This window comes from Mammaliicoccus sp. O-M54, assembly GCF_022386035.1.
In the GTDB taxonomy this organism is placed as follows: domain Bacteria; phylum Bacillota; class Bacilli; order Staphylococcales; family Staphylococcaceae; genus Mammaliicoccus; species Mammaliicoccus sciuri_A.
This window is the reverse complement of record NZ_JAJNJE010000007.1, coordinates 57,672-115,342: the sequence shown is the minus strand read 5'-3', so window position 1 is coordinate 115,342 and position 57,671 is coordinate 57,672. Positions and strand designations below refer to the sequence as shown.

The window sequence follows — 57,671 nt, the reverse complement described above, 5'->3', positions numbered from 1 at the left end:
CTGCTGTTACATCATCTGCTTTAGATAAAGCGTCATTTGTTGCTGCTAATACTAAATCTTGTAGCATTTCAATATCTTCAGGGTCTACTACATCTTCTTTAATGATAACGTCTAATACTTCTTTATGACCAGAAACAACAACTGTAACCATTCCGCCACCAGCTGTTCCTTCAATTCTTTCTTCTTTTAGCTTTTCTTGTTCCTCAGCCATTTTCTTTTGCATTTTTTGCATTTGTTTCATCATTTGTTGCATATTTCCGCCACCGCGCATAATTTCGTCCTCCTAATTTCTAATTTATACATTTAAGGTTATTAATTTTTGTCATATTTATTATACATGCCTTTAGAGGCGATGTCATGTATTACTCATCCGTAACATGTACGGTATCTTCACCAAACAACTCTTGAGCTTTCTTTACAACATCCGCTTCTTCTGGCTTTTCTTCTTGCTCAACTTCACCTTGAGCCGTATTCGCTTTTTTAGATTGAATATACTGTTGACGAACTTGTAACCATTGTGAATTTGGTACGCCAACGACCTTTACATTCTTATTAACAATCTCACATACAATCGCTTCGATATGATTTCTTTTTTCATCATTCTTATTCACGATTTCACAATGAATATCTTCATCAAATTTCACGAGCACATGATCTTCACTTGCTGCAACAGGTTCCGAGTTTAAGAGCAGACTGACTAGCGCTCTTTGTTCTTTCTCTTTAACCGATTCTATCACTGCTTGCCATTTTTCTTTAAGTAAATTCAAATCATCACGATTAGCGTGGTCAAGCACACGTTCGATTTGTCGAATTGAGAAGACATGCTTAGATTGTTTACGAGCGATATTTTGTTTATTTTCAACTGGTTTAGCCTTTTGACTGACGCCGTTTTGAGCTAGTTGCTGAATCGTCGCTTCAAGTTGTTGGATTTTATCCATCACTTCACTAGAGCCAGCGTTTTGGTTTGAACTGACAGATGCTGTTTGTCCACTATTATTCTGATCAATTAATTCTGTTAACTTAACGATGAGTATTTCTATATGAACATTCTGGTTAATTGCAAATCTCATTGAAACTAATGTGTCGTTAATACAATCAATCATTTTGTACATTGTATTTAAGTCTACTTGATTCAGTGCGTGGTCATCTTCAACTTGTTCAGTAGTCTTAGCGACAATTGAATCTCTTATGAAATAAATCATATCATTTACAAGTCTATTCACTTCTTTACCAGCAGCTATAAATTCATGATATCTAGTAAAAGCTTGTTTAATATCTTTAGCCACCATGTCTTTAAACAAAGCATTTAAAGCCGCTTTATCGACACTTCCCGTTACATTCAAAGCATGTTCAAGTGATAAGTGCCCATCTCCAAACGCGATTGCTTGGTCCATGATACTTAATGCATCTCGCATACCACCTTCTGAAACTTGAGCGATAAATGCCAAAGCTTCTTCTTCGTAGGTAATGTTCTGCTCATCTGCGACAAACGCGAGTCTACTTTCTATTTCACCAGAATGGATGGCTTTAAAATCAAATCTCTGACATCTAGATATAATAGTAGGTGGTATCTTGTGAGGTTCAGTAGTTGCGAGTATAAAAATAGCATGACTTGGTGGTTCTTCAAGTGTCTTTAAAAGTGCATTGAAAGCACCTGTTGTAAGCATGTGCACTTCATCTATAATATAGACTTTAAATTTAGATTCACTTGGTGCATATTTTACTTTATCTCTAATATTACGTATTTCATCTACACCGTTATTACTGGCAGCATCAATTTCAATGACATCTGAATTTGTTCCTTGTGTAATGCCTTTACAAATCGCACATTCATTACAAGGTTCCCCATTCGTATTCTCTGTACAGTTAATTGCTTTAGCGAAGATTTTAGCAATACTTGTCTTACCAGTTCCACGTGGGCCATTAAACAAGTAAGCATGTGATTGCTTTTCTTTTTGGATGGCGTTTCTTAATGTTTTTGTGACATGTTTTTGACCGACAACATCCGCAAATGATTGTGGTCTATACATTCGATACAAAGCCTGGTAGTTCAAAGTGGCACCTCCAAAATTTAATAAGATATTGGCTATATTATATCATGAATCAATAGGTACACCCTATTATTAATTATCAAAAGCTTCTGGGTAGTGAACAATGCCTTTAATTTCTTTTGTTGGGTGATCCCATAAATATTTAAACATGAAATTTTCATCTGGCACTTCAAATGGTGGGTATATATTAAACTCTGAAGCTGCATGATAACCTAATTTATGATAATAATCAGCATGACCTAGTACGACTACACCGACATAGCCATTTTCATAAGCTCTATATTCTAAAGCTTCTATTAAAGCTTTCCCTATTCCTTTATTTTGATACTCTGGCAAAACCGAAACAGGTGCAAGCGCTAATACTGTATGCGTTTCTTCATCAGAACTAACGGTCACTTCTGACATCATGGCATGCCCCAGAATTTTGCCTGATTCTGTCTTCGCTACAACTTCAAGTTCTGCATTATAATTCATTGATTTACGTATTTTACCGATTAATTCGTGTTCTGTTCCATCAGAATAACGTTCATTTTCGAATGCTGCTTTAACGACTTCTTTAGCTAATTCATATTCCGATTCTATAATCGTTCCAATTAGTAATTGCGTCATGTATAAAATATCCCCCTGATATTAGAAAAAGGGTGACCGCGGTCACCCTTTTGAATTTATATATAATTTGATAAGTTTATAAAATTTAAAACCGTGCACCTTTGCTTTGAACAAACATCACAAGCGTTACCTCAGTCGTTAGCTAAACTTCGGCTACCCTACGGCACATACAATGATCCACTTAATGCTGCTTCCTTCCGGACCTGACATGATTCATGGGTTTGTATTGCATAGGACCGACGTCTTCAGACACCACGTGCTGAGGGCAGACCTCACAATAATATGTCCGCGGCAAAGGAATTCAGTCTTGCATAAGCGGATTTCAAGTACAGGGAACCGCTACCTCCCCACTTAGCACGGCAATATATATACTACAACAAAATGTTACGATTTGGCAAGAAAAAACTACTTCAATCAAAGTGTTTTATGAATCACCCTGCGAGAAAAATCTACAAACTTGAATTCCGTCGCGATATGCCTTGAAATATTATATTGAAATTTTTCTGCATTATTAAGATACACAGTACCTCTAACCGTTGCTGTATAAGGCGGGTTCAACTTTCCAAAATATAATATTTCATTCTCAGTCATCTCTTCAAATGTAATAGACTTATTCGAGTAACTGATTTCTACATTCATTTCTTGTTCAATAAATTTATAGATAGATTCAGCCGCGACTTCTTCAGTGAGTTGAGGAATAATCTGACATTTAAAGTAATCCTCATCCATTATACGCACAGCGTCATCTTTCGTTCTCGTTCTAATGACATGCCACAACTTATCTTGGTCTCTTAATTCAAGAGCATGTTGAACGACAGGAACATCTTTAGCATCTATAACCTCAAGTAATTCAACTTTAGTTTCATAATCAAGTCCTAAACGTTTATTAATTTCTTGAAAACTCACCATTTCCGATATCGGAAATTGAATAACATCTTCATAAATAACGACAGACCCTTTACCTCTTAACTTTTGAATATAACCTTTTTCTTGCAATAAATTTAAAGCTTTCCTTACAGTCTCTCTAGAAGTTGAATATATCTTTGTTAATTCATTTTCTGAAGGTAGTTGCTGTAAATGAGCATATTCACCATTTAAAATTTTTTCACAAATAGATTGGTAGATTTTCATATACTTGTTCATGCGTTCACCTCTATACCTTCAACATCAATTAGTCACCACTTACATTTACGACAAAAGCATCAAATGGTTGCAAAGCGTTACCATTTAAATCATTATTTGCAATCATGATTTCACCCTCTAAATCGATATCTTCTGGGATATCAACGATTTGATCAGAGTAGTTTGCAACAACTAACCAAGTTTCATTATTTAAATGTCTCTTGTAAACGAACAGCTCTGGATGCTCCATATGAAGTGGTTCAACTTCTCCATACGTTATCACATCGTGTTCATGACGTAATTGTATTAACTTTTGATACGTATAGAAAATAGAATCTTTATCTTCCAATGCCGCTTCAACATTAATATGCTTATAATTTTCCGGGATACCAATCCATGGTTCTCCAGTTGTAAAGCCTGCCTCAGCATGCGCATTCCATTGAATAGGCGTTCTAGAATTATCTCTAGATTTCTGACCTATTACTTTCATAATCATTTGTTCATCCATACCGCGTTCTTTCAATAATTTGTATGCATTAAGCGATTCGACATCTTTATATTGATCAATATCCGTGAAACCTGGATCTGTCATGCCAATTTCTTCACCTTGATAAATATACGGCGTACCTTGAAGCATGTGTAATGATATCGCAAGCATCTTAGCAGATTTAACTCTTTCCGCTTCTGTATCATCTTTACCGAATCTCGTTACGACTCTAGGTTGATCATGGTTACACCAGAAAATAGCATTCCATCCGTTACCTTTTGCGATATTCACTTGCCAATCCATTAATATACGTTTCAGCTCAAGAAAATCAAATTTCATATCTGACCACTTTTCACCATCTTTATAATCTACTTTTAAATGATGAAAATTAAACACACTACTTAACTCATGACGTTCTGGATTTGTATATTTAATACAATTATCAATTGTTGTTGATGACATTTCTCCAACCGTCATAATGTCTTTATTGCCAAATGTTTGTTTATTCAGTTCTTGTAAATACTCATGAACTTTAGGTCCATCTGTATAAAATTCTTTACCGATTGCTGTTGAATTTTCGAAAGCACCTTTGGAAATTAAGTTAATGACATCAAATCTGAAACCATCTACGCCAAAATCAATCCAATAATTAATCATTTCATATATTTCAGCCTTTAAATTGTCATTCTCCCAATTTAAATCAGCTTGAGAAACATCAAACAATCTTAAATAATAACTTTCTGTTTGTTCATCATAAGTCCAAGCATTACCACCAAACTTAGACTCCCAGTTCGTTGGCGGCTCTTCTTTAGTGCCTTCTTTCCAAATATAATAATCACGATACGGATTATCTTTAGACTTGCGAGATTCTACAAACCAGTGATGTGATGTCGAAGTGTGATTGATCACAATATCGAGCATCACTTTAATACCTAAACTGTGCGCTTCATCTAGTAATGTTTTGACGTCTTCCTTTGTACCAAAATCAGGATTAATTTGATAATAATCACTAATATCGTATCCATTATCGTTCATTGGTGATTGATAAATTGGTGTTAACCAAATGTAATCTACACCTAACGTTTGTAAATAAGGTAATTTTTCTATAATACCTGGTATATCACCTTGTCCATTTCCAGTCGTATCATTGAATGACTTTGGATAAATTTGATAAACAACGGACTTCTTCCAATCTGAAACTGCCATATAGGTATACTCCTTTATTTATATATATTATTCTTGAACCATTTCTTTAGCTTTTTCTTTAGCAAAGTTTGAAAGTACAATCGTTAGTATAGCTGGTAACACTACCGCAATCAATGTCGCAATACCGAACACACCCCAATATTCTCTTTGAATAGAGATAATTGCAGGTACACCGCCTACACCTACACTACCTAACACTTTATTAGCACCAATAAATGCACCTAGTAAACTAGACGAAATAATTGCTGCAAAGAACGGATATTTCAATGGTAAGTTGACACCGAACATTGCTGGTTCAGTTACACCTAAGAATGCTGAGATACCAGATGTAGCCGCTAAACCTTGTTCTTTAACCATCTTACGTTGTTTGTATACTACCCAAGCGCCGAACGCTGCTGAACCTTGACAAATATTAGATATTGCCACAATTGGCCATAAGTACGTGCCGCCTAAAGGACTTCCCATGAGTTGGAAATCTACCGCTAAGAACATATGGTGTAATCCTGTAATAACAAGAGGTGCATAGAATAATCCATACACTGCGCCACCTAACCAGCCAGCAGTTTCGAAAATTGCTTTAATTCCATTTGTAATTAACGTACCTAACTCTAACGCTAATGGACCAATAACGATAAATGCTAAAAATCCAGTAATTAATAACGCTACAGGACCTACTACAAGCATTTTAATAGAATCATGTACACGTTTAGCTAAGAATTTCTCAATAATAGATAATATCCAAGTTGCGAATAATATCGGTAATACTTGACCTTGATAGTTTAATTGCTTAATTTCTAAACCAAATATGTGCCATACAGGAATTTCACTCGATTTACCGCCACCTAAATCATATTGAGAAGCAAGTTGCGGATGTAATAAGATTAAACCTAATACTAAACCTAGAATTGGGCTACCACCAAATACACGCATAGCTGACCAACCAATTAAAGCCGGCAAGAAGATAAATGCGGTACTTGCGATAACGTTAATGATGTTTGCAAAGTCAGCAAGCCATGCATATTGTTCAACAAGTGACTTAGCGCCAAATAAATTTTCTGCTGTTAATACATTGTTTAAACCTAATAGTAAACCTGCTGTTACGATTGCAGGTAAGATTGGAATGAATACATCGCCCAACAATTTAATTAAACGTTGAAATGGATTCATCTTCTGTTCAGAAGCTTTCTTCACGTCATCTTTCGAACTTTCTTCAACACCTGTTTCTTGTTGGAAAATTTCATAAGCCTCATCAACAGTTCCCGGTCCAATTACAATTTGAAATTGGTTGTTTGCTGAGAAAGATCCCTTCACTAAATCTATTTGATCTAATGCATCTTTATTTACTTTACTTTCATCATTTAATACAAGTCTTAACCGTGTGACACAGTGGGTTGCGGCATTTACATTGTCTTGCCCACCAATAGCATCAATAATCTGCTTTACATCTTCTCTATTCACAGCCATTAAACTCACTCCCCTAACTTTATTTAGTTGAATTATAACTTGTATATACAAGTATGTAAAGGCTTACAATTAATATTATATAAATAATGTAGTATGATTGTGTAAAGGAGGTTTTTCATATGTCTTTTTTAACACATGAATATATCGATCATGACAACGTTGCACTCGATTTTGCAAAAGGAGATTCCATCATTTTCACAAACCATCACCACGAAAAAATATTTGAATCAGCAAGTTTAATTAAATTGCCTATTATGATTTATATTTATGAAAATACGACTCAAGAAGATAGAAAAGCACTCGTTCAAATCAATGATAAAGTTGGCGGCAGTGGTGTTCTAAAAAATATGGATATCGATCAACTGAGCATTCAAGATTTAATCTACTTAATGATCGTTGTTTCGGACAATACGGCGACGAATACATTAATCGATCATTTCGGACTTCAACATATTAACTTATTTATTCAAGAAACATTGCAATGTGAACAAACGCAGTTAAATCGTTATATGATGGATGCAGAAGCAATAAGTGAAGGGAAACAGAATACAACGTCTTCTCAAGATATGATTCATATACTTCGCTTTATTGCAGAGCATAAACATCATCAAGACATGATGAACATCATGAATGACCAACATTTAAACGATAAAGTTTCAATCTATCGATCATTTTACGAAGATACACTTAATTTCCACTCTAAGACAGGGGAGTACGACAACGTTGTCAATGATGTAGGTATTATCCAACATGAAGGCGAGCTATATTATTATTGTTTCTTATCCAACACAAATAAACCCAAAAAGGCGATCGATTTCTCTCACCAATTTGGGTCATATATTATTCAATCTATATTAGATATTTGATAGCCGTGCAGCTTTAGCTAATATCTTTTGATAATAACTACCTGATAACTTAATGATTTCGATACTTTTCGGTGTATGTGGTGCATGAATCATCATGTCTTCTCCCATGTATATGCCAACATGTGATAGAAAACCTTTATCTTCTGGTTTACTGAAGAACAGTAAATCACCTGGCAAAAAGTCATGTGATGCTATCGAAATATCCGTCATTGCTTCATATTGTTCATCAGCATCTCGGGGGATGTGGAAGTTTTGACTTTTGTACATTTGGAAACATAATCCTGAACAATCATAACCATAACTAGACATCCCTCCCCATAAATAAGGCAAGTCTAAAAAGCGCTTCGCATTTTCAATAACACCTGCCATCGTGCCAATTTCGAATGCACCAGATTCATCACTGAATTCTACATCATTCGCACTAATAAGACCCTTGCCTTCAGGTGTATCAACTTCAATAAAAGGCTCATCTTTCTTAATAATAGGTAAGATCGTATTAAATGACAGAATTTGTTTCGTTGTAAAGTCTAAATTAAACAATGTCGTCTTAGGTACTTTAACACGAAGGCGCGGATATTTATCGTACGCCTTCATCTCACCTAATTGACTCGTCGGAATAAATCCTGGATATCCCTTTGGATTCTGTTTAGACGGTTGCTCTAAACAGATAACGTAACTCCAGCCATCTTGTTCTTCTACGACTTCTACTTTTTCGCCATAAAGAATTTGCGTATCTATTCTACTATCTTCCGTAAAAGATAATTTCTGTTCTAAATTAAGTTCCAGTAACCAACGTTGAATATCTGCTGGATACATGATACCGTCTCTATCAATTTCTCTAGCTTTATCAAAGCTTCTCCATATTGTCCCGACATTTACTCTACAATATTTAATCATGAGCTCACCTTCTTATATAAAGATTCACGATCTATTCCTAATCCTGTACCTTCTGAAACGGTTACTTTAGCACCTTCATAAGTAATACCACCTTCAACTTGTCGCTCAACTACCATTAAAGGTGCATCAAAATCAACACGATTCACTTGTTCTGCTGCTAAACTAAAATGCAAAGCTGCCGTTACAGATACATGTGTTTCCATCATACATCCAACCATGCAAGGTATCGCTTCACCTTTAGCAATGTCATGTATTTTTAAAGCTTGATGAATACCACCAGTCTTCATCAGTTTAATATTCCATATATTTGTTGCACCAACTTCTACAAGTCTCTCGGCATCATGTATACTAAACAATCCTTCATCTACCATTAAAGGTATTTTGAATGCTTGAGATAACGCACCTAGTACCTTATACTCATATCTCCCGACAGGTTGTTCGATGCTCTCAATATTTAAATCTGCTTCATCAAAATGTTTCAATGCATGACGCGCACCTTTTTCATCCCATGCTTGGTTTGCATCCGCACTTAAAATAACCTCACTTGGTAAAGAAGAACGTAATGCTTGTAATCTATTTAAATCTGTAGAGACATCATCTTTCCCCACTTTTATTTTCAAATGGTTAAAGCCATCTTCTACATATCGCAAACCATCTTCTACCATTTCGTCAGCATCATTTAGACTCACGGTATAACAAGTTTCTAACGATTTATTTCCCGGGTTATGCTTAATATATTGATATAAAGGCAATTCTGCTTCTTGAGCTAATAAGTCATAGAGCGCGATATCTATTGCAGCTTTAGCACTTGTATTACCTACGATGACTTGATGAATTTCATCTAGTAAGTCTTTCGTTAATGGTCGGTTAATTAGTAGTGGCTTAAAGACTTCATCAATCGCAGCTTCTATACCACCTTTTGTATCACCAGTAATAACATATGTAGGTACTGCTTCACCAACACCAATAACATCCTCATAATTCGTTTCAATAAATACATATATACTTTCAATAACCTCTACTGTTCTCAGTGCTGTTTTAAAAGGTTTCTTCAAAGGTGTTTCATATCTATAGTATTTTATATCTGTTATAAACATATAACTTCCCCTTTATTCTATAATTACACCTGACGCTATATTTAATATTTTATTGTCCACATCTAATGTAGCTTCTGTTCCAAACGGTATCGCAAAATGCGGCGTGCAATGCCCTATATTCAAATCATACACTGCTGGTTTATTTAATGGTGTTATAAAATCATCTAACACTTCTTTCATCGTTAAAGATTTCTTTGGATTTTTAGGCTCGCTATCTGTGAATGGTCCGAAAATAAATCCAGAAGCATCATCTAACTTGCCAGCAGATTTGAGTTGTTGTAAAAATCCATCTACCTTATAAGGCACTTCCCCAATATCTTCTATAAATAAAATTTTATCTTTAGTGTCGATTTCATATGGTGTGCCTAAACTCGAAACAAGTAAAGATAAACAGCCACCAACAATTTCCCCATCAACGCGACCACTAACTAGCGATTTAAACGTTAAACGATCTGTAGGATAAGACACAGCTTCACCATTAAATAACTGCTCAAAGCTCCCAATAGAAATCTCATTATAAGTATCGCCTATATCAGATGCGATCATAGGACCTTGAAACGTTACCAATCCCGTTTGTTGTCTAATAGCATTATGTAAACATGTTATATCACTATATCCCCATATAATTTTAGGATGTGCTTTTACAAGATTATAATCAATACGTTCTACAATTCTAGGTGTACCATAACCACCGCAAGCACATATAATACCTTTCACTTCATCATCTTCTAACATGTCATGCAAACTATCTAATCGTTCATCATCCGTTCCCGCTAAATGACCATGAACGCGGTCTATATTTTTCGCTAGTTTAAACCGAATACCATATTTCTCTTCTAAAAGTTTCAACCCGTTCTTTAAATGCTTTTGGTTTGGCGGACTCGCTAATGCTACAACACCCACCACATCTCCTCTATTTAATCCCTTTGCTTTCATTAAGACACGACCTTTTATCAGAATATTCTTATATTATAGCAAAGTTGTTATCCTTTTGTGAAAACAAAAGAAATTGTTAAAAAAGCATGACGATATGAGGTTGGACATATGTGCGAGTTAGGTTGGAGCCCGGTCCGATTTCGATCCGAGTAACTTCCATTTTTCTGAATTGTGGTAGTTAGAATGCTGTAACTTCCATTATTTCGAATTCTGGTAGTTAGAATCCTGTAACTTCCATTATTTCGAATTCTGGTAGTTAGAACTCGTATCCTTAGAGACATTTCTCGGAATTCTGTCCCTAACAGCACCTATTACGGACATTTCTCAGAATTCTGTCCCTAACAAAAACCCTTATATCTATATCCTCTATATTTCCACCTGCAATATTCCACCCTACAACTCAATCTCCACTCCGCGCCCAATTCCGCATCCAATATAATATTTTTTCACAACAAAAAACACTGCCCACAAAAGTGAACAGTGTTCTTTATATATATAGTCTTGGATATTTTAAAATAATGGCGGAGGAAGAGGGATTCGAACCCCCGCGAGCCGTTAAGCCCCTGTCGGTTTTCAAGACCGATCCCTTCAGCCGGACTTGGGTATTCCTCCAAATAAGACATTATTTATCTTATAACATGCCATTACTGATGTCAACAAAAATCACAAAATTTAAATTGTAATTTTTTTCTTTAAGGATTCATCTACAGCTTTTGCAACTGCACGACCTTCTTTTATTGCCCAAACGACTAAACTTTGACCTTTTCTTGCATCTCCAGCTACAAATACTTTATCTTGATTTGTTCTAAAGTCTTTTTCATTTGCTACGATTTTGTTTCGTTCTGTCTTTAAGTTGAATGAATGTGGTACTAAATGTTCTGTACCTTCAAAACCGATTGATAATAGGACTAAATCTGCTGGCCAATGACGTTCTGTACCTTCGACAATCACCATGCCGTCTTCAGTTTCTTCTAACACTTGCGTATAAAGACCGCGAATATTACCATTTTCATCAACATCATAACGCATTGTTTGAATACCATATGCTCTTGGTTCGAATCCGAATTTTTCACGATATTCTTTATGCGCATAGTCTAACTTGAAAATTGGCATTGGTAATGGCCATGCTGTATTTTGTTCCATTTTATCTGTTAGTCTTACATATTTATTAAATTGAACGACTGATTTACAGTCATCTCTTAATGCTGTTGCTACGCAGTCAGCACCTGTATCACCCGCACCGATTACAATCACATTTTTACCTTTTGCTGTTATAGTTGGTTCGTCAATTTCTCCCATTTGTAATTGTGTTTGCTCTGTTAAATATTCCATCGCAAAATGTATACCGAAACTCATACGTCCTTCTAATGGTAGGTCTCGTCCTTTTTGTGAGCCTGTACAAACAATAATTGCATCATACTGTTCATCTAGTTCCTCTTTCGTGATGTCTTTCCCCACGTTAACATCTGTTTTAAAGACGATACCTGCTTCTTCCATTAATTTCACACGACGTTCGATAACCTCTTTATCTAATTTCATACTTGGTATGCCGTACATAAGCAAACCACCTGGACGATGGTTACGCTCATATACAGTCACATTATAACCAAGTAAATTTAATTCTTCTGCAGCTGTTAAGCCTGCTGGACCACTACCGATAATGGCCACTTTTTCTTCTAAGCGCTGCTCAGGAAACTTAGGTTTCACAAGTCCCATATCATACGCTTCATCTATTATTGTACGTTCTATCCCTTTGATAGCGACTGAATCATTATTAATCGCTAAGACACATGAAGATTCACATGGTGCTGGACATACACGACCTGTAAATTCAGGAAAGTTATTAGTTTCTGATAATCTTGCATATGCTTCTTCATAATCTTTGCGATACACTAAGTCGTTCCACTCTGGTATATAGTTACCTATTGGACAACCTATTGTATCTCTACCGAATGATGAGCCTGTTTGACAAAATGGTGTTCCGCAATCCATACAACGCGCACCTTGTGTAGCTGCATCTTCTTTAGTAAAACGTTGTTGGAATGCGTCATATCCTTTAATTCTATCTTTTAACGGCAACTCATCAAGTTGTTGCTTAGGATACTTCATAAAACCTTTAAATTCACCCATAATATGCCCTCCTTCTTAATATACCGAAGCCAGTTCTTCTTCATCACCAATAGATTTTCGATCATCAAAGAATGCATTTAACAGTGCATCTTCTTCGTTTTCTAATTTGTGTAGTGAAATCTTCTGCATCATAAGTTTGTAGTCTTTCGGAATCACTTTAACCACTTTGTCTACAATTGTGTCAAATGACGCTAGCACTGCTTGTGCTTTTTTACTATTTGTATATCGAACATGTTCTTCTAACATGTGTCTTAAATTCGCAATTTCACCTGGATCTTTTAATGTCTCAAACTCTAAAGTGTCAAGTTCATTATCTTTTTTGAACGCTTCAACATCTGTAGGCAATGCGTAACATACGCCACCACTCATACCTTGACCGAAGTTACGTCCTACATCACCTAAAATGACAACACGTCCACCAGTCATGTATTCTAATCCGTGGTCACCGACACCTTCAACAACGACGTTAACGCCACTATTTCTTACACAGAAACGTTCACCAGCTCTACCGTTAATATAAGATGTTCCACTTGTCGCACCGTAGAAACAAACGTTACCGACAATGATATTATCTTCTCTATCTTCGTTAGGTGCGTTTAAGATTAATTTACCTCCGGATAAACCTTTACCGAAGTAATCGTTAGCATCACCAGTATGATGTAACGTCATACCTTTAGGCGTGAATGCACCATAACTTTGTCCAGCATGTTTAAATGTCTTAACACTTATTGTATCTTCTGGTAAACCAGGTTCACCGTGCACTTCTGTAATATAACTACCTGTAATAACACCAACATCTCTTTCAGTATTTCGAACGTTATAACTACCAACAAATTTCTCACCATGATCAATTGATGCTTTTGCATCTTCATATAATTTCGTTAAATCGAATCCAACATCAAGGTGATGATTTTGATTCATAGAGCGGTATCTTTCACCTTCATTTACAAATAAAAGTGCCTCTAAATCAAGTTCTCTCGCTTTAGGATGAGAGTAATATCTGTTTGATACTGATAACAAGTCCGTTCTACCTACAAGTTCGTCCATTGTTTTTAAGCCTAATGAAGCTAAAATCTCTCTTATTTCCTCGGCAATAAAATACATGAAGTTTACGATGTAATCTGCTTTACCAGTATATAATTTTCGTAAGTCGCCATTTTGAGTTGCAATACCAACTGGGCATGTATCTTTATGACATACTCTCATCATAATACAGCCAAGCACAACTAAAGGTGCTGTCGCAAATGCAAACTCTTCTGCACCTAACGCACAAGCGAGTGCAACGTCACGACCAGTCATTAATTTACCGTCAGTTTCTAACGTTACACGTGAACGAAGACCGTTTAACATAAGTGTCTGATGTGTTTCAGATAAACCAATCTCCCATGGTAATCCGGCATGTTGAATACTCGTCTTAGGTGATGCACCTGTACCACCGTCATATCCACTGATGACAATTTTGTCGGCAAAAGCTTTTGCAACACCTGCTGCAATTGTACCTACGCCAGATTTAGAAACGAGCTTAACACTGATGTCTGCTTTTCTATTTGCATTCTTTAAGTCATGAATCAGTTGTGCTAAGTCCTCAATAGAATATATATCATGGTGAGGTGGTGGTGAAATTAATCCTACACCCGGTGTTGAACCACGTACTTCAGCTACCCACGGATAGACTTTTGTACCAGGTAATTGTCCACCTTCACCAGGTTTAGCACCTTGTGCGACTTTAATTTGAATTTCTTTAGCATGTTGTAAGTAATCGCTCGTTACACCAAAGCGACCTGATGCGACTTGCTTAATAGCACTCATATAATTTGTGCCATCCGGCTTAATAATAAAGCGTTCTGGATTTTCTCCACCTTCACCGCTATTACTACGTCCACCAATTCTATTCATTGCTTCTGCTAAAGTTTGATGCGCTTCTTGAGAAATAGAACCGAAGCTCATTGCACCTGTCTTAAAGCGTTTCACAATTTGATCAGCAGATTCTACATCTTTTAAATCAATTGAACGATCTGATTTAAAATCAAGTAAGTTTCTTAAGTGACTCATACGTTCACTATCTGCAGCTTCAGAGTACTCTTTAAACATTTCAAAATTATTATCTCTACATGCATGTTGTAATAAATGAATTGTTTTAGGGTTGAATGCATGATATTCACCTTGTTGACGCCATTGGAAAGTACTACCTGAATTTAAATATTTAATCTGTTCAGATTGTCTCGCTTTATTCTCTTTATCAATCGTATCAATTGATATACCAGAAAGTTTAGACGGAGTACCTGTAAAGTATTGATCGATAACATCTTTACCTAACCCAATTGCTTCAAAGATTTGTGCACCTTGATAACTTTGAACAGTTGAAATACCCATTTTAGCCATTACTTTAATCACACCAGCTGATAACGTTTGACTAAACGTATCAATATTCTGTTCAACTGTACCTTCAAGACGTCCCGCAGCAGTTAAGTCTTCAATCGTATAATGTGCTAAGTAAGGCACAACAGCATTGGCACCATAACCTATTAATGTAGCTAAATGATGCACTTCACGACACTCACCAGAATATGCCACAATACTTGTATCTAAACGTTGACCCGTTCTTATCAAGTGTTGATGAATGTGACTAACCGCTAATAATATCGGCATTGCAAACGCCGCTTCTAAATCTTCAACAGACTCATCTTCTAAGACAATAATCTCTGCACCATTTTTAACGGCTTTTGAAACGGTTTGCCCTAAGTCATCTAACGCTTCTTTAAGCGAACCTGTGTAAGTCGTCGGAATCACCGCAACATTAAATTCACTATCTTGAATTTGTTCAAGTTGCGCTTTCGATAATACCGGGTGATTTAATTGAATTCTTCTCGTGTTATCTTGATGCGGTTGTAGCAAGTTACCTTCTTTACCTAAGTAAACCAATTCACTTGTAACGATTTTCTCTCTATATGAGTCAATTGGTGGGTTTGTTACTTGAGCAAAATGTTGTTTAAAGTAATTAAACAATGATTCTGGTCTCGTACTCAACACGGCAACTGGCGTATCAAAGCCCATCGCACCAATTGGATCTTTCTTCTCACTCACAAGTTCTGACATATATTTATTAATTTCTTCTTTTGTATATCCGAAACGACGTTGTAATTGGAATAATTTCTCTTCTTCAACATGTGAAGGTGTCGCCACTGTATCATTTACGTTTAACACTTTATGACTTACCCACTCATCATAAGGATATTCACTTGCGATACGTTGTTTTAATTCATCATTTTCGATAACTTTATTCTCTTTAAAATCCACTAATAAAAGTTTACCTGGGTTGAGTTGCCCTTTATAAACAACATGTTCTTCTTCAACGTCAATAACGCCTACTTCTGAAGAAAATATAATTTCATTTGAATCTGTAATTGTGTAACGACCAGGTCTTAAACCATTACGGTCTGTTAATGCACCAAGTTTATCTCCATCACAGAAACTAATCATTGTCGGACCGTCCCAAGGTTCCATTAAATAACTGTAATATTCATAGAATGCTCTAATTTTAGGATCTTGTGTTTCGTTATATAACCATGGTTCAGGTATCAATAACATTGCTGCTTGTTCTGGAGGAATGCTTAAACTTAAGAACTCTAGTGCATTATCAACGATTGATGAGTCACTTCCTGATTCATCTAGCACTGTTCCAATCTTATCTTTCACATCACCAAAAATCGTTTCAATTAATCTGTCTTGTCTTGCACGCATCCAGTTAACATTACCTTTAATCGTGTTAATTTCACCATTATGCATTAATAATCTATTCGGATGCGCTCTTTTCCAACTTGGAAATGTATTCGTACTAAATCTCGAATGTACAGAACCAAATTTAGAAACATAATCTTCATCTAACAAATCAATATATAAACCTTTAATTTGGTCTGAACGCAACCAACCTTTATATACAATTGTGCGTCTAGATAAACTTGCAAAGTATAAATCTAAATCTTGTTCATCGCCATATCTTTCAATTTGTTTACGCGCAATGAATAACGAACGATCAAAGTGTTCACTTGAATGATTTTCAACAAACACTTGTTGAATACAAGGCATTGTCGCTTCAACATGTTCTGCCAATACTGATGTATCTAATGGAACATCTCTGTATCCAATAACTTTTAATCCTTCTTCTTCAAAGTACGCATTAAACTTCTTTTCATGTTCACTGCCAGCTATTTTTTCATCAGTGAAAAACATACCTACTGCGTAATGTTCTTCTTCAGGTAAATTTAATTTTAATTTTTGTTTAAAATAGAGGTGAGGGACTTCTGTCATAATACCAGCGCCATCACCAGTAATTCCGTCAGCTCCAACTCCACCTCTATGATCTAACCTACAAAGCATTTCAATTGATTTTAGTACAATTTCATGTGACCTTTTGTTGTCCATATTGGCGTAAAAGCCAATCCCGCAAGCATCATGCTCGTCCATCGAATCATATAGGCCAAGTTGTCTTCTATCTTTCTTAAATGACATACGACATCACCTCAACAATAAATTTCAGAATCTTCAATAATTGATAGTCTATATCATACTTTACAAGGACTTATCTTAACAATATATAAAATAGATGAAATATATCTAAAAATTAGATAATATAAATAATGAGGTGTTGAATATGGAGATAAAACAATTAATTTATTTTAGAGAAGTTGCTTTAAGAGAGCATATTTCAGAAGCTGCGCTCGAGTTAGAGATTGCCCAATCTGCAGTTAGTAGACAAATCGCGAATTTAGAAAAAGAATTAAACACGACGTTATTTTTAAGAGAAGGCAGAAATGTAAAATTAACGGACAGTGGCGAACTCTTACTTACACAGACAAATAGAATTTTAAACTTAATAGAAGAAACGAAAGATTTATTTATACATCAAGAACATTCAGATCGTCGTTCTATTAAACTCGCTTATACAGAAAGTTATGTATCACAAGCATTACCGGCTATTATTAAGACTTACGAGCGAGATTTCAAAATAGAAGTTAGACCTATGATGATGACACCCTTAGAAATTGAAGAAGGTTTATTATCTCACCAAATAGATGTTGCGTTATGCGAACTTACACCGAAACTTACAAACAATAAACATACTATTAAACATACACTATTCGAAGAAACATATAATTTATACGTTCATAATAACAACGATTTATCAATGAATCCTAAACCACCTTTATCACAATTGAGCCAGCAATACATTTACCATTTCAACACATTACCTGATCAAATATCACAATTAATACGTAAACATGCATCACAGAAGACTTACCCCATTTCAAATTTTGCGTTATTACGACAAACATTACTTTCTGAAAAAGGCGTACTCATCGTGCCAGATTATTTAAGTAATGGTATTGAAAATGAACAACTCACAAAAATCCCGTTAACACATACCGAACTTAAAAGAACGATTAACATTGTTTATCAAGACAATAATCAAAATAGTAAATTGAAGACTTTTATTGAACATACACGTTCTTTATTGCAAAGACAAGCAACGTATCATTAAGGAGGATATTTTCAAAATGGATTTTATCAATAGAACGACTGAAGAAATTGCTGCTGACTTACTTGGCGTCAAAATCATTCACGAAACAGACGATATCGTATATACAGGTTATATCGTTGAAACGGAAGCTTATATTGGTAAACACGATCAAGCTGCCCATTCATTCAATGGCAGAAATACTAAAAGCGTGAAATCTTTGTATTGCGAGGGTGGAACGATCTATGCACACTCTATGCACAAACAACTACTGATTAACTTTGTTACGCAAGTTGAAGGTGAACCTCAAGGTGTCTTAATTAGAGCGATAGAACCTGAACATGGCATTGAACAAATGTCTCTGAACCGTAACGGCAAAACAGGTATAGAATTAACAAATGGACCTGGCAAATTCACGCAAGCGATGCAAATATCTAAAGCATTAGACGGCACTAAACTCAATGCTAATTGCTTAAAAATCGATACAACAAATAGAAGATACCCTAAACAAATCGAACGATCAGCAAGAATCGGCGTACCAAATAAGGGCATCTGGACTGATAAACCTTTACGTTTCACAGTAGCAGGACATCCCTATGTCTCAAAAGCTAGAAAACGCGATTCACTTCCTTGTGCTGAAACATGGAAATAATTGAAGTACACCTCTTATGTACGTATACTATAGTATGTTCAAATCAAAGAAAAATGATGGTGGCAAAACATGAATGACAAAATCAAACAACAATTAACGAAACCATTTAATGTTGCGATACTCATATTTATTGTATGCGTTGTATTAGCCTATATATTCACCCAGCATAATGCGCAATATTACAAAACACCGATTGGTCAAATTACGGATATTACACATCAATCTTCACAAACAACGATTGACCAAAATAAAAATAAAGATACGTTACATAAAGAACAAATCCATTTAGAGATTCAGAATGGCCAGCATAAAGGAGACCGCATTACGGTTCCTCATAAATACACGGACTCTTTAACGGATTCTGAGAAATACCATGTAAACGATCAAGTCCTTTTATCATATAAAGGTAAAGAAGACACTGCTATTATAAAAGGCTTAAAACGAGATGGCGCTGTCACGTTAATGACTGGTTTATTCTTATTAACTTTACTTATCGTCGGTAGAAAATCAGGACTATATTCCATTATTTCACTCATTATTAATGTCACAGTTCTACTATTGATGATTGATTATTTCATGAAACATAATAATCATCACTTCTTTATATTAATGACGGCAACAGTTATATTCTCAACAATCGTGTCCTTATTGCTCGTTAGTGGCTTTAAGCGGAGAACTTTTGTTGCGATAATTTCAACTTTATTAGGTACATTTTTAAGTATTGGTATCGCTCAACTTGTCATGATGTTTACGAATGGTGACGGTGTTAAATATGAAACGATGAGTTTCTTAACGATTCAACCGACACAAATATTCCTTGCGTCTGTGCTCATAGGTTCACTTGGTGCGGTTATGGATGTTGCTATTACGTTAACAAGTTCCTTATATGAGATTAAAGCACAACATCCCGAAATTTCATTGAAACAATTACGTCAATCTGGCACAAACATTGGTAAAGATATTATGGGTACAATGACGAATATCTTATTCTTCGCTTATTTATCTGGTAGCATTCCGATGATTATTCTTTACTTTAAAAATAGCAATACAATCACGTATACCTTATCCATGAATTGGTCATTAGAAATTACAAGAGCACTCATGGGCGGCATTGGTATTGTGATTACGATACCTATCACAATATTTGTTGCAATGATGTTCATGCAACGAGAGGAGGCTAAATAATGACGACATTTATTTTAGCCAGTATATTACTCATTCTTATGATCATCGTTGGTGGAAAGAAAGGATTTAGATCGTTCGTAACGTTATTTTTAAACTTGCTGACATTGTTTATTGCGCTATTACTCATCATTTATAAAGCGCCTATATTCATCGTATTAATCATCTTCTGTTTAATTATTACATGCATTAATTTGTTCTATATTAATGCTTATAATACTAAGACAGTTGCTGCCTTTTTTGCGACCATTATATCTACACTTATCTTAATAGGATTAATCTATTTCATTGTAGATATTTCAATGTTGCAAGGATTTACTGAAGAAGAACAAGATGAAACGTATATATTTTCAATGAATGTAGGCATAAATTATGCTGAACTTATGGTATTTACAGTTGTATTAGCCGTAATCGCAGCAGTGATTGATTTAACAATATCCATTAGTTCTCCAATGTACGAACTATATGAAGCCCATCCAAAAATATCATTGCAACAACTATTCAAGTCTGGCTTAACAATAGGAAGAGACATCCTATCAACAACAACCAATACAATTTATTTCGCCTATATAGGTGGACAAATCACGTTATTTTTCTGGTTTGGTAAATTAAATTACACCTTTGGCGAAATAATCAATGCTAAAATATTTGCAGCTGAAATCATAACCATATTATTAGGCGGTATCGCTGTAAGTATCGCCATCCCAATCACCTCATTTATCACAGTGAGATTAATAAAGAAACAACAACATAAAATATAGATAAAAGCACCTTTTGACTCGGTCAAAAGGTGCTTTTGTTTGTATATATGAACCGCTAACGATCTTGTTTTTCATTCTTGAGCGTTAGCACCTAGTTTTCTCTCATTTTTTTAATTTTTTTGCCCGCTAACTATCTTGTTTGTGTTTCTTGAGCGTTAGAATTTCTAACGATCTTGTTTTTCACTCTTGATCGTAAGATTTCATTTCTTACTTTAAAAAGATTAATAAACTTTTATTCTCAATTAAATGTGTAATAACCTATTGTAGAAATCGTAATGACTTTCTTAAAATCCATAATAAATATTAATATCTTCTAGTTGTTCAAAATATCATAAAGTAATCATATAATTATTTTAGGTGTTTAATTTACAAAAAATGGGTTAAATTAATAATGAAAAAACTTAATAAAAGGAAGTTGATTTATATGAAAGTTGATAAAATTACATATTCTCTACTAGCATTCTTTTTAGGTGGCCTTGGAATTCATAAGTTCTATGTAGGAAAAAAAGCCACTGGAATTTTACATCTTATTTTTTGTTGGACTGGAATACCTGGTGTTATTGGGATAATACAAGGTGTTAAAGCAGCTTTGAAACCTGCTGACGAATCAGGAAAAATAGTAATTTAGTCATTTATATATTAATTTTAAAATAATAAATAGAGAAAAAGCACCTTTTGACCAAGTCAAAAGGTGCTTACATTCTACTATTAAATAGGTTCTAAATTACTTTCAATTTCTGCTCTTCTTGATTCTAAAAACCCTGGTAAGTCTAGCTGTTGTCCAAGTTGTGACACATCATCATATGGCATACCTGGTCCTTCTGTCGCAAATTCAATCAATATATGTGAATGTCTATAATATAAGCTTTTAAAGAAATCTCTATCCACTATTCCAGAATGTACAACGCCTTTTTCATCTAATAATTCTTTCACTTTATTTAATTCTTCTTCGTCTGCTACGGATAATGCAAGATGGTGAATACTTCCTTTACCAGGTCTTTCTCTTTCACCTTCTACTTCTTTCAATATAATATCGCTATACAATCCTTCAAAATCAATCGTATATAATAATTCACTTTCAGAATCTACTAACTCAAAATGCAAATCATTTTCCAGGAAATTTTTCATTTCTGAAACATCATCAATTTTAAATTCTACAGGACCCATACCCATAATTTGATGTTCTTCTGGTACATCTGTGTATCTATTATGACGCCAACTTTGCGGCACTTTACGTTCACCATTAGGTAATAACACCATTTCCAATCCTTCGTGATCTCTAAAATGTAAAGCTGTCATACCGTTATAAATACCAATAGCGTCATGATCAACATCAAGTTTTTCAAAACGATCTTTCCAATAATTTAAGCTTTCTTCATTTGGTACTAACAAGCCAATTCTTGAAATCGAGTTCGTACCTTTATAAGTTTGTCCCATCGGTTTAAGTTCGAAAAATGTTAAAGAAGTACCAGGCGAACCAACCTCATCACCATAGAACAAATGATACATAGAAGGGTCATCTTGATTCACTGTTTTTAAATATAAACGTAGTCCTAATTTTTCTACATAAAATTCTTTATTTAACTTAGCATCTTTCGTAAGCATCGAAATATGGTGGTGCCCTAAAATTTCTATCATAATCGTACCTCCCATTAATTTAACTACATTATACGCAAATCAGAATCCTCATTACAAAAATTCTACTCACATGTTGATATAAAGACACCAGTCATAGTGACGTCACTATGACTGGTGTCTAATTATGCATATTTTTTATATAAATAGTCGTATATTTTTTCGAATCCTTCAACCCAATATTCCTCAACCATGTCTTTAATGTGGTCTTGGTAAAGATTCATATATTGAGCAACCGCTTCTCTATGCTTTATAGAATTATTACAATCATTTATATGATTTAACTTTGAATAAATATCAGCAGGCAAATGATGTGCAGCTTTTTTACCTAGTACTGCTTTCTCAGGATAATATTTATATAACAATACTTTAATTGCATGATTAAGTGCATTATCAATCATTTGAGTCGTCCATAAATATTGTCCTCTCCCAACTATATGATCATATTGAAAGATAAACCAACAACTATCTAATGCTGAATCTATAAATACTTCTTCAGTTATACTTAAATCTTTTTTATCATATTCCTTCAATCTACCGTTAGGGTCATACATCACTTTTATATCATCTGTTTGAGGATAATCATGTTCATGAACAATATAACAATCTATATGTAACATATCTTCAAATACACCAACAATTTGAGGACAAATAATTTCCACTAATTCTTTAAATAGCAGTGGTTGATATTGCTCAAGTGCATCTACAATACTGTCATATACTTCTTCAACTTGTACATCGCGTTCTAACATGACATAAATATCTAAATCAGAATATGCATCATTCTCTCCTCTAGCAATAGACCCCTTTAAAAATATTGATAAAACCCCATTTACCTTTTTCAAAGCCGGTACAATTTTCTCTAAAGCTATTTCGTATCTCATATTCCCACCCCTTACTTAAAAATTCAGATTATTATAATATATCACAATTACAATTGAATAATATATGCATATTTTTCGAAAAATGATTTTTTTAGCGTTATGATTATTGTTGTAGGGAGAGATACAATATGACAAGCGAACAGAAAAAGAGATCTATTTCATTATTATTAGCAGGATTCATCATTTTTTCTAGCCTTTATGTTACGCAACCGATATTTAATGGGCTAAGTCAATATTTTAACGTGTCGCTATCTGATATCAGTTTAACTTTATCCGTTTCTACTTTTATGCTTGGCATTGGTTTAATTTTAGTACCTATGCTCAACAATATTGAGAAGAAACGTATGATGTCTATTTCTGTATTACTTGTAAGTGTATTATCTATCATCAGTGTATTCGTAACGAACTTCCATTTATTTCTCGTCATTCGTGGTCTGATGGGATTAGCTTTAAGTGGTGTGCCTTCTATCGCAATGGCATATATAGCTGATGAAGTACATAAAGATAGAGTCAGTAAAGTAATGGGTTTATATGTAGCTGGAACGACCTTTGGAGGTATGTCTGGTCGTGTAGTTGTTGGTATTCTAACAGACATCGCAAATTGGCAAGTTGCGATCGCATCGCTCAGCATCCTTAATTTAATACTCGCAATATTAATGGTTATTTTATTACCAACTTCAACAGTTCAAACACCACAATGGGTATCACCGAAACAACATTTCATTAAATATGGAAAACTATTAAAGAACCCAGCCGTTTTAAAAACAATGTCACTAGCATTCTTATTAATGGGTACCTTTGTCACAATATACAGTTATATAACGGTACGTTTCGAACATCCACCATTTTCACTTAGTGAGTCTACGATTGCCTTTATATTTATTTTATATTTAATAGGTACGTATAGCTCCATTAACTTTGGAAAACTCAGTTATAAACTTGGTATAAAAAAATCATATGCAATCGCCATAACAATCATGATTGTAGGTATTATTCTTACATTCATAACATACTTACCACTTGATATATTAGGAATCGCCGCAATGACATTCGGATTCTTTGGCGCACATTCCATTCAAAGCAGTTATATCGCCACATTAACCGAATCAAGCAAATCACACGCCTCAACTTTATATTTATTAGGTTATTATGTAGGATCAAGTTTATTAACCATATTAGGCGGATACGTATTCGTACAATACGCATGGATAGGTATCGGTGTCTTAACACTCTTATTAACAGTAATAGCCGCAATAATTAGTAGATCATTATTTAAAAATGTCGCTTAATAAATTGAAAAAACGCTTAGCTCGCGAATGAGCTAAGCGTTTTTCTATTCCAATCCTAATTTCTCTAATCCTAATGATTCTACTCTTAAACCTTCTGTATAGAAATCTCGCTCTAATATTGTTGAAGCGATTACGATTATGGCATCTATGTTTGGTGTTGGTACGCCGATTACTTTTCCTAAGCTTGACCAGAGTACTAAACCATATGCGATATCTTCTGTTAAGTATCTATTTTCTACATCGTTTGGTCCGTTGATTTGTGAAAATACTGGACTTGTATTGAATAATTTATTAAGTGGTTCGTCTTCATCATCATTAGATAGATAACCGCGTTCTATTCGTGCACCTTTTGCTGTATTAAGTTCGAAACCTAATTTTCTACCTAGTGACAATCTTTCTAATTCGACTGCATGCAATAACTTCACAGTATGAGGTGTAATACCTTCTTTATATAAGGCAAATTCATCTGCATAGTCTATTCTACCTACGTTTAATAATGTTGGACCTGGATGTACTTCTGGATTCCCGTTTTCTAAGTTTGTCTTCCAAAGACTTTCTTCTTTGACGATATACGGATATAGTTCTTTAATCGTTTTAAAGCTTTCTGTTAAATAGCTTTTATCATATGTCGAGAAATGTACTTTCTGAACGTTAAGAGATAAATTCACTTCTGCTTTATCATAATCTACACGTGTCCCGTACGTTAATGTATTCAATTCAGCAAACTTTGGCATTGTTTCTATATGTTGTTTCTCTAACACATTGATAAATCTAATTGATCCCATAGCTGCTGCGATATTGAATAAGATCAGTTGATCATTGTTAATAAGAGGCGCCATCGTTTTCGCATAATGTTCGATGAATGATGAAGGGATAATCATTTGTATCACTTCTGCATCTTTTAATACATACGACATATCATCACTTATGTCCGTAAACTTAACAAATGTCTTGTCACCTTCATTTATAAAATCAAAGCCACCTCGTTCAAAAGCTTTATCAAATTTATGAATAGATTGATTACGACAATATAATTTTACTTCATGCCCTTTAGATATCATGTCTAGAGCAGCGGTTACGGCACCATTACCTGAACCTACTATTGCTATTTTCATATTATCCTTCCCTTCATTGAAAAATTAGTATATATAAATATATACCCAGGAAATTTTAACATAAAAGAAAAGTGAGTAAGACATCGATTTATGCCTTACTCACTATTTATATAAATTCTATGATTGATATTGTTTTGATTTTTCTTCTATTGTTTGTGTAATGACATTAACAATAGTATCAATGTCTTGTTCTTCAATAACGAGTGGTGGTGCTAAACGTATAATATTGCCTTGTGTTTCTTTACATAAGACACCTTGTGCATTAATACTTGATACGATTGATTGTGCTTGCTCATTAAGTTCAATACCGATAAACAACCCACGTCCTCTCACTTCTTTTATAATTGGACTATCTATTTTTTTCAAACCATTTAATAATTTTTCACCAAGTTGTTGCGAACGTTCAGGAAGCGACTCATCTATAAGTACATCCAAAGCTGCAATTGAAACAGCACATGCTAAAGGATTTCCGCCAAATGTTGAACCATGTGTACCTGGCGTCAATACTTGCATGACATCATCATTCGCTACGACCGCAGAAATAGGATAGAGACCGCCGCCTAAAGCTTTTCCTAATAAATAAATATCAGGTTCAACGCCTTCCCATTCCATCGCAAACATCTTACCTGTTCGACCTAGTCCTACTTGAATTTCATCTGCAATCAACAGAATCTGATGTTGTTCACACAAAGCTTTAACATCTTTAATGAAATTTTTAGGTGGGATATGAACGCCACCTTCTCCTTGAATAGGTTCTAAGATGATCGCTGTTGTATTGGGTGTGATAAGAGAAGCAATTTCTTCAGCATTGCCAAATTCACTGTATTTAATATTACCAGCTAGTACACCAAAACCTTCTTTATAACTATCATTTGATGATAGTGATAGAGAACCTATTGTTCGCCCATGAAAATTACCTTCCATCGCAATAATTTCAGCATCAAGCGCATTAATACCTTTGATATCTTGACCCCATTTCGTTGCTACTTTGATGGCAGTCTCTACCGCTTCAGTTCCAGTATTCATAGGTAATACTTTATTTTTATTGGCTAACTTACAAATCTTCTCTTCCCAAGCGCCTAAATTATCACTATACAAAGCTCTAGAAGTCATTGTAATCTTTTGACTTTGATCTAAAAATGCTTGAATAATTTTAGGATGACCATGCCCTTGGTTTAGAACCGAGAATCCAGAAACACAATCAATATATGTATTACCATCTGAATCTTTGACATGTGCACCTTTACCTTCAGTCAAAACAATATCTAATGGACTATAATTATTCGGGCTATACTTTTCTGTTAATGCGATAAACTGATTCATTGAGTACCCACCTTTATAATAAATATACTATAATTCGTATTAATATTCATAATCATACATTTGTTTTGTATATAAGTCAAAAGAAAAAAGTGACTGAGACACTACATTATGTCCCAGCCACTTCTTTAATTAGTATTTATTTTAATAAATGACCAATGGCATCATCTATATTTGGATACTCAAATTCAAAGTTCTGTTCTTGCAACTTTTTAGGGAATACTTTTTGTACATCTAGAATAACGGTAGACTGCTCCCCCAATAACAAGCGCAATGCAAATTTGGGTACTGGCAATAAATGTGGTCTATGAATTGCTTTCCCAATAGATTTGCCCAATTCATCCTGTTGGACTGGATGAGGACTACATAAGTTATATACACCTTTAAATTGTTCATTTTGAATGAGTGTAGTGATACCTTTTACTAAATCATCAATATGAATCCAACTCATCCATTGCTTACCTGAACCAAGTGGACCGCCAACAAAGAATTGATACGGTTTAACCATTGTAGGTAGTGCACCACCCTCACTGGATAATATAACACCGAATCTACCTATAACGACTCTCGTTCCTAATTTATCAAATAGCCATGCTGTTTGTTCCCATCTTTCTACGACAGTCGATAGAAAATCATGTGATAGAAACTGATCATACTCATCGTAAGATACCACTTTAGACGGCGGGTAGTATCCAACTGCACTTGCATTAAATAATACTTTTGGTGCATAATTTTGTTTTTCAAAATAATCGTATAGTCGCTTAGTCGATTCAATACGACTCTTCATAATGGCTTCTTTATGCTCTGGTGTCCAACGGTTGTTGAGACTAGCACCAGCCAGGTTAATCACGATATCGATTTGAGGTAAATACTCTTCCCAACCATCTTCAGACCAATTAATATAATGCACAAATGGTTCATCTGACGTTCTATCACTTCTTGTTAATATATAAATTTCACTATCTGTATTTAAGTAATGTGCTACTAGAGCTGATCCAACTAAACCTGTTCCACCTGTCATTAATATTTTTTTCATTTTATCCCCACTTTAATTTAAGTTGTTGTATAAAATCATCTATAATAATATATACCCATTTATATAGATATTAAGGAGGTTAAATATGTTTATTAGACAAGCAACCATTTCAGATTTAAGTGAATTAGTCGAATTACGCAAAGCGCAATTAATTGATGAAGGTTCTAACCCAACACCTAATATAGATGTTGAACTAGAACAATTTTTCACGGACATGTTAACGAACAAATCGCTTTATCAATTATTAGCCATTGTTGATGATAAAATTATCGCAAGTGGTGCGATTATCTATTACCCATTTCCACCATCGTTCACAAACCCTTCAGGTGAAAGAGCATACGTTACTAATATTTATACACACCCAGATTTTAGAGGACAAGGCATCGCCCAAAAAATCATTACTGAACTCATTCAAGATGTTGAATCAAGAAATATAAAAAAAATCTTCCTCGCCGCTTCTACTTTAGGTAAACCAGTATACAAAAAGCTTGGTTTCAAAGAAGTCAATGAATGGATGGAAATCAACTATGATTTATAAGCTATTAAATAGTTAACTGATTAACTTCAAACCTATCGTGCTTGCTAGAATAATGCCGATAAATAATATACGTTTAAATTCTTTAGACTCCCCGTAGAATATAATACCTAATAACGCACCGCCGACAGCACCGATACCAGTCCATATTGCATAGCTCGTGCTCATAGGTATTGTATTCATCGCGATGGATAAACAAATAAAGCTTAATACAAAGAATAACCCTAGTCCTAATAATGATGGAATATTATTACGTTTTGCATAAATGTTCATAAACAATACGCCTAACATTTCAAATAAACCTGCCAAAATCAATACAATCCATGCCATGTTATGCACCCTCCTCTTCACGTGTTACAAGTTTCAAGCCAATGACACCTATAATTAACGTCACGATTAAAATAACTTTTCCGATAACAACAGGTTCACCAAATAATGCGAAATCCACAATGGTTACGCCGGTTGCACCTAATCCAACATATACAGCATACGAAGTGCCTACTGGTAAATATTTAGATGCATTAATTAATAAATAGAAACTTACGACAATCGCGATAACTGTCAGAAACCATTCAAATGTATTATTTGCATGTGTTAAGCCGACTACCCAACCAACTTCAAATATTGCGCCAATGATAATTTTTATCCAGTTCATTTATATTTTCCTCCTTAAATTAAAAAGCCCAGGAAACTTATTTAATAAGTCTCCCAGGCTTTTATCCCTCCGTGTCACAAGTATCAACTTGCGGCTTTCTCTCGGTCCAGACTAACCGCTCAGTTACGGAACCCTAGAAAGCTTTTATTCGATTAGTTCGAATTATAGCAAATGAATTTTTGTTGGTCAATAAAGTATCATTCGTATCTGAAAATTACAAATCACAACTTAAATCAGATATAATAGAATTAATAGATCATCATTTGAAGTGATTGAGGTGAAAGCATTGAATCAAACAGGATATCGAATTAAACAAAGAAGAGAAGAACTCGGATTTAGCACGTATAAATTAGCTAAACTGATTAACGTCAATCAGTCGACCATTTCCAGATATGAAACAGGTCAAACATCTAAATTAACACCATCAGTAGTTGAAAAATTATCAATCGCACTGTCTACAACACCGGCTTATATTATGGGCTGGGTAAACGTACCAGAAGCATACGAAGATGAAGAAGATTCACAAATTATTAATGATGCCATTCAATTATTACGTGGTTTAAACAAAGAGAAAAAAAGACAAGCATTAGCATATATACAAGAAATATCTCAAAAATCATAACGTTTAAATTAAACAAAACGCTAACGAGCTCGACTCGTTAGCGTTTTATTATTAATCTATTTGAACAGAACCAACATCACTTCTAATTTTGACTAAATTATCTCCTGAACCTACTTTTTTATCCTTTAATTCAGCACGGTTAATTTGTGTATTACCTACATCTTGTTCAATATCTAGTAACGTATTTTTCAACGTTTTATTATAAACCAATCTCACAGACCCTGTATCCGTTTCAATGTCTAATGGTGTATCAGCTGGTGCATCATTTAATCTAACGGTACCTGTATCACTTTGAATTTTACCATTCTTAAAGTTTGTCTTATTAGTTAAAATTTTTCCTGTATCTGAATTTGCTTCAAAATTCCCTAAATCCGAACCATCAATGTTTATCATGCCCGTATCTACAACTAAAGATGTGTTATCAGATTTAATATCGTGCATATTAATTTTACCTGTGTCTGTCTTTATATCCAGTTGTTCAAGATTTTTAGGTACAGTTATTTCAATTTCATTATATGCATTCTTAAAGAAATTAAAATTAATCATCAAATTTTGTTCTTTTAAATTGACGTTTAATGTTTCGTCTTTTACTTTAGAAGTTATATCAAATTCATCTTTATTCCCTACAGATGTCACTTTAAATTGATCGCCTTTTTTGATTGTTACAGCAGCATCACTTGCATTAACATTTATATGTTTAATGTCTTCTTGATAAGTCTTATTTAAGATCGTTTCTTGTTTCGTATTATCTGCTTCTTTTTTCCCGACAGCAAATGTCAATGTACCAAATACGATAAATAGAATAAGTCCTACACTAAACAATATCCATAATAATTTCTTCATGATTTAGCACTTCCTTTCACGATAGAAATATTCCAACGTAAATATTTAACCGTTAATTGATATGACCATTTTGTTAATAAATAAGTGACCACAAACAGCACGAGTCCTAAACCAAAGCTGGCTAACACAACATATACATCTAATTGATGGACTGCATCAAAGCCATTATAAACTCCCTTTACAACCAACATCGCTGGCGTAACGAGTAAAGATAGTGTTGTCGCCATAAAACTAAATAGCACCGAAATCATAATGACAAAAGGAATTAAAATAACAAAGAAATTCAATAAACCTAGTCCCATTACAGATATAATCGCTTGCCACACGTTACCTACTTTATGATGAGATTCTGCTCTATCTATCGCTAAAGTTGCATTTATTTCCTTGGCAATATCTCTCGGATGTCCGAGTTCTTTAGCAATATTCTCTTCTGTTTGTCCATCTTCAACACCACTTATAAAGTGCGTTTCATATTCAGCTAGAATATCTTGTTTATCTTCCTCAGATATATTCTTTAAATACTTATTTAACAAATTTAAGTATTCTTTCTTACTCATTACTTTCACTCTCCTCTAAAAACAAATTCACCGCATCTGTGAAACTTTGCCATTCTTTTAACAACTGCTCTAATCGCTCATTACCTGAATCTGTGATCTTATAATACTTTCTAGCTGGTCCTTCAGTAGATGGCTCATAATATGTTGTTAAATATGCTTCTTTTACGAGACGTCTTAACAAAGGATAAACCGTTCCTTCAGAAATCGTGATTCTAGGTGTGATTTTTTGAATTAATGAATAACCGTATTGATCTTCGCCTTTAATAATAAGCAATACAATAAATTCGAGTGCGCCTTTTTTAAATTGTATATTCATATTTTTTCCTCCACTTAACCCAGTACTATACAATGTATAATAGCTCTTGACGAAAATATAACACACACTATTATACATTGCAAGGTACTAAATGATACTATGATATAAATTTTTTATATTTAGCTAAATTATTGGTATATTAAGTACAACTAACAATAAGGGGGATTAGAATGAACGTAAATTACAGAACTGACGAAACGCATGCTCATCAAACGATTGATGTATCCATACATTCTCATAAGTCACATGTATTCAAACTTTTAGGAACGACTGAAGGCATTAAACAGTGGTTTCCTGAATTATCTTTTGAAGAAGAACGAGCAGGTAGTCAATTAATCTTCGACCTCGGTAATAATGAATATGAATATGCGAAGATTACAGACTATCATCCAAACGATCATATTGGATATGACTGGGACCAAGGTCATGTAGATTTTTCATTAGAAGAAAAGGGGGACACTGTAACGTTAACATTTAAAGAATCATTACCATTCACTTTTGAAACCATTGCGAATGATTTTACAGGTTGGTATTTTCAAATACAAAGTGTAAAAAAATTAGCCGAAACAGGACAACCATTATCAAAAGATGCATTTGATTTTAAATCAAAGACCGACGAAATAGAACAAACTTTAAACTTAAATTAGTAAAAAAAGCCAAACCACATGAGGTCACATGTGATTTGGCTTTTTTGTTGATCAATTTATTAATTTCATTCCATAATAAGCAACTATAAATGCGATAAGTGCGAATATAATTGGCGTTACAATAGCAACGACTCTATCTTTAAATTTATCTTTCCTTGTTCTTTCACGAATTGTTTTTACATCTTTACCATTCATATAATCCATAATTTGACTATATGCTTTTATATTATGGACTTCTTTAAATTTATCTACTTTATAAGCAAAGTACATACCGATTAACCAAAGAACAAAAGGTACAACCAATCCATACATGCCCATTAACATCATACTCGGTATAAGTAGAATAGCAGCAAGTCCCATAAAGATCATCATTAACCAAGTCCACTTATCAAATACTTTTCTATCCATTTCTCTTTTCATCATGTTTACATCTCCTTTTACTAAATGATCTAAGGAGACATCAAATATATTACTGAGTAGCAATAAAGATTCAATATCGGGGTAACTCTTACCCCTTTCCCAATTAGAAATAGACTGCCTACTCACAAAGACTTTTTCAGCTAGATCTTCTTGAGATAAGTTATATTCTTTTCTTAAATGAATAATTTGCTTACTTAAATTCATATCGATGTCCTCCTTGTCATCACCTTAATAAAAGATTCAAAAACAGTGTATCAAACATCGTTGTCATTGCATTAAAAATCCAGAAAAAACTTTGCCAAAGATATTTTGCATCGTTGATATGAAGGGATTTATAAAAAGAAGCTTACACTTTGAAAATGGTGTAAGCTTCTTTAACATATTATGTTATCTACTGTTCATGGAGCTTTGAATACCTTCTATAAATCCAGCAATAAAATCTGATAATGCATGCATAAATATTCCAAATACAACCATAAAAAATAAGGTCTTAGCATTAACAGGAACTTTCTTCTTATACGTGTATATGCCAACTATTAATGCAGCAATTAATGTGACAATAAAGTGCATGTTGACCGCCCCTTTCACATAACAATAATGTTAATATTTGTAATTATTATAAAATATTGTAACAATTTTGACAATATTCCGCCTCCAAATTGTTATTTTACACGCGCGTTGTTATAATTTATCTAAAATGAGGTGAACTTCATTGTCTAATTCGTCAGTTGCAGAAAGTTTTTCTACAGGACATTTTGATAAATGTAATGCTTATTTAGATCAAGATATTGAATGGCATATTGTTGGCGATACAGTATTGAAAGGTTATGAAGAAGTTGCAAATTATTGCACACAAGTCTCACATTATTTTGAAACCGTAACAACGCAATTTGAAATTCACGATACAATTAAAAGTGACCACCAAATTGTCGTTATAGGTACTGGTTATTTTTATAAAGAAGGTATTCAAATAAACAAGATAGATGCATGTGACATATACACATTTAGAGAAGATAAAATTATAAATATACAGTCATATTGTATAGAGAATAAATAAGTATTTCTCAGTCTTCGTGCGATATGCCCTGATTTTGTACCCTTGCGCACGATATCTCTCAGTCTTCGTGCGATATACCCTGATTTTATGCCCTTGCGCACGATATCTCGAAGTCTTCGTGCGTTATACCCTGATTTTATGCCCTTGCGCACGATATCTCAAAGTCTTCGTGCGATATGCCCTGATTTTATGCCTTAGCGCACGATATCTCGAAGTCTTCGTGCGTTTCACCTTGATTTTGTACCCTCGCGCACGATATCTCGAAGTCTTCGTGCGATATACCCTAATTTTGTACCCTTGCGCACGATATCTCGAAGTCTTCGTGCGTTTCACCTTGATTTCGTACCCTCGCGCACGATATCTCGAAGTCTTTGTGCGCTTACACTTGATTTATTCCACAAAAAAGAACCAGCAAAATTTCACAAATCGCTTGTGATTTGTGCTGGTTTTATTATTCACTCATAATATTCTTTCAACATATTTAAATACTTTTTCTTTCTTCTTGGTGAAACATGAAACTTAAATTGACATTCGTTTTCTGTTAATTCATAGTTTGTTAATCTTGTTATTTGAAATAATTTATCTTTCGAAATATTATGCTTCTTAATTATTTCATTAAGTTCTTTATCTAAGTTTTTTGACATAGTATTAAAGATAAACACCCATTGTGGTATCACTACTATACTAAATTTTAATACTGTTGATTTTGTGTTTGGCTCATCCCACAGTATGATCACTAGCAATAACCATGGAATAAGAATGCAAAGGAAAACTTGAAATGGTTTTTCTACAAAAATTTTAGTGAATATGTCCATAAATATCAACCCTCAAATATAATTTTCGATGTTAATTATATTATATGGTTATACCTATCATATTTCAAACACTTCTAATATTAATGATTCCTTATTTTGCTCAATTCTATTTTTGTAATTGCTTTTCTATATATCCGCGCTTCTCTTCTAAATGTTCTGGTAAGTATAACGGGATGTCTTGAAATGCTTTGTCTTCAAAGACAACTTCTTTCATATTAAGCTTTAAAGTCGCAACTTCAAATAGCAGTTGATTCGGATCTCTATAGTAAATGGATTTAAAGAATCCTCGATTTTTAATTGGTGAATGGACCATATTTAATTTATCTAAAGCTGTTTCAATTTCTTGCAATTCACTTTCGTCTTCAGCTGAAATAGCAACGTGATGTATACCGCCAAATCCTTGGTCTTCAAGTGGATTAAATGTGTCATAAATAAAATGTATTTCATGATACATATCTTGATTACGATTATGCAAAATCTCAACAGTTAAATCTGTATCAAAGAATGTCTGCTGACCTGCTGATGTCCAATTATATAATGATTGGAAATGATCTATACTTGCTTTAGGATATCGGACACGTGCATGTATAGAGTCTAGACCAAGTATTTGATATTCTACTGGCACGGTACTTTTTTCATCTGTATTAAATTGATGGACATCTTCTTGATCAGAAATGACGATTAAACCGAGTGGCGTATTATCCGGTCCTTCAAAGCGAATTAGACTGCGGTCAGTGTAAAATTCAATACCGTAATGACACACTTCATATTCATCAAACCGTGCTTCCCAATATTTCAACGATTCTACAGAAGGCACTTTAAAAAGCAATCGATCAAAAGCATTAGCACCAAACTGATTATCTTTACCTTCTTTCATTTCAAAAAGCGTCACTTCTGTACCTGGTCGCCCATATTTATCCGCAAAGAAAACATGATACATTTCATAGTTCTCTTGATTAACAGTCTTCATTAGTAAATTGAGACCTAATATATTACGATAAAAATTGAATGATTGTTCTGCATCATGATTTATAATAGATACATGATGTATAATTGAATTGTGATTCATAAACAACAGCCCTTTCACATTTATGGAGGAGATAGAATGGAATATTTCTTACAAGAAAATCCCAATAACAATACTTTAATTGTACTTTTTCATGGAACAGGTGGCAATCAATACCAACTTCTTCCTTTTTCAAGTATATTAAACCCTGAAGCTAACATTTTAGGCATACAAGGTAGTGTTGGCGAAGGACAAGAAAGACGTTTCTTTGCACCGCTTCAGAACAACAAATTAGACCGACATGACTTCGAGCAACAAACCAAATCTTTTATAGATTTTTGGAATACATTTATCGAAGAACAGGATTATGAAAAAGTTATATTTTTAGGTTATTCAAACGGTGCGAATTTCATATTAGGATTACTGGAACAACACCTTATTAAAGTTGACCAAATCTTATTGCTGCACCCATCATACCTCGACTATCATATTACCGAAACTTATAAAGAAACATCCGTCATTATCACGACAGGTTCAAACGATTATTTAACAATACCCGGCAAAGTAAAAGCACTATCAGAACAACTTAAACCATTATTTAAAACCGTTCAATTCGAACTACTCGACGGCGCACACGAACTAGAAGAACCAGAAATTGAACATATAAAAACAATCCTCTAAACCAAAAGTTTAGAGGATTGTCTATTCTTTATATATAATCAGTCACATCATCAAACACTATTGGCCAATACGGATATGTGTTAAATAACCATCTTTATCAAAGTAGGCTTTATAAGCGCCGTTATTTGTATTATAAGGTATGAATGTACCACCATCTTCGGATTTTCCTTCTGCTGTACTATCATTTGATGCGTGCGCTTTTTTAAACTGTGCTTTAGTGACTGCGTGTGGTTTAGTATTGAATTCCATTTGGATAACTTGATCTTTCTCATTAAAATCTATTTGAGAACCATAAGAATCTAATGTATAAGCATGATTTTGGTTAGCTTTTGGATTTGCTTTATAGCCATTGAGCGTAAAATTATCATATTTCATTGCGCGAACAAAATTATAATCTAATGTAAATGTTGGATCATATGTTGTATAGCCTTCATAGTTATACCATGGTATTTGTGATTGTGTATTTGAAGTACTTTCTGTACTAACACCACTTCCACCTTCACCATGACCCCATTCTTGAACTTTTTCTGCTGCTTGAACATCTGAACTACAATTTGTGATAGGCACCGCTGAAGACCCTACTACAAGAGTTGATAAGACGACCGTTGCTGAAAGTACTTTACTTACTTTACGCATAATCAATCACTCCTTAAATTTTGAGTACTTACTTGCGATAACTTCTCGTTTAAACATTCAATCTACGCAAATATGACAATTTCCAAACCCTAGCTTTATAATTATCACCCCCTCAAATTTATATTAAAATTCCTCGAGTGTAATTATTCACTTTCATGATACAACACACATATATAATTTCAAGTGATAATATAATCTAACAAATTTCACTGAATATATTCTCTTAAATATTTCCCATACAGTCCGACTTCTCCATTCGCCAATACGTGACTGTAATGTTTTAAGACAACCCTCTTCGTTTCCCAGCCTTCTTGAGCGTAAAATGCTTCCCCTTCTTTACTTGTAAAGAAAGCATCAAATGGGTCATCTTCAGTCTTACCTCCTACGTGATCATTTTCGCCAACAATCCATGTTAACGGGAATGATCCTTTTACATGTTGTGACTTTTCAATATGAGTGGCAATCCCTTCTTTCTTTGGAGAACCTCCTCCTCCAAACATTATTGCGCCACCTGATTGAACATTTAGTTCTGGTAATTTATCTAACATCCAATATGCTGTTGTTTCTGCACCGCCCGAAAAGCTACCTATCCATAATTTTTCATGATTTGGTAAAGAAGCAATCAATTCAACTAAATATTGCACATTGGCTTCTCCATTTTTCCACCATTGTTCTTCATCGTTAACAGACTTCGGTACAACTAAAGTTAACCCTTTTTCTTTAGCAACTTGACGGATGCCATTTTTCCCAGCTAAATAGACTTCTGAATCAGGATGATGAAACTCATAAGCACCATCACCATGTAACCACACTAATATTCCCTTAGCGTTCTTAACAGGATAAATTAAATATTCACCTTCTGTTCCATTTTTAGAAGTGAAATTCCGAATATCATGATCACTATCAGTTCTATTTGATATAAACAACATCACACAGACCACAACTACGATAAATATACATAATAATACTAGTAACTTTTTAATCGCCACTCCCTCCTAATAAACGTTTCAAATTATAACTTAGGAATGTATTTATATATACTTAAGTTCTCTTTTATTATACAAAATTTTACAGAAATAAGAATAACTTCTACAAAAAATCACGAGTGACTAAAGGTACATCCATCTAAAATCACTCGTGATTTTTATTTTATAAGCTCATTAAAATAACTTACTTATTAATCTACAAGTTCGTATTTTTTAATTTGCTTTTCGATTTTTGAAACTTTCGCTTCTTCGTTTTCTTTCTTTTCTTTACTCATGTTTTTATGTTCTTCAACATGAGAAGGTCTAGAAATCCAAGCTTGAAAATCTTTCTTATCATTCCATTTAGAAACAATCGCGTATTCTAACTTACTTCCCGTTTCAGACTTCCAAACTTGTGCATCAATAAAGCCCTCAAAACCTTCAAAATCTTGTTTAGCATGACTAGCTTTATTATCTAATATAGCCTTAGATGCCTCATCTTTAGTAGAAAAAATTGCTTGTGCAACGAACATTCATAACGCCTCCTTGTCTATATATTCCAATATATCAAAAATAAAAATTACAAACATATGAAACGCTTAAATAAATTAATGAATAACTTCTAATATGATATTCATTTATCATTCTAGTTATTGCTATTTACTAGATAAAATATACTAATTTACAATAGTATCACTTATCCATAAAATATTTGTGACTGCTATTACTTTCTGTTCTTTTTTTTCGGTGTATAGTATATCTTCTTTATCTTCACTCTCTAAATTAAAATATTCTATTTTATCCATTTCCCAAGTTGCTAAATGTCTCTCAAACTTAAGTTTGTAATTTTCCTCTAAATTTTTAATATACTCTGGCTTTCTACCATTACTATCTTTATGTAATCCTAAATCTAATGTTTCTTTTTCATCAGCTATTATTACATGATTATTTAAAGCATTATTTTCATCAAATACATAAAGATAATAGGCTTCATTCGGCATGTTCTCTATTGTATTTTCTACAAGAAATTTTGATACTTTGTAACCGTTTATTCTATTTTCTTTATAGGTTATCTGCGGAACATATAACGCTGCATAGCCATCATAATGTGTTAAACGCGTTTTATAATCACTAAAAGCATCATTAAATTTCCTCTTTAATCCTCTAGTTTTCCCCATGCTTTTCACTCCTTATATAATAAGTTTTAACTTCAATTTTTTAACATTTTATTTGGATATTCTAGGTGTTCCTAGATAATTACCCTATAAGAAAATTCGAATTACTACTTTATCTTTTTTATTTAACCCCTTTTTATGGGGATCACTAAGTTAGTAAAAACATTACTTATATACCCCTCAAATTACATCCATTTATAGTGTAGTTAACAATATAATAATACAATGTTATTATATGAACAATATACTATTTTAAATCGTTTTTTCATTATCACTTACGCTCTAAACGGCTTTATAATATATTGTTCAAAAAAAGGATAGAAACACCAAATTTACGGTGTTTCTATCCTTAATATTTACTATTATCTTATTCCCACTCGATTGTGCTTGGGGGCTTAGATGTAATGTCATAGACTACTCTGTTTACGTGGTCTACTTCGTTTACGATACGGCTTGATACTTTTTGTAAGACTTCCCAGTCAATTCTTGCGAAGTCACTTGTCATGCCGTCTATTGATGTTACTGCACGTACGCCGACTGTGTAGTCATATGTACGGTAGTCTCCCATAACACCTACTGAACGGATATCTGGTAATACTGTGAAGTATTGCCAAATATCTCTTTCTAGACCTTCTTCACGCACGACTTCTCTTAGAATTGCGTCTGATTCTCTTACGATTTCTAATTTTTCTTCAGTAATTTCACCTAATACACGAATTCCTAAACCTGGGCCTGGGAATGGTTGGCGCCATACTAAATGTTCTGGTATGCCTAATTCGATTCCTAGTGCACGTACTTCGTCTTTAAATAGTGTATTAATTGGTTCGATTAATTGGAACTGCATGTCTTCTGGTAATCCACCTACGTTATGGTGTGATTTAATTGTTTGTGCAGTCTTTGTACCTGATTCAATGATATCTGTATAAAGCGTACCTTGTGCAAGGAAATCTACGCCTTCTAATTTTGATGCTTCGTCATCAAATACATATACAAATTCATTACCGATAATTTTACGTTTTTTCTCAGGATCTGAAACGCCAGCTAATTTACTCATGAAACGATCTTTGGCATCTACTCTAATGATGTTCATATTGAATCCTTCACCAAAGTTCTCCATTACCATGTCGCCTTCACCTTTTCTAAGCAACCCATGGTCTACGAAGATACAAGTTAATTGATCACCAATTGCTTTATGAAGTAATACTGCTACAACTGATGAATCAACGCCACCACTCATCGCACATAATACTTTACGATCGCCAACTTGTTCTCTAATTTTTTCTACTTCGATTTCAACAAAGTTCTCCATAGTCCAGTTTCCTGTACATTCACAAACACGACGAATGAAGTTTCTTAATAAGTCATTTCCGTATTCAGTATGTCTTACTTCTGGATGGAATTGTACACCGTATAATTTTCTTGATTTATCTTCAATTGCTGCATTTTGACAGCTTGGGCTGTCTGCAATGATTTCAAAGTTCTCAGGAATATCGATTACTTTGTCACTGTGACTCATCCAAACTGTTTGACTATTAGGTAAGCTGAAGAATAACTCGTCATCTGATTTAACGTTTAATGTTGCTTTACCGTATTCACGTTCGTTAGCTCTTTCTACAGAACCACCTAATAGTTTAGTCATTAATTGCATACCGTAACAAATACCTAAAACAGGAATACCTAGTTCAAAGATTTCAGGATCAACTGTGAATGATCCTTCTTCGTATACTGAATTAGGTCCACCTGAAAGTATAATACCTTTAGGATTCATTTTTTTAATTTCTTCGATTGAGATTTCATGGTCGTGTAACTCACTGTATACGCCCATTTCTCTTATACGACGTGTAATCAATTGATTATATTGACTACCAAAATCCAATACAAGAATTAACTCTTGTTCAAAAGCCATTTCCATAATTGTAGTTCTCCTTTAATTAAAATGAGTAGTTTGGTGCTTCTTTAGTAATTTGAACATCATGTGGATGTGATTCTTTAAGGCCTGCGCCAGTCATTCTAATAAACTGAGCTTCTTCTCTTAATTGTTCTAGGTTAGCTGATCCTGTGTAACCCATACCGCTCTTAATACCGCCAATTAATTGATAAATTGTATCTTGTAATGGGCCTTTAAAGTCAATTCTACCTTCAATGCCTTCTGGTACAAATTTCTTAGCTGCAGTATCTTCTTGGAAGTAACGGTCTTTAGAACCTTGTTCCATCGCACCAAGTGATCCCATACCACGATAAACTTTATATTGACGACCTTGGAAAATTTCTGTTTGTCCAGGGCTTTCTTCTGTACCAGCAAGTAAGCTACCTAACATAACTGCGTTTCCGCCTGCTGCTAAAGCTTTCGCGATATCACCAGAGAATTTAATACCACCGTCAGCAATAATTGCTTTACCATAGTTACGTGCTTCTGTTGCACAATCATAAATAGCTGTAATTTGAGGTACACCTACACCTGCAACGACACGAGTTGTACAGATTGAACCTGGTCCAATACCAACTTTAACGACGTCTGCTCCCGCTTCAAACAATGCTTTAGTACCTTCACCTGTAGCAACGTTACCTGCGATAATTGTAACTTCTGGGTATGATTCACTAATATGTTTAACGACATCTAAGACACCTTTAGAGTGACCATGTGCAGTATCAATAACAAGTGCATCTGCTCCTGCTTCTACTAATTTTTGAGCACGAATTGGTGTATCTTTAGCAATACCTAATGCCGCTGCAACAAGTAGACGTCCTTCACTGTCTTTTGCTGCATATGGGAATTCGATTACTTTTTCAATATCTTTAATTGTAATTAATCCTTTAAGTTTACCTTCTTCAGAAATTAATGGAAGTTTTTCGATTTTATATTTTTGTAAAATTTCTTCTGCTTGTTCTAACGTTGTGCCAACTGGTGCTGTTACTAAATCTTCTTTAGTCATAACATCAGAAATTTTAATTGAGAAGTTTTCGATAAATCTTAAGTCACGGTTTGTAATAATACCGACAAGTTCCATATCTTCTTCGTTATTAACGATTGGAACACCAGAAATACGGTATTTACTCATCAATGCTTCTGCTGCGTACACTTGCTCATCAGGTGTTAAGAAGAATGGGTTTGTAATAACGCCATTTTCTGAACGTTTAACTTTTTGTACTTCATCTGCTTGATGTTCTATAGACATGTTCTTATGAATAACGCCTAAGCCACCTTGTCTTGCCATAGCAATCGCCATTTTAGCTTCAGTAACTGTATCCATACCAGCTGAAATGATTGGAATATTTAACTTAATATTTTTTGAAAGAGATACGCTTAAGTCTACATCACTTGGTAATACCTCTGATTTTGCTGGTACTAATAATACATCATCGAACGTTAAGCCTTCTTTTTGAAATTTGTTTTCCCACATGAATATAACCTCCACTAATTTATTTTCATATTTATTATTTCACATTTTCACTGTTTTGTTGATTGTTTAATCCATTAAAACATAAATTTAATATAATAGCTGAGAAAGTACCTAATACGATACCATTTTGTGTTAACCAAGCATATTCTTCTCCAAATGTTTCAAGCGCTTGAGGTACTGCTGTAATACCTGCACCAATCCCGACCGATACGGCAATCACGAGTAAATTGTTTTGTTTGTTAAAGTCTATACCACCAAGCATTTTCACACCGTATGCCATAACCATTCCAAACATCGCAATCATTGCACCACCTAATACTGGAAATGGAATCATGCTTGCTAATGCACCGAGTTTAGGTATTGAGCCACAAACGATTAATAATGCAACCATCATATACATGATTTGATTCTTTTTAGCGCCAGACAATGATACAAGTCCAACGTTTTGAGAATAAGCTGTGTAAGGAAATGCATTAAAGATTGAACCAATTATAATCGCAATCCCTTCAGCTCTATAACCTTTTGATAAGTCTTTTCTTGATATAGGTTGTTTCGTAATTTCACTTAAAGCATGGTACACGCCTGTTGATTCAATCAAACTAACGATTGCAATAATGACAAAGACGATCGTTGTACCAAATTCAAATTCAAACCCGCTAAATCTGAATGGTCTAGGTAGTTCCAACCAATTCGACGTTCTTAAATTCGATGTATCCACTAATCCATAGAAGGAAGCGATGGTTGTACCTATTAATAAACCGAGTAATATCGCTATAGATTTAATGAACCCTTTAGATAATCTTTGTATTAATAAGATGATCACTAATGTAAATAAACCTAAGAATATATTTTTACTGTCTCCGTAATTCTTTTCACCTTGACCACCTGCTAAATAATTCATGGCAACTGGCATTAACGTAATACCGATTATTGTAACAACACTTCCTGTAACAACAGGTGGAAATAATTTTACTAAATACGAGAAAAATGGAGAAATTAAGACTACAATAATCCCTGAAAGAAATATAGAACCGTATAGCACACCGATACCATGTGTATTACCAACTAGAATCATTGGTGCTACAGCTGTAAATGTACATCCCAAGACTACCGGCAGTCCAATTCCTATTCCTTTATATACTTGTAAAAATGTTGCTACACCACACATAAAGATATCAATTGCAACTAAGTAAGCCACTTCTTCAGGTGTGAATTTTAAAGCAGATCCGACGATAATAGGTACCATTATGGCACCAGCATACATAGCAAGTAAATGTTGAACACTTAAGATGAAATTTTTCATGTTATTCTCCTACCAGTTTGACTGTATTTCCTAATAATGAAGCAACTTGGCATAGAGATAAGACTTCTAGTCCTTCAGATTCCAACTTCTCTCTGCCCGGTTGGAAACTTTTTTCTATAACAATTCCAATTCCAGATGTTGTTGCGTTTGCTGCTTGAACTAAACGATGTAATCCTAATGATGCTTCGCCATTCGCTAAAAAGTCATCAATAATTAATACATGGTCGTCTTCATTTAAAAATTGTTTCGCAATAACCACTGTACTCGTTGTATTTTTCGTAAATGAGTGAATATCTGTTTGATAAAACTCAGATGTCATTGTAGATGGTTTTGCTTTTTTCGCAAATAAACATGGCACGTCTAAATGTAAAGATGCCATTATTGCAGGTGCGATACCTGACGCTTCAATCGTAAGTACTTTCGTGATTTTCTTGTCTTTAAAATGTTCCGTAATAACTTGACCAACTTCATACATTAACTTTGCATCAATTTGATGATTTAAAAATGAATCAACCTTGAGAATCTTTTCATCGATGACTACACCATCTTCTTTAACCCTATCTTGTAGTGTCCTCACACTACTCGCCTCCTCATTTAGATTAAAAAAAACACACCTTAATCCTAAAAAATAGGTAAGATGAGTAAAAAATAATATAAAACCACACCATTTTGGATAGTCTGATTCCAGTGTTATTCATTTACTCATAGTCGTGTCGTTTAAGGCAACACGGTAGAAACTTCCAAAGCCATATTCTTCAGATTATATGAGTTTTTAGTAATAAATTATTCATTGATAATAACAAAATATCAGTACTTTTACAATAGGCAAAACCTTATGTTAGCGCTATTTTAAGAGGTTTTAAATAAACTGAAAAATCTAAATAATTAGAAAGTTGATTGAATTTTGTTTGATTCTCCTCCACAAGGGTATTTGAGAATTATATTGTATTAACGTAGACAATATTTATTAAGTATGTAAACACCTAGAGCATAATCACTGTTGATAAGATTTTTACACATTACAAATTTATGGAGGTTTTAGTATGGGTAAAATAGAAAAGTTTAGTAACGAAAGTGATTTACTGCAACGTATTGATCAATTGAAAGAAGAAGGTGTCGGAGAAAGTGACTTACAAGTTATTTCCGAAGACAAGTTAGACGATAACTCTTTAGACTACACAGATGTTAAAGTGAAGAACTCTAGAGGTTCATTTAGCGACAAGATTACTGCACTATTCTCAGGTGAAAGTGCTGAAGAACGTGTATTATCTAGTTTAAATGTACCAGAAGAAGAATTAGATGGCTATAAACAAGAACTTAATAACGGAAAAATACTACTATATGTTGATAATGACAATATAAGTGATACTGAAAACTATGATTCAGATCACCCTAAGGACTCTCAAACAGGAAATGAGCATTACGATAATACAAAACCATTTTCTAGTGACGAGAGCGAAGATAGTGGCGTATCTAAAGGTACAGCTGCTGGTGCTGGATTAGGTGCAGGTGCTGCGGGCGCTGGTGCCGCTGCTGCGCATTCATCTTCAGATCAAGAGGAAGATGTGAATGAAACATCTGATTTTGATAAAGCTGAAAGAGAAGATGAATTTAATCAGCAAGATGAAGTATCTGAAAATGATTTAACTCAAGATGTGGATAATGCAGATACAGAAAAAACAGATGCACCATCATTCGATAACGAAGCTGAGACAGATCGAGATGTAAATACAAATCGATATGGCAATAATATTAATGAAGAAGATGTAGCGCACGATGATGTGGATGATTCAAACATCGACCATCAAGAAACATCAACTTCAGCTAATTTAGCAGGTGCTTCTGGTCTTGGCGCAGCTGGATATGCGAATGAACATAGAGAACAACAAGAAACAGAAGATGACGTACAAGACGATAGAAGAGTCTACTCTAGCGATAATGAGAGAGACTTAGAAGACTTAAATAATCGTGAAACGACAAATACGACAGCTCAATATGGTGAAACAGATAATGTTAAAGATCAACAAGATTTAACAAGAGAAGATGAATCATCATTCTCAAGAGTACATGATGACGACGTAGAAAAAGAACGTTCTAGCTTAAACTACGATAAACCAAATGAAAGTGTTGAACCACCAACATCAGATGAAACAACAACACGTGAATCTAACTTCTCTACTAGCCAAGATGAGCAAGATACAAATGTTCACACTTCTGGGCAGTCATACAACAACGTCACACAAGATAATAATGTAGGTGAAACATCTTACAATAATGAAACGCAAGATAACAATGTAGATGAAGAATCTGTTCAACTTCATGAAGAACGTCTAAATGTAGACAAAGAGAATGTTGAAACAGGTGAAGCATCTGTAGATAAACATGTTGTTGAAGAAGAACAAGAATTTGATGTACCGGTTGAACGTGAAGAAGTAACAATCGAACGTAGACCTGTTAATGAGAAAGTAGACGAAGACTTTAACGCTAATGATGATGATTCTGTACACATTCCATTACACGAAGAACGTGTAAAAGTAGAAAAAGAAAATGTCGTATCTGAAGAAATCGTCATTAAGAAAAATAAAGTTCAAGATACTGAACATGTCTCTGAAAAAGTCAGACATGAAGAAGCAGATATCAATAACCCTACAGATGATAACCCTAAATAAGACAATATAATAACTTAAGAGGCTAGGACATAATGTAATGTCCTGGTCTCTCTTTTTATTTACTCAATACGATAGTACTACCATTAAAATCTTATGTTATAATATTATAAAATATTGATTATGAGGGGTTCATAACTATGAATTTTGAAGTTGTCACATCTATCGATGATCCATTATTCAAAAAAGCATTAGAAATGTATGAAGATATTTTCAAGGCAGAGGTGCGAGAAGACCGCCACGTCTTCATCCATTCGCTTACATCTGAGTACATAAAGAAACATTATATATTTTTAGTTGGTTTAATTGATGACACAGTCGTAAGTTTGTCTACAGGTCATTATGAACCTACAACAAATTCAGCTTTTATTATTTATTTAATGACACATCCTGAATACCGCAATCAGCGTGTTGGCGGACAAACGTTGGAAAGAATTGAAGCAGAACTGCATAAACATGCTCAAGATGTTCATGGAAGAGATGCTAACATGATTATGTTGGAATCGTTTGGAGAAGAATCATACGAGAACAACAGTGGTAAAGAAGAAGCGATTCTGCGTAAGAACTTCTTTAATAGACATGGTTATGAAGTTCAACAAGACATCCCTTATATACAACCGAATCCACAAAAATCATTAGCACCTACGCCAATAGATTTATATATTAAGCAATACTTGCCGCTTCAAAAAGACGTTATCTCACCGAGCATTCGTTCTTGTTACATCAACAAGTACATACACGGAAATGAAAACGATCGAGAATTTGTATATGAATTATTAGAATCTATGGATTTATAAATTAGAAAAGCTGACATCGATTGTGATGTCAGCTTTTTATTACTTTATGATATCTTTCCATTAATTCCTGGACACTTTCATCTTTAGCACCTTCTGGATTTGTACCACACCATAAGTTCATATAATCTGGATTATTTAACTTTTTAGACTGCCCTCTTAAAGGTTGTGTTAATATATTTTGAATCGGATACGGACAAATATCATCTTTAAATTGTTCCATATACTGTATAAATGGATTTATAATACCATTTGCATAACGCCCACTAAACGTATTCGTTAATATAATATCATCTGGGTGTGCTTTTAATATATGCGCTTTATGCACATCTGGTGCACCACTTTCATGCGTTGTTAAGAATGCTGTCCCAAGTTGAACTGCATAAGCACCTTTTTGAATATAACTTTTCGCTAATTCTGGTGTCGTGATACCGCCCGCTACTATTAATGGCACGTTAATTAAAGGATACGTTTGATTAAACAATTGCTCAGTTGTGAGACGATTTTCTGGCAATGATTGTTCAAATGATCCTCTATGACCACCCGCTTCACTACCTTGAATAACTATCGCATCTATACCTATGGATTCCAAAGCTTGAGCTTCATTTAAATCTGTTGCAGTTCCTATTACGTTAATGTGACGGCCATGTAATTTGCGAACGAGACTTTCTGAAGGCTTACCAAATGTAAAGCTTACATATTCAACATGTTTATCTATAATCACGTTTAACATGTCCTCAAAATTCACATCTATTGAAACATCTTGTATTTGTTTGCTGTTTAATTTTTCAGTTATGGGATGTAATATTTTATTCATAAAATCAACTTTTTCATGATCAATAGCTGGATACTCTGGCACAAATAGATTGACGCCAAACGGTTCAGAAGTCATCTGTCTAATTTGGTCTATATCTTTAGCTAAAGCATCAGGCGTCATATATCCAGCACCGATTTGTCCAAAGCCGCCTTCATTACAAACTGAAGCCACTAAGTCAGGTGTTGTAATACCTCCAGCCATACCCGCTAGAAAAATCGGTTTATCCAGTTCTGAGATTAATTTTTTCGATTCCAATGACAATCCCTCCTAAAAAAATTTAATTCGTAAGCTAATCATTTTATTTTTTTAGTTAATTGGTGCATTATAATGACATCATACTAAAAGGAGAAATAAAATGACACACTCAAAGCTTTCATTAACTGAAATTATTAATAAAAGAAAGTCAGTTAAAGAGTTCGATCCAAACTTCAAAATTCCAAGAGAAGAAATTAAAGAAATGATAGCACTTGCTACTAAAGCACCTTCATCAATCAACTTACAACCATGGCGCTTTGTTATCATCGATTCTGAAGAAACAAAACAAAAATTAGACCATCTTGTACAGTTCAACCAAAGACAATTACATTCATCAAGTGCAATTATTCTAGTACTTGCAGACTTAAAACACGCTGAATACGTGAGCGATATTTACGAGAAGAATGTTGAACTTGGTTATATGGATGAAAATTCAAAAGATTACTTTATTGAAACAATCTCAAATTTAATTAGCAGTGCTGATGAAAGTTACTTTAATGCACAAGGTTTAATGGATGCAAACTTAGCTTCTATGCAATTAATGCTTATTGCGACTGATCACGGTTATGATACTAACCCTATCGGCGGATTTGATAAAACAGCTGTATTAGAAGCATTAAACATCGATACTTCTAGATATGTACCAGCTCATTTAATTGCTATTGGTAAAGGTGTTAAACCACCACATGATTCAAGTAGATTACCAGTAGATAGAATCATCGCTTGGAATGATGAAAGTAACGGTTCAATCGGCGAATAAGTTATTTATTCGTTCTATTTATACTAATACCCTATCGGCAACTAACTTATGTTGCCGATATTTTTTAATATTGCATTATCTAAAAATATAGTGTAAAATTCATTGCTGTGAGTTTTATTTTTTTACTTAAAAGCTTTACCGCTTTAAAGTGAATATCAAATTAAAAGAAGGAATATATATGAAAAATTTATCTCAATGGTCGTCCAGTATCGGCTTCGTTCTAGCAAGTGCCGGGTCAGCTATAGGAATTGGTGCTGTATGGAAATTCCCATACATGGCTGGAACATACGGTGGTGGCGCATTTTTATTAATATTTATTATTTTCACATTACTTGTCGGCTTACCACTACTTTTAAGTGATTTTGTATTGGGACGTTATGGTAGAACATATTCTACTAACATCTTCAAAAAAGTATCCGGTAAATCATCTTGGAATTTAGTAGGATGGCTTGGAAATCTAACAGTCTTTGTACTGTTTTCATTCTATAGTGTGATCGGTGGTTGGATCATTTTATATATTATACGTACACTTTTAGACAGCCTTGGATTAACGCAATCACATAATTACGGCAACATCTTTAATGATTATATATCTAATCCATTTTATTCATTAGCGAGTCAGTTTGCTTTTATACTTTTCACTGTAGTTATTGTCAGTAAAGGTGTAGAAAAAGGTATCGAGAAAGCTTCAAAAGTCATGATGCCACTATTATTTATATCGTTCGTAATTGTCATTATTAGATCAATCACTTTAGACGGTGCTTTAGACGGAATTCAATATTTCCTTCAACCAAAAGTATCAGATTTAAGTGCTGAAGGTATACTATACGCCTTAGGACAATCGTTCTTCGCATTATCACTGGGTACATGCGGTATGATGACATACGCTTCATATTTAGATCGTAAAACAAACATCGTCAAAAGTGCGAATGCCATAGTATGGATGAACATAGCTGTATCAATAGCAGCCGGTTTAGCCATCTTCCCAGCTATTTTCGCATTTGGATTAGAACCTAACCAAGGACCAGGATTATTATTTATCGTCCTTCCACAAGTATTTGATCAAATGTTTGTCGGGCAATTGTTCTATTTACTATTTTTAATATTATTTTTATTCGCAGCCATTACATCTTCAATTTCGTTATTAGAATTGAACATCTCAAATATCACTAAAAATAATAACGATAATAGAAAGAAATGGTCATATATCATTGGTATATTAGTCTTTATATTCGGGATACCATCAGCACTTTCAAACGGGTTACTCCAAGACTTTACATTCGGAGTCGGTACATTCTTCGATAATATGGATTACTTAGTCGCGAACATCTTAATGCCAATAGGTGCATTAGGTGTAACCCTCTTCGTTGGTCATATATTCAATAAAGAAATCATTATGAAAGAATTAAATATGAGCGATACTAAAAAAGGAAGACTCTTTGTGAATACATGGTATTTCTTAGTTAAATTTGTACTTCCAATTATCATCATCGCCGTATTTATCGGACAATTAATTTAAATAGAGAAAAGAAGAAGCCGTTCAATTTTTTGGGAATTGAACGGCTTTTTTATAGTCTTGTGGGTTAACTTGGCCTTTAACTCACGTCTTTGGCTATCTCGTGGGTTTACTTCACCTTTAACTCACGTCTTTGGCTATCTCGTGGGTTTACTTCACCTTTAACTCACATCTTTTGCGATCTCGTGAGTTTACTTCGCCTTTAACTCACATGTTTTACGATCTCGTGGGTTTACTTCCTCTTTAACTCACATGTTTTACGATCTCGTGGGTTTACTTCCTCTTTAACTCACATCTTTTACAATCTCGTGAGTTTACTTCCTCTTTAACTCACATGTTTTACGATCTTGTGAGTTTACTTCCTCTTTAACTCACATCTTTTACAATCTCGTGAGTTTATTCTGCCTTTAACTCACATCTTTTACAATCTCGTGATTTTACTTGGCTTTTAACTCACATCTTTTATGATCTCGTGAGTTTATTTCCTCTTTAACTCACATGTTTTACGATCTTGTGAGTTTACTTGGCCGTTAACTCACATCTTCTCCTCTATATCAATCCTATCCACTTCCAATATGTCATGCTGAACAAGATAATTAATAAGTATCCTATAACTGTGAGTGGTACGCCTGTTTTTATAAAGTCTTTAACGGTAAATGTTTCTGTACCGTAAGCCAGCATATTTTGTGGTGAACTAACTGGCAATAAGAAACCGAAGCTAATCACGAATTGTTGTATAAGTACAAATCCGATAGATTGATCTCCTAAATTTAATGTTTGTGTTAGGGCTATAAACACAGGGATTAATGCGGAAGATAAACTCGTAGCACTCGCAAATCCTAAATGTATTAAAATATTAAATATTGAAATGAGTGCAATTGTTGCGATTAGTGGCATGTGATTAAGTCCCATCAATCCAAATGTTTTATCACTTAACCATTGTGCCGCTGTTGTTTCCAACAATACTGTTCCTAGTGAGATACCAATTCCAAATACGATAACTGTACCCCAAGGAATTTTCTTCTCAACATCTTCCCAAGTAAAGACACCGATTTTAGGAGTTAACATAATTGCTAATGCGATGATTGTTATTGAAGATGAATCAATCGGATGGAGCACTTTTTCGGTAGACCAGAAAAATAATAATAAAATAGAAATCGTAATGAGTCTCCACTCTCTTGCTGAAACTGGTCCTAATTCTTTTAATTGTGCTTTAACTAATTCATTTCCACCTTCTATTTCTTTCTCTTCAGGTTTAATGACAGTAATCATCACAAAGTATAAGACGACTGACATGATAATCGCCCATGGTGCTGCATATAAGAACCACTCACCCCAAGAAACATCTTGCCCCATTGATTTATTAATAAATCCTATCGCAACGATATTTTGAGCGGCGGCAGTCTTAATACCTATATTCCATATTGAGACGGCATGCACGGCTGTAATAATCAATAATGCTGCTAATTTACTGTTCTTAGATGTATTAAATGCAGCAATCATACCTAATAAGATGGGTACAACAGCTCCTGCTCTTGCTGTAGCTGAAGGTACAAAGAATGCTAAAATAATAGAAACTACAATTGCACCAATAACAATTCTATTTGTTTTGTTTCCTACAATAGAAAGTACTTGTAATGCTAAACGTTTATGTAAATTGGTCACTTGCATCGCTGTAGCTAAGAATAATGCTGCTGCAACGAGTGCCACTGCAGATCCTGAAAATCCACTTAAAGCCATTTTTAATGCATTGCCTGTACCTAGTAATGCATCTCCTTCTAAAGCTTTTCCATTTGCTGACGGATTACCTAAAGCATCTCCTAAATTTTGAACTGGACTAAATCCAATAAGTACAACGATCAGTCCAACAATCATGACCGCTGATACAGGATAAGTTACCGCTTCTGTTACCCACATAATAACTGCAAAAGCTAAAATCGCTAGCGCACATTTTGCCATAACAGGTAAGTCGTTTGAAGTCGGTAATAACAATATTCCAATTAATACAACAAAACTAACAATAATCCAAATTGGTTTAAAAGCTTTTTTCTCAGTATTATTAGACATATCTAACAGCTCCAATATTAATTTTTATTGTTCTAATCTCCTAAATAATAACATATTTCTTTTTTGCATATAATACTTTTCACAATTAATACAATAAATACTTGAACTTTCTGTTATTAACATGTAATGTATAAAGGGAAGTGTGACGGTTGTCTGCCGATAGACAACCCTACCTATTAAATTACTGTCAAATAAAGGATGATTTATAATATGTTAACTAAAGAATTCGCAACTAAAGTAGGTCTTAGTGAAAAGCAAGTTAGAAAAATTGTACAGCACTTAGAAGACAGAGGATATCAACTTTCTAAGACAGAATATCGTGGAAGAGAAGCGACAGACTTCCAAGAAGAAGATATTGAACTTTTCCAAGAAATAGCTGAAAAAGTTAAAGAAACAAATAGTTATGACCAAGCATTCGAAACACTAGAACAAGAGAAAGACTTTTTACAAGTTCTTGTTAAAGACGAACCTGCTAATCAAACACCTGAACTACAACATTTAATTGAAGAATTAAGATTAGAAGTTCAACATATGCGTAGAGAAAGACAAATGCTTGGTGAAATGTTGCAACAAGTACATATTCAACAACAGAAACTAGAACAGACTTTAGCATTACAAGCACCTCAACAATCAGAGGCTACTGCTCAAGAGAATGATACTAAAGTTGAAACGAAACAAGCTGAACAACCACAAAGTTCTAAAGTAGTTTCAGAAGATAAGACTTCTAGTGAATCAGTTGAAACGAACAAACAAGAAGATAAAGAAGAAGCAAAAGTTAATGTAACTGAAGAGCCAGCTAAATCAGAAACTCAAGCTGATGTGAAATCAGAAGATAAAGAAACTGCTGTTAAACCAGAAACGACTACTGATAAAGCAGTAGAAACGAAAGAAGAAGATGCAACTACAGCTAAAGAAGAAGCTACAGACAAAGCAGCATCTACTGAAGAAAAAGCACCTGAAACGACAGTAGACGAAACTTCAACACCTTCAGAAAACAAAGAAGAAGAAGTAAAAGAAGAAATCAAATCAGAAACTGAAGAAGAACCTAAGAAAAAAGGATTCTTCCAAAGATTATTTAATATTTAATCCCTTTAAGTAGAGGTTGGGCATGATGCCTAGCCTCTTTTTTGTTAAGTTTTTGTAAATTTCCACTATATAATTGTTAATTGCCAGAGTACTTTGTTATATTGAATTTTATATTAAGTATTTGTAATGAATATTAACCATTAGGAGTGTTTCACATCATGGAAACATTAAATTACGAAGATTTGAACAATGACCTTTTATGGGCGCATAATCATCAAGTTGTGAAAATCATGAAAGATGATTTAGACATCTATATCAAATTAAATCTTATAGAAGATAATCATAAATTAGTTGTATTTTCGAATGGCGCGATTGATCCGTCTAAAAGTAAACCGCCTGTCTTTATGAGAAGTAAATGGCATGAAGATTTCAATGCGAATTGTCTTTATATAGATGACAGAACAGTCCATTATAAACAATTACGTATAGGTTGGGGTGTTGGAAGAGAAGAACGTCATTTCTTAAAAGACTATTCTGAGATTGCGCAACAAGTCACACAAGCACTCCAAATAGAATCACAAAATGTCGTCTATTGTGGCTCATCAGCAGGTGGCTTTATGTCTATGTATTTAGCAACATTGCATAAAGGCTCGACTGCTGTAGTGAACAATCCACAATGTTACGTAGATCGTTACGATAAAGTGAACGTCGAAAAATTATACACAAAACTATTTCCCAACCGTTCACGCGATTACATCAAAAAACAATATGCACTTAGACTATCGATCACAAGCTTATTTCGCAAACAAAAATATGTGCCTAAAATTTACTACATCCAAAACAGATTATGTGAGACTGATATGACTAGACACTTCGATCCATTTTGTAGTTTCTTAGATAAATACGAAATAAACAGTTCAAACATAAAGTTCATATTATACAACAATAAAAAGCTCGGACATAATCCTATATCAAGAGAAGCAACCGTAAACTTTGTAAACCAAGTCCTTGAAGACAAACTTGTCATAGCAGAATTTTAAAAATAACACCACCTTCATATCAGATTTAGAGGTGGTGTTATTCTTTAGATACTATTTCAATTTTCATTCTATCTGGATCTTCAAAATAAACAGCATAATGATGATTACCACCAGCATACGGATATAAATCATCATACAGTTTATTAATATTTTTTTGTTCCAAAATAATATTGATATCATCCACTGTTACTCTGTCTTCAACGGTAAATGCCAAATGATTTAATCCAATCCTTTTACGATGATACCCATATTGTTTAAATGAATCGTCCACTTGTACAAATACTATGTACGTTTCATTTAATTTAAAGCTAAAACCTTCTCTCCATTCTTGATACAAACTATATCCTAGTAGTCCTAATAACCAACTATAAAAGATTTTAGATTTATTTATATCACTAACATAGATCTCTAAATGATGTATAGAAGCATTCATCTTCCAATCACCTCTAATTCAAAATTATATTAAGACAATTTTTAATAATTTCCATATCTTCTATACATTTTAACACTATAAAGAAAATCATGATGAACATGAATAAAATAGTATATAAGAATTTTTCAAAATTAATAAAGCACTTTCATGACTATTTATGTTACCCTATACGAGTACTGTAAAAAGTGAAAAATTCTTAAGTAAAGGAACTCATTATGAAATTCACAAAAGAAGAATGGCAAAACACAAATTTTAAATTAGATATGGATACAAGTCATTTAAACTTAGAAGAAATTATCAGTTTAAATGATAACTTAACAAATTCAGAAATTAATGAACTCTATTTGCCACTCATTAATTTTTTGACAAACAAAGTTAAGTTCCATAAAGATTATTCATCTAACATTAACAACAAATTACATAACAAAAATAACACACCACCTTTTATTATTGGAATATCAGGAGGGGTTTCTGTAGGAAAAAGTACTGTCTCAAGACTGCTTTTAAACCTACTGCAAGAATATAACACGGACTGGAAAGTTGATCTGATTACGACTGATGGTTATATCATGCCTAAACAAGAACTTATCGATAAAGACTTACTTTCTAAAAAAGGATTTCCTGAAAGTTATGATACAAAAACATTAATCAGTCACTTAAAACAAATTAAAAACAACGAGCCTAACATACCAACATATACGTATTCACATATCACATACGACCGTCTTAAAGACCAGTATCACAACATAAACTGTCCGGACATACTTATTATAGAAGGCGTGAACATCTTCCAAGTAAGTCCACATGAAGAAGAACTCGTTAGTGATTATATTGATTACAAAATATATTTACACACAACAATAGAAAATATGAAGAAATGGTATCTTAACCGCTTCTTACTACTTCAAGAAGAAGCTTTCCAGAAGCCAGACTCACATTTCTATAAATATCGAGACATCCCAAAAGACGAAGCCTTAAAAATAGCAACAGATCTATGGGACAATATTAACGAAGTCAATTTAATCAAAAACATCTTGCCAACTAAAAACAGAGCAGATCTCGTACTATATAAAAATCACGACCATGTTATAGAAAAACTGAAATTTAATAAATTTTAAGTTATTAGAATTGAGGTATAGTTATGAAAATATATCCTACTGAACAAATACTTAAATATTGGTCTGAAAATTATTATAATCATTTTGATTTATTTTTTGTTAAAGATATCCCTTTTGAAAATGAAGATGTAGTTATCACTCTTAAAGATGCATTTAAGACGACAAGTTCATTTAATATTGATACAAATAACTTATATGAGTTTTGGAATTTAAATGATTACAATTATGTAATCCAAGCCTCTAAAGGATGGTTTGAAAATCTTAACAGAGATTCAAAAACTTATATACTTCAGGAACAAGAAAGAGTTAACAATCCACTATTCTTAGAAGGTAACCTCATTACTTCACAGAAGTGGAGTCAATTAACAACAAATAAACAAAGACAGTTTTTCCAAAATAGAGTAGATAGATATTGTGATAATCACGTAACACACCATTCAACATTGCAATTACCCAATCATTTAAGTTCAATTGTTTCTACTTTTCCAAAATATCAAGGATCAAACTGTCTTTCAACAGTCATTTATGCTATTACTAGTGATAAAAATATATTACAACAGTGGATAAAAGAAGATGCTTTTCTAACAAACCTTAAATCTTTAAACTACGAATTAGTTTCAAAAGGCAGTCAAAACGGTGATGTAATTGTTTATTTAAAGAATAACGCCGTAGTACATGCCGCATATCAAATTGATGATGGTCTATTCATAAATAAAAATGGTCAAACCATTTTTAATCCTTATAAAATTGTAACTAAATCAGAGCTTGATAATGAATGGGGAAATTATCAAGAACACTACTACAGAAAAAACCCTCTCTAGTCCTTGTCTAGAGAGGGTTTTTAGTGTTCCGGCAGTCTAAATAATAACAAATCTATTATTTCCCAAAACTACCTGCTACATAAAATTTTATCCCTATTTTTATTCTCCTTGCTGTGTTAATTCTAAGTATAACTTTTTAAGGATTTCTTCTATTTTATCTTGAGTTACCTGACATTTTTGATTAAATTTTAGTCTAAAATACAATGTCTTCAAGAAATCTTTTATATTTTTCCTTATTCTAAAATAACTTAAATATGCTTCTTCAGATTGATTTAAATCTGTTTGATTAACTGTCACGAATAACTCGCTTACCCAATTACTCAATTCTTGATCTGTAAGTCCTTTTTCAAGTAATGCTTCAATGATAAATGCTTGTCGCTCATCTTCATCATCTATATAGCAAGATAAATCAGTATTTAACTGATAAAGTTTTTTAGCGATGACCTTTAAGATCACTTTATTACAGTCAC

57 protein-coding genes, 1 tRNA gene, 1 other RNA gene and 2 riboswitches (2 of these 61 cut by a window edge) are annotated in these 57,671 nt (G+C 33.9%); of the genes, 20 read left to right on the top strand and 39 right to left on the bottom strand.

Annotation, left to right across the window (positions count from 1 at the left end; genetic code table 11):
* From LQ673_RS12220 to treP, 7 genes are all read right to left on the bottom strand, one after another.
* Positions 1-271 carry the 5' portion of a YbaB/EbfC family nucleoid-associated protein gene (locus tag LQ673_RS12220; RefSeq protein WP_025906093.1) on the bottom strand. Its footprint begins 50 nt before the window's first position, so 271 of the gene's 321 nt are visible here — the first part of the coding sequence; it begins with the start codon at positions 269-271; its stop codon lies beyond the left edge, outside the window.
* A 91-nt stretch (positions 272-362) separates the two neighbouring features.
* Entirely contained in the window at positions 363-2,054 is a 1,692-nt protein-coding gene (gene dnaX / locus LQ673_RS12215; protein WP_204188999.1) for a DNA polymerase III subunit gamma/tau, read from the bottom strand.
* A 69-nt stretch (positions 2,055-2,123) separates the two neighbouring features.
* Positions 2,124-2,660: a GNAT family N-acetyltransferase gene (locus LQ673_RS12210; RefSeq protein ID WP_204188998.1), complete on the bottom strand. Its 537-nt coding sequence runs from the start codon at positions 2,658-2,660 to the stop codon at positions 2,124-2,126.
* A 91-nt stretch (positions 2,661-2,751) separates the two neighbouring features.
* Positions 2,752-3,020, bottom strand: an RNA gene (gene ffs / locus LQ673_RS12205) — signal recognition particle sRNA large type.
* Positions 3,021-3,074: 54 nt separating this feature from the next.
* The gene (gene treR / locus LQ673_RS12200; RefSeq protein WP_126477368.1) at positions 3,075-3,803 is read right to left on the bottom strand and encodes a trehalose operon repressor; all 729 of its coding nucleotides are present in this window, start codon (positions 3,801-3,803) and stop codon (positions 3,075-3,077) included.
* A gap of 28 nt (positions 3,804-3,831) precedes the next feature.
* Entirely contained in the window at positions 3,832-5,475 is a 1,644-nt protein-coding gene (treC, locus tag LQ673_RS12195; RefSeq protein ID WP_239705843.1) for an alpha,alpha-phosphotrehalase, read from the bottom strand.
* 27 nt (positions 5,476-5,502) lie between these two features.
* Complete coding sequence (gene treP, locus LQ673_RS12190) at positions 5,503-6,939, bottom strand: PTS system trehalose-specific EIIBC component (RefSeq protein ID WP_239705842.1); 1,437 nt, start codon at positions 6,937-6,939, stop codon at positions 5,503-5,505.
* A gap of 119 nt (positions 6,940-7,058) precedes the next feature.
* On the opposite strand from treP, the gene LQ673_RS12185 reads away from it, so the two are divergent.
* Positions 7,059-7,805, top strand: coding sequence for a serine hydrolase (locus tag LQ673_RS12185; protein WP_239705841.1), 747 nt, complete (start codon positions 7,059-7,061; stop codon positions 7,803-7,805).
* On the opposite strand, the gene LQ673_RS12180 is transcribed toward LQ673_RS12185, so the two are convergent.
* The 6 genes from LQ673_RS12180 to gltB form a co-directional block, all read right to left on the bottom strand.
* On the bottom strand, positions 7,794-8,702 hold the full coding sequence (locus LQ673_RS12180; protein WP_239705840.1) for a C40 family peptidase: 909 nt from the start codon (positions 8,700-8,702) through the stop codon (positions 7,794-7,796). The genes LQ673_RS12185 and LQ673_RS12180 overlap by 12 nt on opposite strands.
* The gene (locus LQ673_RS12175) at positions 8,699-9,799 is read right to left on the bottom strand and encodes a dipeptide epimerase (RefSeq protein WP_239705839.1); all 1,101 of its coding nucleotides are present in this window, start codon (positions 9,797-9,799) and stop codon (positions 8,699-8,701) included. The genes LQ673_RS12180 and LQ673_RS12175 overlap by 4 nt, the downstream gene beginning before the upstream one ends.
* Positions 9,800-9,811: 12 nt before the next feature.
* Entirely contained in the window at positions 9,812-10,735 is a 924-nt protein-coding gene (locus LQ673_RS12170) for a S66 peptidase family protein (RefSeq protein WP_239705838.1), read from the bottom strand.
* 519 nt (positions 10,736-11,254) lie between these two features.
* Positions 11,255-11,347: transfer RNA gene (locus tag LQ673_RS12165), tRNA-Ser, on the bottom strand.
* A gap of 60 nt (positions 11,348-11,407) precedes the next feature.
* Entirely contained in the window at positions 11,408-12,865 is a 1,458-nt protein-coding gene (locus LQ673_RS12160; RefSeq protein ID WP_037589376.1) for a glutamate synthase subunit beta, read from the bottom strand.
* A 15-nt stretch (positions 12,866-12,880) separates the two neighbouring features.
* Positions 12,881-17,374, bottom strand: a complete 4,494-nt coding sequence (gltB, locus tag LQ673_RS12155; RefSeq protein ID WP_239745063.1) for a glutamate synthase large subunit — start codon at positions 17,372-17,374, stop codon at positions 12,881-12,883.
* Positions 17,375-17,516: 142 nt separating this feature from the next.
* Here gltB and gltC point away from each other — a divergent pair, with 142 nt between their 5' ends.
* The 5 genes from gltC (at position 17,517) to LQ673_RS12130 (ending at position 21,603) form a co-directional block, all read left to right on the top strand.
* On the top strand, positions 17,517-18,404 hold the full coding sequence (gene gltC, locus LQ673_RS12150; protein WP_037589378.1) for a glutamate biosynthesis transcriptional regulator GltC: 888 nt from the start codon (positions 17,517-17,519) through the stop codon (positions 18,402-18,404).
* A 16-nt stretch (positions 18,405-18,420) separates the two neighbouring features.
* Positions 18,421-19,032 (top strand): DNA-3-methyladenine glycosylase, encoded by a 612-nt coding sequence (locus tag LQ673_RS12145; RefSeq protein ID WP_037589379.1) that lies wholly within the window; start codon positions 18,421-18,423, stop codon positions 19,030-19,032.
* Positions 19,033-19,101: 69 nt separating this feature from the next.
* A complete protein-coding gene (locus tag LQ673_RS12140; RefSeq protein WP_239705836.1) occupies positions 19,102-20,217 on the top strand; it encodes a YibE/F family protein in 1,116 nt (371 codons plus the stop codon).
* Positions 20,217-20,975: a YibE/F family protein gene (locus LQ673_RS12135; protein ID WP_048540293.1), complete on the top strand. Its 759-nt coding sequence runs from the start codon at positions 20,217-20,219 to the stop codon at positions 20,973-20,975. The genes LQ673_RS12140 and LQ673_RS12135 overlap by 1 nt, the downstream gene beginning before the upstream one ends.
* Positions 20,976-21,399: 424 nt before the next feature.
* Complete coding sequence (locus LQ673_RS12130; RefSeq protein ID WP_159315721.1) at positions 21,400-21,603, top strand: TM2 domain-containing protein; 204 nt, start codon at positions 21,400-21,402, stop codon at positions 21,601-21,603.
* Between the two features lie 80 nt (positions 21,604-21,683).
* Here the strand turns inward: LQ673_RS12130 and LQ673_RS12125 are convergent, their stop codons facing one another.
* Positions 21,684-22,613, bottom strand: a complete 930-nt coding sequence (locus LQ673_RS12125; RefSeq protein ID WP_204258850.1) for a VOC family protein — start codon at positions 22,611-22,613, stop codon at positions 21,684-21,686.
* 122 nt (positions 22,614-22,735) lie between these two features.
* Positions 22,736-23,494, bottom strand: coding sequence for a nucleotidyltransferase domain-containing protein (locus LQ673_RS12120; protein WP_239705835.1), 759 nt, complete (start codon positions 23,492-23,494; stop codon positions 22,736-22,738).
* Between the two features lie 128 nt (positions 23,495-23,622).
* On the opposite strand from LQ673_RS12120, the gene LQ673_RS12115 reads away from it, so the two are divergent.
* Complete coding sequence (locus LQ673_RS12115; RefSeq protein ID WP_239705834.1) at positions 23,623-24,783, top strand: MFS transporter; 1,161 nt, start codon at positions 23,623-23,625, stop codon at positions 24,781-24,783.
* A gap of 44 nt (positions 24,784-24,827) precedes the next feature.
* Here LQ673_RS12115 and LQ673_RS12110 read toward each other — a convergent pair whose 3' ends face one another.
* The 3 genes from LQ673_RS12110 to LQ673_RS12100 all read right to left on the bottom strand — a co-directional run bounded on the left by LQ673_RS12110 (position 24,828) and on the right by LQ673_RS12100 (position 28,254).
* Positions 24,828-25,898 carry an NAD/NADP octopine/nopaline dehydrogenase family protein gene (locus LQ673_RS12110; protein ID WP_239705833.1) on the bottom strand — a complete coding sequence of 357 codons (1,071 nt, stop codon included), beginning with the start codon at positions 25,896-25,898 and terminating at the stop codon, positions 24,828-24,830.
* A gap of 117 nt (positions 25,899-26,015) precedes the next feature.
* Positions 26,016-27,221 carry an ornithine--oxo-acid transaminase gene (rocD, locus tag LQ673_RS12105; protein WP_232158583.1) on the bottom strand — a complete coding sequence of 402 codons (1,206 nt, stop codon included), beginning with the start codon at positions 27,219-27,221 and terminating at the stop codon, positions 26,016-26,018.
* 136 nt (positions 27,222-27,357) lie between these two features.
* The gene (locus LQ673_RS12100) at positions 27,358-28,254 is read right to left on the bottom strand and encodes a TIGR01777 family oxidoreductase (protein ID WP_239705832.1); all 897 of its coding nucleotides are present in this window, start codon (positions 28,252-28,254) and stop codon (positions 27,358-27,360) included.
* A gap of 85 nt (positions 28,255-28,339) precedes the next feature.
* On the opposite strand from LQ673_RS12100, the gene LQ673_RS12095 reads away from it, so the two are divergent.
* Positions 28,340-28,792: a GNAT family N-acetyltransferase gene (locus LQ673_RS12095; RefSeq protein ID WP_048540280.1), complete on the top strand. Its 453-nt coding sequence runs from the start codon at positions 28,340-28,342 to the stop codon at positions 28,790-28,792.
* A 12-nt stretch (positions 28,793-28,804) separates the two neighbouring features.
* Here LQ673_RS12095 and LQ673_RS12090 read toward each other — a convergent pair whose 3' ends face one another.
* Positions 28,805-29,119 carry a DMT family transporter gene (locus LQ673_RS12090; protein ID WP_037589390.1) on the bottom strand — a complete coding sequence of 105 codons (315 nt, stop codon included), beginning with the start codon at positions 29,117-29,119 and terminating at the stop codon, positions 28,805-28,807.
* Position 29,120: 1 nt separating this feature from the next.
* On the bottom strand, positions 29,121-29,444 hold the full coding sequence (locus LQ673_RS12085) for a DMT family transporter (protein WP_239705831.1): 324 nt from the start codon (positions 29,442-29,444) through the stop codon (positions 29,121-29,123).
* Between the two features lie 48 nt (positions 29,445-29,492).
* A riboswitch (guanidine-I (ykkC/yxkD leader) is annotated at positions 29,493-29,592 on the bottom strand.
* A 129-nt stretch (positions 29,593-29,721) separates the two neighbouring features.
* On the opposite strand from LQ673_RS12085, the gene LQ673_RS12080 reads away from it, so the two are divergent.
* On the top strand, positions 29,722-30,066 hold the full coding sequence (locus LQ673_RS12080; protein ID WP_224658833.1) for a helix-turn-helix domain-containing protein: 345 nt from the start codon (positions 29,722-29,724) through the stop codon (positions 30,064-30,066).
* A gap of 51 nt (positions 30,067-30,117) precedes the next feature.
* Here LQ673_RS12080 and LQ673_RS12075 read toward each other — a convergent pair whose 3' ends face one another.
* Genes LQ673_RS12075 through LQ673_RS12065 form a run of 3 tightly spaced genes read right to left on the bottom strand, consistent with a single transcriptional unit; the run spans position 30,118 to position 31,782 of the window.
* Complete coding sequence (locus LQ673_RS12075; protein WP_239705830.1) at positions 30,118-30,909, bottom strand: DUF4097 family beta strand repeat-containing protein; 792 nt, start codon at positions 30,907-30,909, stop codon at positions 30,118-30,120.
* A complete protein-coding gene (locus LQ673_RS12070; RefSeq protein ID WP_239705829.1) occupies positions 30,906-31,466 on the bottom strand; it encodes a DUF1700 domain-containing protein in 561 nt (186 codons plus the stop codon). Before LQ673_RS12070 ends, LQ673_RS12075 begins: the two co-directional genes overlap by 4 nt.
* Positions 31,459-31,782 carry a PadR family transcriptional regulator gene (locus LQ673_RS12065; RefSeq protein WP_025906145.1) on the bottom strand — a complete coding sequence of 108 codons (324 nt, stop codon included), beginning with the start codon at positions 31,780-31,782 and terminating at the stop codon, positions 31,459-31,461. The genes LQ673_RS12070 and LQ673_RS12065 overlap by 8 nt, the downstream gene beginning before the upstream one ends.
* 170 nt (positions 31,783-31,952) lie before the next feature.
* Between LQ673_RS12065 and LQ673_RS12060 the strand changes: the two genes are divergently transcribed.
* Positions 31,953-32,429, top strand: coding sequence for an SRPBCC domain-containing protein (locus LQ673_RS12060; RefSeq protein ID WP_239705828.1), 477 nt, complete (start codon positions 31,953-31,955; stop codon positions 32,427-32,429).
* A 51-nt stretch (positions 32,430-32,480) separates the two neighbouring features.
* Here the strand turns inward: LQ673_RS12060 and LQ673_RS12055 are convergent, their stop codons facing one another.
* Together LQ673_RS12055 and LQ673_RS12050 are read right to left on the bottom strand one after the other, a co-directional pair.
* Complete coding sequence (locus tag LQ673_RS12055; protein ID WP_239705827.1) at positions 32,481-33,053, bottom strand: helix-turn-helix domain-containing protein; 573 nt, start codon at positions 33,051-33,053, stop codon at positions 32,481-32,483.
* 183 nt (positions 33,054-33,236) lie between these two features.
* A complete protein-coding gene (locus LQ673_RS12050) occupies positions 33,237-33,419 on the bottom strand; it encodes a hypothetical protein (protein WP_239705826.1) in 183 nt (60 codons plus the stop codon).
* A 142-nt stretch (positions 33,420-33,561) separates the two neighbouring features.
* Between LQ673_RS12050 and LQ673_RS12045 the strand changes: the two genes are divergently transcribed.
* Entirely contained in the window at positions 33,562-33,906 is a 345-nt protein-coding gene (locus LQ673_RS12045) for a nuclear transport factor 2 family protein (RefSeq protein WP_239705825.1), read from the top strand.
* A 455-nt stretch (positions 33,907-34,361) separates the two neighbouring features.
* Here the strand turns inward: LQ673_RS12045 and LQ673_RS12040 are convergent, their stop codons facing one another.
* On the bottom strand, positions 34,362-34,721 hold the full coding sequence (locus LQ673_RS12040) for a hypothetical protein (RefSeq protein WP_239705824.1): 360 nt from the start codon (positions 34,719-34,721) through the stop codon (positions 34,362-34,364).
* Between the two features lie 106 nt (positions 34,722-34,827).
* The gene (locus tag LQ673_RS12035; protein ID WP_239705823.1) at positions 34,828-35,790 is read right to left on the bottom strand and encodes a VOC family protein; all 963 of its coding nucleotides are present in this window, start codon (positions 35,788-35,790) and stop codon (positions 34,828-34,830) included.
* 36 nt (positions 35,791-35,826) lie between these two features.
* On the opposite strand from LQ673_RS12035, the gene LQ673_RS12030 reads away from it, so the two are divergent.
* The gene (locus tag LQ673_RS12030; protein ID WP_239705822.1) at positions 35,827-36,408 is read left to right on the top strand and encodes an alpha/beta hydrolase; all 582 of its coding nucleotides are present in this window, start codon (positions 35,827-35,829) and stop codon (positions 36,406-36,408) included.
* Between the two features lie 57 nt (positions 36,409-36,465).
* On the opposite strand, the gene isaB is transcribed toward LQ673_RS12030, so the two are convergent.
* From isaB to xpt, 8 genes are all read right to left on the bottom strand, one after another.
* Positions 36,466-37,044 carry an immunodominant staphylococcal antigen IsaB family protein gene (gene isaB / locus LQ673_RS12025; protein ID WP_239705821.1) on the bottom strand — a complete coding sequence of 193 codons (579 nt, stop codon included), beginning with the start codon at positions 37,042-37,044 and terminating at the stop codon, positions 36,466-36,468.
* Positions 37,045-37,250: 206 nt separating this feature from the next.
* Positions 37,251-38,033: a hypothetical protein gene (locus LQ673_RS12020; protein WP_239705820.1), complete on the bottom strand. Its 783-nt coding sequence runs from the start codon at positions 38,031-38,033 to the stop codon at positions 37,251-37,253.
* Between the two features lie 188 nt (positions 38,034-38,221).
* A complete protein-coding gene (locus LQ673_RS12015; RefSeq protein WP_037589416.1) occupies positions 38,222-38,542 on the bottom strand; it encodes an antibiotic biosynthesis monooxygenase family protein in 321 nt (106 codons plus the stop codon).
* Positions 38,543-38,686: 144 nt separating this feature from the next.
* Complete coding sequence (locus LQ673_RS12010) at positions 38,687-39,187, bottom strand: hypothetical protein (RefSeq protein WP_239705819.1); 501 nt, start codon at positions 39,185-39,187, stop codon at positions 38,687-38,689.
* 364 nt (positions 39,188-39,551) lie between these two features.
* Complete coding sequence (gene guaA / locus LQ673_RS12005) at positions 39,552-41,096, bottom strand: glutamine-hydrolyzing GMP synthase (RefSeq protein ID WP_037589419.1); 1,545 nt, start codon at positions 41,094-41,096, stop codon at positions 39,552-39,554.
* Between the two features lie 19 nt (positions 41,097-41,115).
* Positions 41,116-42,585, bottom strand: a complete 1,470-nt coding sequence (gene guaB / locus LQ673_RS12000; protein WP_037589421.1) for an IMP dehydrogenase — start codon at positions 42,583-42,585, stop codon at positions 41,116-41,118.
* 34 nt (positions 42,586-42,619) lie between these two features.
* A complete protein-coding gene (locus LQ673_RS11995; protein WP_232180823.1) occupies positions 42,620-43,888 on the bottom strand; it encodes a nucleobase:cation symporter-2 family protein in 1,269 nt (422 codons plus the stop codon).
* A 1-nt stretch (position 43,889) separates the two neighbouring features.
* A complete protein-coding gene (xpt, locus tag LQ673_RS11990; protein WP_037589423.1) occupies positions 43,890-44,465 on the bottom strand; it encodes a xanthine phosphoribosyltransferase in 576 nt (191 codons plus the stop codon).
* A 108-nt stretch (positions 44,466-44,573) separates the two neighbouring features.
* Positions 44,574-44,676, bottom strand: a riboswitch (purine riboswitch).
* A gap of 255 nt (positions 44,677-44,931) precedes the next feature.
* On the opposite strand from xpt, the gene LQ673_RS11985 reads away from it, so the two are divergent.
* Both LQ673_RS11985 and LQ673_RS11980 read left to right on the top strand, forming a co-directional pair.
* Positions 44,932-46,557, top strand: a complete 1,626-nt coding sequence (locus LQ673_RS11985; RefSeq protein WP_239705818.1) for a DUF2382 domain-containing protein — start codon at positions 44,932-44,934, stop codon at positions 46,555-46,557.
* A 137-nt stretch (positions 46,558-46,694) separates the two neighbouring features.
* Positions 46,695-47,351, top strand: coding sequence for a GNAT family N-acetyltransferase (locus tag LQ673_RS11980; protein WP_037589426.1), 657 nt, complete (start codon positions 46,695-46,697; stop codon positions 47,349-47,351).
* Positions 47,352-47,379: 28 nt separating this feature from the next.
* Here LQ673_RS11980 and LQ673_RS11975 read toward each other — a convergent pair whose 3' ends face one another.
* Complete coding sequence (locus LQ673_RS11975) at positions 47,380-48,420, bottom strand: NAD(P)H-dependent flavin oxidoreductase (RefSeq protein ID WP_239705817.1); 1,041 nt, start codon at positions 48,418-48,420, stop codon at positions 47,380-47,382.
* Between the two features lie 100 nt (positions 48,421-48,520).
* Between LQ673_RS11975 and LQ673_RS11970 the strand changes: the two genes are divergently transcribed.
* Positions 48,521-49,180: a nitroreductase family protein gene (locus LQ673_RS11970; protein ID WP_048540236.1), complete on the top strand. Its 660-nt coding sequence runs from the start codon at positions 48,521-48,523 to the stop codon at positions 49,178-49,180.
* 178 nt (positions 49,181-49,358) lie between these two features.
* Positions 49,359-50,699, top strand: coding sequence for a sodium-dependent transporter (locus LQ673_RS11965; protein ID WP_204255241.1), 1,341 nt, complete (start codon positions 49,359-49,361; stop codon positions 50,697-50,699).
* A gap of 546 nt (positions 50,700-51,245) precedes the next feature.
* On the opposite strand, the gene LQ673_RS11960 is transcribed toward LQ673_RS11965, so the two are convergent.
* Positions 51,246-52,763: a DASS family sodium-coupled anion symporter gene (locus tag LQ673_RS11960; protein WP_206166554.1), complete on the bottom strand. Its 1,518-nt coding sequence runs from the start codon at positions 52,761-52,763 to the stop codon at positions 51,246-51,248.
* Between the two features lie 210 nt (positions 52,764-52,973).
* On the opposite strand from LQ673_RS11960, the gene LQ673_RS11955 reads away from it, so the two are divergent.
* Positions 52,974-53,849 carry a prolipoprotein diacylglyceryl transferase gene (locus LQ673_RS11955; protein ID WP_239705816.1) on the top strand — a complete coding sequence of 292 codons (876 nt, stop codon included), beginning with the start codon at positions 52,974-52,976 and terminating at the stop codon, positions 53,847-53,849.
* Between the two features lie 158 nt (positions 53,850-54,007).
* A complete protein-coding gene (locus LQ673_RS11950) occupies positions 54,008-54,829 on the top strand; it encodes a YqiA/YcfP family alpha/beta fold hydrolase (RefSeq protein WP_239705815.1) in 822 nt (273 codons plus the stop codon).
* Between the two features lie 37 nt (positions 54,830-54,866).
* Here the strand turns inward: LQ673_RS11950 and LQ673_RS11945 are convergent, their stop codons facing one another.
* A complete protein-coding gene (locus tag LQ673_RS11945; RefSeq protein ID WP_239705814.1) occupies positions 54,867-55,262 on the bottom strand; it encodes a VOC family protein in 396 nt (131 codons plus the stop codon).
* Between the two features lie 215 nt (positions 55,263-55,477).
* On the opposite strand from LQ673_RS11945, the gene coaA reads away from it, so the two are divergent.
* Entirely contained in the window at positions 55,478-56,380 is a 903-nt protein-coding gene (coaA, locus tag LQ673_RS11940) for a type I pantothenate kinase (RefSeq protein ID WP_196307446.1), read from the top strand.
* 23 nt (positions 56,381-56,403) lie between these two features.
* The gene (locus LQ673_RS11935) at positions 56,404-57,201 is read left to right on the top strand and encodes a hypothetical protein (RefSeq protein WP_239705813.1); all 798 of its coding nucleotides are present in this window, start codon (positions 56,404-56,406) and stop codon (positions 57,199-57,201) included.
* 99 nt (positions 57,202-57,300) lie between these two features.
* Here the strand turns inward: LQ673_RS11935 and LQ673_RS11930 are convergent, their stop codons facing one another.
* Positions 57,301-57,671 carry the 3' end of a DUF2785 domain-containing protein gene (locus tag LQ673_RS11930; RefSeq protein ID WP_239705812.1) on the bottom strand. It continues 475 nt past the right edge of the window, so 371 of the gene's 846 nt are visible here — the last part of the coding sequence; its start codon lies beyond the right edge, outside the window — the gene reads right to left on this strand; it ends in the stop codon at positions 57,301-57,303.

Coding starts and splice junctions, on each gene's coding strand:
- LQ673_RS12055 (WP_239705827.1), bottom strand. CDS start 33,053: ATGAATTTAAGTAAGCAAATTATTCATTTAAGAAAAGAATATAACTTA.
- LQ673_RS11965 (WP_204255241.1), top strand. CDS start 49,359: ATGAAAAATTTATCTCAATGGTCGTCCAGTATCGGCTTCGTTCTAGCA.
- coaA (WP_196307446.1), top strand. CDS start 55,478: ATGAAATTCACAAAAGAAGAATGGCAAAACACAAATTTTAAATTAGAT.
- LQ673_RS12060 (WP_239705828.1), top strand. CDS start 31,953: ATGAACGTAAATTACAGAACTGACGAAACGCATGCTCATCAAACGATT.
- LQ673_RS12095 (WP_048540280.1), top strand. CDS start 28,340: ATGTTTATTAGACAAGCAACCATTTCAGATTTAAGTGAATTAGTCGAA.
- LQ673_RS11985 (WP_239705818.1), top strand. CDS start 44,932: ATGGGTAAAATAGAAAAGTTTAGTAACGAAAGTGATTTACTGCAACGT.
- LQ673_RS11935 (WP_239705813.1), top strand. CDS start 56,404: ATGAAAATATATCCTACTGAACAAATACTTAAATATTGGTCTGAAAAT.
- LQ673_RS12180 (WP_239705840.1), bottom strand. CDS start 8,702: ATGATTAAATATTGTAGAGTAAATGTCGGGACAATATGGAGAAGCTTT.
- LQ673_RS12170 (WP_239705838.1), bottom strand. CDS start 10,735: ATGAAAGCAAAGGGATTAAATAGAGGAGATGTGGTGGGTGTTGTAGCA.
- LQ673_RS11970 (WP_048540236.1), top strand. CDS start 48,521: ATGACACACTCAAAGCTTTCATTAACTGAAATTATTAATAAAAGAAAG.
- LQ673_RS12160 (WP_037589376.1), bottom strand. CDS start 12,865: ATGGGTGAATTTAAAGGTTTTATGAAGTATCCTAAGCAACAACTTGAT.
- LQ673_RS12040 (WP_239705824.1), bottom strand. CDS start 34,721: ATGGACATATTCACTAAAATTTTTGTAGAAAAACCATTTCAAGTTTTC.
- LQ673_RS12120 (WP_239705835.1), bottom strand. CDS start 23,494: ATGAGATACGAAATAGCTTTAGAGAAAATTGTACCGGCTTTGAAAAAG.
- treR (WP_126477368.1), bottom strand. CDS start 3,803: ATGAACAAGTATATGAAAATCTACCAATCTATTTGTGAAAAAATTTTA.
- LQ673_RS12135 (WP_048540293.1), top strand. CDS start 20,217: ATGACGACATTTATTTTAGCCAGTATATTACTCATTCTTATGATCATC.
- treC (WP_239705843.1), bottom strand. CDS start 5,475: ATGGCAGTTTCAGATTGGAAGAAGTCCGTTGTTTATCAAATTTATCCA.
- rocD (WP_232158583.1), bottom strand. CDS start 27,221: ATGAATCAGTTTATCGCATTAACAGAAAAGTATAGCCCGAATAATTAT.
- LQ673_RS12065 (WP_025906145.1), bottom strand. CDS start 31,782: ATGAATATACAATTTAAAAAAGGCGCACTCGAATTTATTGTATTGCTT.
- LQ673_RS11980 (WP_037589426.1), top strand. CDS start 46,695: ATGAATTTTGAAGTTGTCACATCTATCGATGATCCATTATTCAAAAAA.
- LQ673_RS12175 (WP_239705839.1), bottom strand. CDS start 9,799: ATGTTTATAACAGATATAAAATACTATAGATATGAAACACCTTTGAAG.
- LQ673_RS11945 (WP_239705814.1), bottom strand. CDS start 55,262: ATGAATGCTTCTATACATCATTTAGAGATCTATGTTAGTGATATAAAT.
- LQ673_RS12070 (WP_239705829.1), bottom strand. CDS start 31,466: ATGAGTAAGAAAGAATACTTAAATTTGTTAAATAAGTATTTAAAGAAT.
- LQ673_RS11995 (WP_232180823.1), bottom strand. CDS start 43,888: ATGAAAAATTTCATCTTAAGTGTTCAACATTTACTTGCTATGTATGCT.
- LQ673_RS12010 (WP_239705819.1), bottom strand. CDS start 39,187: ATGGGGAAAACTAGAGGATTAAAGAGGAAATTTAATGATGCTTTTAGT.
- guaA (WP_037589419.1), bottom strand. CDS start 41,096: ATGGAAATGGCTTTTGAACAAGAGTTAATTCTTGTATTGGATTTTGGT.
- treP (WP_239705842.1), bottom strand. CDS start 6,939: ATGGCTGTGAATAGAGAAGATGTAAAGCAGATTATTGATGCTATTGGT.
- LQ673_RS12185 (WP_239705841.1), top strand. CDS start 7,059: ATGTCTTTTTTAACACATGAATATATCGATCATGACAACGTTGCACTC.
- LQ673_RS12035 (WP_239705823.1), bottom strand. CDS start 35,790: ATGAATCACAATTCAATTATACATCATGTATCTATTATAAATCATGAT.
- LQ673_RS12210 (WP_204188998.1), bottom strand. CDS start 2,660: ATGACGCAATTACTAATTGGAACGATTATAGAATCGGAATATGAATTA.
- guaB (WP_037589421.1), bottom strand. CDS start 42,585: ATGTGGGAAAACAAATTTCAAAAAGAAGGCTTAACGTTCGATGATGTA.
- LQ673_RS12090 (WP_037589390.1), bottom strand. CDS start 29,119: ATGGCATGGATTGTATTGATTTTGGCAGGTTTATTTGAAATGTTAGGC.
- gltB (WP_239745063.1), bottom strand. CDS start 17,374: ATGTCATTTAAGAAAGATAGAAGACAACTTGGCCTATATGATTCGATG.
- LQ673_RS12130 (WP_159315721.1), top strand. CDS start 21,400: ATGAAAGTTGATAAAATTACATATTCTCTACTAGCATTCTTTTTAGGT.
- LQ673_RS12100 (WP_239705832.1), bottom strand. CDS start 28,254: ATGAAAAAAATATTAATGACAGGTGGAACAGGTTTAGTTGGATCAGCT.
- LQ673_RS11950 (WP_239705815.1), top strand. CDS start 54,008: ATGGAAACATTAAATTACGAAGATTTGAACAATGACCTTTTATGGGCG.
- LQ673_RS12115 (WP_239705834.1), top strand. CDS start 23,623: ATGACAAGCGAACAGAAAAAGAGATCTATTTCATTATTATTAGCAGGA.
- LQ673_RS12110 (WP_239705833.1), bottom strand. CDS start 25,898: ATGAAAATAGCAATAGTAGGTTCAGGTAATGGTGCCGTAACCGCTGCT.
- LQ673_RS12030 (WP_239705822.1), top strand. CDS start 35,827: ATGGAATATTTCTTACAAGAAAATCCCAATAACAATACTTTAATTGTA.
- gltC (WP_037589378.1), top strand. CDS start 17,517: ATGGAGATAAAACAATTAATTTATTTTAGAGAAGTTGCTTTAAGAGAG.
- LQ673_RS11955 (WP_239705816.1), top strand. CDS start 52,974: ATGTTAACTAAAGAATTCGCAACTAAAGTAGGTCTTAGTGAAAAGCAA.
- LQ673_RS12125 (WP_204258850.1), bottom strand. CDS start 22,613: ATGATAGAAATTTTAGGGCACCACCATATTTCGATGCTTACGAAAGAT.
- LQ673_RS12145 (WP_037589379.1), top strand. CDS start 18,421: ATGGATTTTATCAATAGAACGACTGAAGAAATTGCTGCTGACTTACTT.
- LQ673_RS12015 (WP_037589416.1), bottom strand. CDS start 38,542: ATGTTCGTTGCACAAGCAATTTTTTCTACTAAAGATGAGGCATCTAAG.
- LQ673_RS12140 (WP_239705836.1), top strand. CDS start 19,102: ATGAATGACAAAATCAAACAACAATTAACGAAACCATTTAATGTTGCG.
- LQ673_RS12075 (WP_239705830.1), bottom strand. CDS start 30,909: ATGAAGAAATTATTATGGATATTGTTTAGTGTAGGACTTATTCTATTT.
- LQ673_RS12085 (WP_239705831.1), bottom strand. CDS start 29,444: ATGAACTGGATAAAAATTATCATTGGCGCAATATTTGAAGTTGGTTGG.
- isaB (WP_239705821.1), bottom strand. CDS start 37,044: ATGCGTAAAGTAAGTAAAGTACTTTCAGCAACGGTCGTCTTATCAACT.
- LQ673_RS11960 (WP_206166554.1), bottom strand. CDS start 52,763: ATGTCTAATAATACTGAGAAAAAAGCTTTTAAACCAATTTGGATTATT.
- LQ673_RS12050 (WP_239705826.1), bottom strand. CDS start 33,419: ATGCACTTTATTGTCACATTAATTGCTGCATTAATAGTTGGCATATAC.